The organism is Kineococcus mangrovi, from assembly GCF_041320705.1.
In the GTDB taxonomy this organism is placed as follows: domain Bacteria; phylum Actinomycetota; class Actinomycetes; order Actinomycetales; family Kineococcaceae; genus Kineococcus; species Kineococcus mangrovi.
Window position 1 is genome coordinate 1 of record NZ_JBGGTQ010000013.1, and the last position, 43,316, is coordinate 43,316.

The following is a 43,316-nucleotide window of genomic DNA, read 5'->3' on the forward strand; positions in this document are numbered from 1 at the left end:
GGTGGGGACGGACCACGGGGGTCCGGGTGGGCTCCCGTGGTCCGCGGCCGTGCGGGTGCGGCGGGGGCCGGGGCGGGTCAGCCGGCCGGCGCCGTCGGGTCGACGGCGATGTCCGCCACGTTGACGAGGACCGCGGGGTGCAGGCCGGACGTGGCGAGCCGCCGGTCCACGGCCGCGTGCACGGCGGCGGCGGTCTCCCGGACGGGTGCCCCCGCCGCGAGGACGACGTGCACCTCGACCGGGTGAGGTCCCGCCCGCCCCGTCCCCGCGGCTGCGGTGAGGGCTTCTTCGCGCAGCCGGACGCCGGCGACGCGGCGGCCGGGCAGGTACGTCCCGATCTCACCCAGCACCCCGGGGTGCAGGGCGCTGACCCCGGGGACGGCGCGGACCACCTCGGCGAGGTCGTCGGCCAGCTGCTCGACCGTGACCGGGCCCTGCGGGGAGGCGGCGGGGCCCGTCACTGGACCCGCGCGGTGCGCTGCTCCGCGTCCTCCTCGTCGTCGTCCTCCTCGGGCAGGTGGACGTCGGAGACCTGCAGGTTGACCTCGGTGACCTCCAGCCCGGTCATGCGTTCGACGGAGGTGATGACGTTGCGGCGCACGGCCGAGGCGAGGTCGGCGATGGCGACGCCGTACTCGGCGATGAGTTCGATGTCGACGGCGGCCTGGCGTTCGCCGACCTCGACCGAGACGCCCTGGGAGTGGTTGGTGCGCCCGCCGGGGATGCGTTCGCGCAGGGCGCCGACGGCGCGGGCGGCGCCACCGCCGAGGGCGTGGACGCCGGAGACGTCGCGGGCGGCGATGCCGGCGATCTTGGAGACGACGGTGTCGGCGATGGTGGTGGTGCCGTGCTCGCTGTCCAGGCCGGAGGGCTTGCCGACGCCGACGCCGGTGCTGGTGGGGCGGGCGGTGCCGGTGGTCTGCTCGGACATGGTTCCTCCTCCAGGTCGTCCGGCCACCGCGTGCGGCCGGATCGTTCGGGTCCGCGGGGGTGGAGTCGTGGACCCCGCGAACGGCACGCGTTCAACAACGTGATCTGAGTCACACTAGGGCGGTGGGGGACCACCTGCCTCCCGGGCGCTCGCGGTCCTCCGTCACCGCTGCGGCAGCGCCTCCCGCAGGGCCTCCCGGAACGCTCGCACCGCCGGGCGGTCACCGGCCCCGCGACGCACCCCCGTGAACAGCCGGCGGGTCGGCGACTCGGGCAGGTCCACCACGTGCAGGCGGCCACGGTCGGCCCGCACGAGGTCGGGCAGCAGCGCGACGGCGTGCCCGGTCTCGACGAGGTGCACGTGCAGCAGCGCGTCGGGGGTCCGGACGCGGACGTCGGGTTCGAAACCCGCGCTCCGGCAGCGGGCCAGGGCCCAGTCACCGGGGTCGGTGCCGTCCGGTTCCAGGACCCACGCCGCCGCCGCCACGTCCTCGATGCGCCTGGCCCCCGACCACGGGCCGCCCACCGGGACCGCCAGGCGGAGCCGGTCGTGGACGAGGTCCTCCTCGTCGACGTCGGCCGAGCGCGGGTGGGGGCGTCCCGGGTACTCCTCGCCGAGGACGAGGTCCACGTCGCGGGCGGCCAGCGCGGAGAACGACGGCGCCGCCTCGCGGTGGTCGATGACGACGCGCAGCGAGGGGAACCGCCGCGCCAGCAGCGTCAGGGCCTGCGGCACGAGCGCGAACAGGACCGTCTGGAAGCTCGCGACGCGCAGCACCCCCGTCACCTCCCCGGCCATCGCGGCCAGGTCCGCCTCCGCCTGCTCCAGCTGGGCCAGCACGACCGCGGCGTGCTCGACGAGCACCCGGGCCGCCGGGGTGAGGACGACCCCGCGACCGGACTTCTCCAGCAGTCGCGCCCCCGCCTCCACCTCGAGCTGGGACAACTGCTGGGAGACGGCCGACGGGCTGTACCCCAGGGCGGCCGCCACGGCGGCCAGCGTTCCCCGCCGGTCCAGCTCGCGCAGCAGTCGCAACCGGTGGACATCCAGCACCGCTCCCCCACTCGTCAGCAGAACTGAACGGTACAGCGCAGAAAGAACCGCTGGACAGGCCGTTCCCGGTGGGCAGACTGGAGCCGTGGGTCCCGTCCTCCTCGTCATCGGCTCGTGCACGTCGCTGCAGGTCGGCGCCGCGCTCGCCGTCCACCTCTTCGCCCTCGGCGGGAGCACCGGGACGACCCTGCTGCGCCTGGGGTTCGCCGCGCTCGTGCTGCTCGTCGTGGTGCGCCCGCGCGTGCGGCGCTGGACGGGGCTGCAGTGGCGCGCCGCCGCCGCGCTCGGCCTGAGCCTGGGAGCGATGAACGGCTGCTTCTACGCCGCGATCTCCCGGATCGACCTCGGCACCGCCGTCACCGTCGAGTTCCTCGGCCCGCTCACGCTGTCGGCCGTCCTCAGCCGCCGCGCCCGGGAGCTGCTGTGGGTCGCGCTCGCGCTCGTGGGCGTCGTCGTCCTGGGGGTCACCGGGGAGCACCACGGCGGTTCCCTCGACCCCACCGGCGTGCTCCTCGCGCTCGCGGCCGGGGCGTTCTGGGCCGCGTACATCATGACCAGCGCCCGCGTCGGCGAGGTGGTCCCCGGCCACGGCGGGCTCGCCGTCGCCACCGCCGTCGGCGCCCTCCTCCTCGTCCCGCTCGGCGCCGGTGGTGCGCTGCAGGCCCTCTCGGCGCCCGGGGGTCCGTGGCTCGCGTTCGGGACGGCCCTGCTCGCCAGCGTCGTGCCCTACTCCCTGGAACTGGCGGCGCTGCGCCGGCTGCCGCAGCGCACGTTCGGCGTCCTCCTCAGCCTCGAACCCGTCATCGCCTCCCTCGCGGGGTGGGCGCTGCTGGGGCAGCGGATGACGCCGCTCGGCGGTGTCGGGGTCGCGCTCGTCGTCCTGGCCTCGGCGGGGGCCACCGCGACGACTGGGCGCTCGCGGCGCGACGACGGCGACGGGCGCGGGAGGGTCGACCTCACCGCACCCGCCGGCTGAGGACCCGTCAGATCGACTGCCCGCCGGACAGCTCGATCCGCGTCCCCGAGGCCCAGCCCCACCCGTCGGACACCAGAGCCGGCACCGCCGCGCCGATGTCGTCCGGCTGCCCCACCCGGTGCAGGGCGGTGGCGGCGACGACGGCGTCGGTGACGGCGGCGACGTCGCGGACCGCACCACCGCCGAAGTCCGTCGCGATCGCGCCGGGCGCCAGGGTGTTGACGCGGATCCCGCGGTCGCCGAGCTCGGCGGCCTGGTAGCGGGTCAGCACCTCGACGGCGCCCTTGGCCGCCGCGTACGCGGCGTACCCCGGGCCGGTGAACCGGGTGAGGCCGGAGGAGACGTTGAGGACGCGACCGCCGCTCGTCATCAGCGGCAGCAGCTGCTGGGTGAGCAGGAACGGTGCGCTGACGTGGACGCGCAGCATCTCCTCGAGCTGGGCCGCGCTCGTCTCGACGTACGGCGCGTGGACGCCGTACCCCGCGAAGTGGACGACCGCGTGCAGGTGCTCGGCGCCCGCGGCGGTGAGGGCGTCGCGGACGCTGCCCGCGAAGGTCTCGAAGGTGGAGGCGTCGGCCACGTCGAGCTGGAGCGCGGTGCCGGGGACGCCGTGCCCCCTCACCTCCGCGATCACCGACTGCGCCTGCGCGGCGTTCGACCGGTACGTCCCGATGACGCCGAAACCGGCGTGCGCGAGGTGGCGGGCGGCGCTGCGGCCGAGGCCGCGGCTGGCGCCGGTGACGAGGACGATCTGCTGGGGAACCACGGTTCTCCTCCTGGGGGTGGTCGGTTGCCCGGCCATCCTGGGGCGGTCCGGGCGCGTCCACGACGTACGGCGCAGCCCCGGACGGGCTGTCCGGGTCTGGCCGCCGGGGTCCTCGCCACACTGGGGGCATGAGCCCCGGAGACCGGCGGGCCCTCGCCGCCTTCCTGCGTCACCGCCGCGAGCAGCTGACCCCCTCCGACGTCGGGCTGGTCCCCGGCGGGCGGCGCCGGACCCCCGGTCTGCGCCGCGACGAGGTCGCCGTCCTCTCGGCCGTCTCCACCGACCACTACGAGCGCATCGAGCAGGCCCGCGGTGCGCGGCCGTCGCTGGAGGTGCTCGGCGCGATCTGCCGTGCCCTGCGCCTGACGCTCGACGAGCGCGACCACGTGCACCGCCTCGCCGGCCACGAACCACCGGCGCGGCACCGCTCCCAGGGGTACGCCGACCCCGGCCTCATGTGCGTCCTGGACGCGCTCGCCCCGCACGTGCCCGCGCTCGTCACCGACGACCTCACCACGGTGGTCGCGCAGAACCCGCTCAACGTGGCCCTGCTGGGCCCGATCGCCACCGAGCGGGGACTGCGCCGGGCGTTCGTGCACCGGTGGTTCACCGATCCCGACCTGCGCGGGCGCTACGACCCCGCCCAGCACGACCAGCTCGGCCGCGAGTACGTCGCCGACCTGCGGCTGGCCAGCGGGACCCGGCCCGGTGACGCCGACGTCCGCGAACTCGTCGGCGCCCTGGAGTCCGCCAGCGGGGAGTTCCGCCGGATCTGGGCGCTGCAGGAGGTCGCGACGCGCCGCACCACGCACAAGGTGCTGCACCACCCGCAGGTCGGCCGCCTCGACCTCGAGTGCGACGTCGTCGTCAGCCCGCCGTCGGGCCAGCGGCTCGTCCTGTTCCGGCCGCGACCGGGGACGGGGACCGCCGAGAGGATCGCGCTCCTGGGGGTCGTGGGGGTCCAGCACCTCGAACCGTCCGCGCCCGCGTCCTGACGCAGCCGCGGGCGCCGGTCCCGCACACCGACCACGTACACCGGCCCGGGTCCGCCCGGACGTGGGGCGGGTGTCCGTGCCGTCAGCGGGACGCGCCGTCACCGCTCCTCGCCCGATCGGGCTACAGGAACGGCCCCGGACGGCCGAGGCAGTGGGGGAGCAACGACCCCCCGCAGCCCAGATCGTCCGGAGGACATCGTGGACACCACCACCCGCACGCCCCGCCGCACCACCCGTCGCCACCGCCTCCTGGGAGCAGCCGTGGCGGTGGCCGCAGCGGCCGGTGTGGCCGGTGCGGGTGCCGCGCACGCGGACGGCCCGGGCCTGGTCGGCGACGGCGGGCAGGCGTGGCGCTCCTACGAACTGGTCAACGACGCCCGCGCCGGGGCGGGCCTGCCGGCGCTGGGGCTGAGCGACGAGGCCAACCGCGTCGCGACCGACTGGGCCTTCCGGATGGCCGGCGACGCGCAGCTGAAGCACAACCCGGACCTGTCCCGGCAGCTGCAGGGCTGGTCGCTCGTGGCGGAGAACGTGGGCGTGGGCGCGGACTCCGACCAGTTGCAGGGCGCGTTCATGGCCTCCCCGGGCCACCGCGCGAACATCCTGCGCCCCGAGGTCAGCGTCGTCGGCCTCGGCGCCGTGCGCTCGGCGGACGGGCGCGTGTGGGTCGTCCAGGTGTTCGAGCAGCCCAACGGCCCCGTCGCCGGCTTCCACCCCGCCCCCGCCGTCCAGCCCGCCGCGCACGCGGCACCCCAGCCGCTGCCGGCTCCCGCCTTCGCCGCCGCCCCGGAGCTGGAGCGGGACCTGCGCGACCGGGCCTGACCGGGCCTGACCGGGCCTGACCGGGCCTGCCCGGGCCTGCCTCAGGGGCGCCGGCGCTTGCGTCGCCGGTGCTCCACGAACGCCTCGAGGTTCTCCCGGTAGTGGTCGGCCACGGCCTGGGCCGCCGCCTCGTTGCGGTAGCCCTCGTCGACGCGGATCGTCACGTAGACCTCCCAGGCCCCGTCGCTGCGGCGCCCGAGCCTGACCTCCGTCCACTCGTCGTCGAGGTGGGGGAGCAGCATGAGTTCCGGGAAGTTCCCCGGGTCGGCCAGCAGGTCGTCCGCCATGCCCCCAGCCTGGACCCTGGACCGCCCCGCGCGGGGCAGGACACGTCACCGCACCACGAGCTCGGTCGGCAGCACGACGTGCCGGGCCGGCCAGCCGTGCGCGGCCATCCGCCGCTCCAGCAGGTCCGCGGCCGCCCGGCCCACCGCCTCGACGTCCTGGCGCACGACGGTCGTCCGCGGTTCCAGCAGGTCCAGCAGCTCCACGTCGTCGAACCCGACGACCTCCGGCGCCGGTGCCGGCGCGTCCCAGCGCACCGCTCGCAGGCACCCCACGGTCAGGACGTTGCGGGCGGCGAAGACGGCCGTCGGCGGGTCCGGCAGCCGCAGCAGGTCCCCCAGCGCGTCCCGCGCCGCGTCGACCGTGCGCAGACCGTCCCGCACCAGGGCCGGGTCGGGGGTCGCGCCCGCCGCGACCAGCGCCTGGCGCCACCCCGCCAGCCGTTCGCGCGCCGTGGGGATGGCCGGCAGGTCCCCGAGGAACGCGATCCGCCGGTGGCCCCGCCCCAGCAGGTGCTCCACCCCGGCGCGGGTTCCCCCGGCGTTGTCGATCGTCACGCAGTCCACGTCCAGGCCGTGCGGCACCCGGTCCACGAACACGACGGGCAACCCCGCGCGCACGTCCGCGGCCAGGTAGTCCTGCCGGTCGGTGGCGGCCATCAGCACCAGCCCGTCGACGCGGCGGGCGATCATCTCGGTCACCAGCTGCCGCTCGCGCGCGGCGTCCTCGTCCAGGCTCGCGGCCAGCAGGACGAAACCCCGTTCGCGCGTCGCGTCCTCCAGGGAGCGCAGCAGGCGGGCCGAGTAGTCGTTCGCGATGTCCTGGACGAGGACGCCGATGGCGCGGGTGCGCTGCCCGCTGCGCCGCAGGTCGCTGGCGCCGCGGTGGTGCCGGTAGCCCAGTTCCTCGACCACCGCCTCGACCTCGCGGCGGACCACCTCCCGGACCCCGGGCTCACCGTTGACCACGCGCGAGACCGTCTTCAGGCTCACCCCGGCGGCGCTCGCGACCTCGCGCATGGTCGCCCGTGGCGGGGGTGGTGGGTGGCTCGTCACGTCGGGCTCCTCGGTGAGCTGGCTGTCACGGATGCGTCACGGCTGTCCCGTCCGCGTTGACCGGCGCGGCCCCGGTGCACTACAAACGGGACTCGACAACGTTGTCATGCCGCGCACCGCAGCGCCAGGAGGAACCCCAGATGTCCCGTGCACCGATCACCCCCTCCGCGATGACGAAGTTCCGTCACCGCGGCCCCGCCGCCGTGCTCGCCTGCGTGGCGGCCGTGGCCACCGTCGCGGCCTGCGGCGGCAACGACGCCGGAGGCAGCGGTGGTGGCGGCGGCGGTGGCGACCAGGTCGCCGTCTCGCTCATCACCAAGGACTCGACCAACCCGTTCTTCGTCGCCATGCAGGAAGGCGCCAGGGCCGAGGCCGAGAAGGACGGCGTCGACCTCACCATCGGTGCCGGCAAGGAGGACGGCGACGAGCAGGGGCAGGTCCAGCTCATCGAGAACGCCATCGCCGGCGGCCAGAAGGGCATCATCATCACGCCCAACGGGCCCGGCGTGAACAGCGCGATCGAGAAGGCTCGCGACGCCGGCCTGTACGTCATCGCCCTGGACACCCCGCCGGACCCGGCCGACACCGTCGACATCACCTTCGCCACCGACAACTTCAAGGCCGGTGAACTCATCGGCCAGTGGACCAAGGGCCAGCTCGCCGGGAAACCCGCCACGATCGCGCTGCTGGACCTGTTCAACGACAAGGTCGTCTCGGTCGACTACAACCGCGACCAGGGTTTCCTCACCGGCATGGGGATCGACACCAAGGACAAGCAGAAGAACGGTGACGAGGCCGCGACCGGGAACTACGACGGCGGGACGTACACCATCGTCTGCAACGAACCCACCGGCGGTGCCGAGGACGGCGGCCGCACCGCGATGGAGAACTGCCTGACGAAGAACCCGGGCATCAACGTCGTCTACACGATCAACGAACCCGCGGCGACCGGTGCCTACAACGCCCTCAAGGCCGCCGGGAGCACCGGTGCCCTCATCGTCTCCGTCGACGGCGGTTGCGACGGCGTCAAGGAGGTCACCGACGGCGTGATCGGCGCGACGTCCCAGCAGTACCCGCTGAAGATGGCCGAACTGGGGGTCAAGGCGATCGCGGACTACGCCGCGGACGGCACCGAGCCCACGACCAGCCCGGGTCTGGACTTCTACGACACCGGTGTCGCCCTCGTGACCGACCAGCCCGTCGACGGGGTCGAGTCCATCACCTCCGCGGACGCGTCGAAGATCTGCTGGGGCTGAGGTGGCGACCACCAGCGCACCGACCGGTGCCGCCCAGGAGCTCGCGAAGCGGCGGCAGACGCCGGCGCAGCGGGTCCAGCACGTCCTGCACAGCTACCCCGCCGTCAGCCCGGCGGTCATCCTCGTCCTCGCCGTCGTGGTGTTCACGGCGCTGAACCCGAACTTCGCCCAGCCCAACGCCCTGTCGCTGCTCGTGCAGCAGACGGCGGTCGTCGCGGCCCTGGCCATCGGGCAGACGCTGATCATCCTCACCGCCGGCATCGACCTGTCCGTCGGGGCCATCACGATCCTCGCCACCATGCTCTCGGCGACCCTGGCCTCGGAGAACGGCCTGCCCGGGATCCTGTGCCTGCTCGTCGGCGTCCTGGTCGGCGTGGGGGCCGGTGCCCTCAACGGCCTGCTCGTCACCCGGGTGAACCTGCCCCCGTTCATCGTCACCCTCGGCACGCTGTCGATCTTCACCGCGATCGCGCTGCTGTACTCCGGCGGTCAGTCCATCCAGGACGACGAGCTGCCCGGTCTGCTGAACTGGACCGGTGAGGCCATCCGGCCGTTCGGTCCCGGCAGCTTCTACATCACCACCGGTGTCCTGGTCGTCGCGCTGCTGTACGTCGTCGTCGGTTTCGCGCTGAGCCAGTCCGCGTGGGGCCGGCACGTCTACGCCGTCGGGGACGACCCCGAGGGGTCGCGCCTGGCCGGCATCCAGGTCAAGCGCGTCCTCCTGAGCGTCTACGCCGCGGCCGGTCTCATCTACGGCATCACCGCGTGGGTCCTCATCGGACGCGCCGGTGCGGCCAGCCCCAACGCGATCACGGACGCCAACCTGGCCTCCATCACCGCCGTCGTCATCGGCGGCACCAGCCTGTTCGGCGGCCGCGGCGGCGTCCTGGGCACGCTGCTGGGGGCGCTCATCGTGCAGTCGTTCGCCAGCGGGCTCTCCCTGGCCGGCGTCGACGACCAGTTCCGCGTGCTGGCCATCGGCGTCCTCGTCATCGTCGCCGTCTCGGTCGACCAGTGGATCCGGAAGGTGAAGGCGTGAACGAGCGACCGGGCACCCAGCAGACGCGGACCCCGGTGCTGCAGGCCCGGGGCCTGGTCAAGACGTACGGCAGGGTCGTCGGCCTCGACGGGGTGGACGTGGACCTCCACCCCGGTGAGGTCCTCGCCGTCATCGGCGACAACGGCGCCGGGAAGTCGACGCTCATCAAGGCCCTCACCGGCGCCGTCGTGCCCGACGCGGGAGAACTGCGGCTGGACGGGGAGGTCGTGGAGTTCAAGCGGCCGCAGGACGCCCGCGAGGCCGGCATCGAGACCGTCTACCAGACCCTGGCCGTCGCCCCCGCCCTCGACATCGCCTCGAACCTGTACCTGGGGCGGGAGGAACGCCGGCCGGGGATCCTCGGCTCGGTGTTCCGGATGCTCGACAAGAAGGGCATGAAGCAGCGTGCGGGGGAGGCCGTGCAGCGGCTCGGCATCCAGACGATCCAGGACATGGGCCAGGCCGTCGAGACGTTGTCCGGCGGTCAGCGCCAGGCCGTCGCCGTCGCTCGCGCCGCCGCGTTCGGCAGCAAGATCGTCGTCCTCGACGAGCCGACCGCGGCCCTGGGGGTGAAGGAGGGCAACCTCGTCCTGTCGATGATCGAACAGCTGCGCGACAGCGGGATGCCCGTCATCCTCATCAGCCACAACATGCCGCACGTGTGGCAGGTCGCCGACCGCATCCACATCCAGCGGCTCGGCCGGCGCGCCGCCGTCATCACCCCGTCCTCGCACACCATGGGCGAGGGGGTGGCGATCATGACCGGCGCCGTCACCGTCCCCGAGGAGGAGCAGGCCGGCGCACGACCCGCCTGAGCAGACCGGTGCGGGGTGCCGGCCCGGCGCCCCGCACCGGGCCCAGCACCTCCACCCCGCCCAGCGCGCGCCGCCACCGCGGCAGGTCCCGCCGTCGTGGCCGGACCAGGTGGGGCGTGCGGGCCGCCCGCAGCAGCGGGAGGTCGCGCAGGCTGTCGCTGTACGCGTCGTCGACGGGCAGGACGACCCCCGCCCGCCGCAGCGCCCGGACCTTCGCCTCCCCGCGGATCGCGCTCGCGCGCGGGGTCCGCCACCGCCGGTGCTCGTAGGGCGTGGCGACGAGTTCGACGTCCGCCAGGCCGAGGGCGTCGAGGACGAGCCGGGCCAGGGGGTCCGCGCAGGCGGTGGCGACGAGGACCCGGTCCCCGGCCCGCCGGTGCGCCGCGAGCCGCTCCAGCGCCTCGGGGACCCCGCCGGCCCGCGCGTGCCGGGCCGCGTGCTCGCGCCACCGCCGTCGGAGCGCGGCGTCCGTCGTCCCGGCCGTGGCCGTCGCGACGACGAGCAGCTCGGCCCGGCGGTCCAGGAGCAGCAGCGGTGCCGCCGCGAGGGCGGCGGCCAGGCGCAGCGGCGAGCGCCGCCACCGGCCGAGCAGGAACGCCCCGAACGCGTCGCCCGCCACCAGCGTGCCGTCCAGGTCGAAGACGGCCGTGCTGCTCGGTCAGCCACCCGTAGGGAGCGGCGATCGCCTCGGCCGCTCCCGGGCCCCAGGTCCCCGGCTCGTACGGGTGCAGCTCGGGCCGGTGGTCGAGCATCGGCGCGGCGACCCGCCACGCGTCGCGCAGACCGTTCGAGGTGGTGAACAGGGCGCGGTCGCCGATGAGCACGTCGCGCAGCAGCGCGGCGTACGGCGGCAGCGGTTCGGCGTTCGGCAGCTCGGCCAGGTCCAGGTGGAGCTTGCCCGGCACGAGGTCGTCGGAGACGCCGGGCCGGCGGGCGGTGACCCCGGCGAACACGGAGCCGTTGCCGGACAGCGTGAACGTCAGCGTCTCGGGCGCGGCCTCGTCGTCCTTCTGCGGCGAGTTCAGCGGCCGCTTGAACACGAGGGTCACGTGCTGGTGGCTCTCGGCGAGCTTCTTGCCCGTCCGCAGGACGAACGGGACCCCCTGCCAGCGCTCGGTGTCGACCCAGACGCGGGCCGCGACGAACGTGTCCGTCGTCGACCCCTCGCGGACGTCCTTGATCTCCCGGTAGCCGGTGCCCTGCCCGAGGATGACCTCGGCGGGGTCCATCGGGCGGAACTTCGCCAGGACCGCCTCGCGGGCCTGCGCCAGCGCGTCCGAGGTCCAGTCCGACGGCGGGTCGAGGGCGACCTCCGCGGCGACCTGCAGCAGGTGGGTGACGAGCATGTCCAGCGTCGCGCCGGTCTCGTCGTAGAACGTCGCGCGCTCGTCGACCCCGAGCACCTCGGGCACGTCGATCTGCACCTGCGCGACGTGCTCGTTCGACCACAGCTGCTCGATCATCCGGTTCGCGAACCGGATGACGTGCAGCTGCTGCGTCGCCTCCTTGCCGAGGAAGTGGTCGATGCGGAAGACCTGCTGCTCGTCGAAGACCGACAGGACGAGCTGGTCCAGCTCCTCGAACGACTGCGGCGACGTGCCGTAGGGCTTCTCGTAGACGACGCGGGTGCCCTCGGCGAGGCCTTGCGCGGCGATGGCCTTCGTGTACGCCTGGAACGTCGAGGGCGGCAGCGCGAGGTAGTGGACGACCTGCGCGTCCTCGCCCACCTCCTCGCGGGCGGCGGCGATCGCGTCGAGCAGCTCGCCCGGGTCGTCCTCGGTGAACCCGCCGCCGGCGAACCGCAGCCCGGGCAGGATCGACTCGATCACCTCGTCGGTGACGCCGTTCTTGCCGCGGGCGAACTCCTGCAGACCGTCGCGGACGTGCTCGCGGTACTGGTCGTCCGGCGTGGCGCGGCGGCCGCTGCCGATGAGGACCCACCGCTCGGGCAGCAGGTCGGCGGCCGCCAGGGCCGCGAAGCCCGGCATGACCAGGCGCTTGGCCAGGTCGCCGCTGGCCCCGTAGACGACGAAGACGGTGGGGCCGGCGCTCGTGGTGGCGCCCAGCGCGTTGTTCATGCGTCTCCAACTCGAGACTCGTGGGGGGACGTGCGGGGGACGTGCAGGGCACCCGGTGCGGGGCCCGCACCTACGCTACCCGCGTGACGAACACCGCTCCCGGGGTGCACCGGCTGGGGCTGGGGCTGGCCGCCGTCGGCCGCCCGGCGTACATCACGCTCGGCCGCGAGCAGGACCTCGCCGCCGCCCGCTCCGTGGAGGACATGCGGGCCCGCTGCCACGCGCTGCTGGACGCGGCGTGGGACGCGGGGGTGCGCTACGTCGACACCGCCCGCTCCTACGGGTACGCCGAGCGGTTCCTCGGTGCCTGGCTCGCCGCGCACCCCGGCCGCCGCGAGCAGCTCACCGTCGGGTCGAAGTGGGGCTACGAGTACGTCGGCGACTGGGCGCTGGACGCGGAGGTGCACGAGCGCAAGGAGCACTCCCTGGCCCTGTTCGAGCGGCAGTGGCCCGAGACCCTGGAGGCGCTCGGCGGCCCCCCGGACGCCTACCTCGTCCACTCGGTCACCCCCGACTCCGGTGCCCTCGACGACGAACCGCTCCTGCGGGCGCTGGCCGACCTCGCCGGGTCCGGTGTGCGGGTGGGGATCTCGACGAGCGGACCGGCGCAGGGCGCCGTCGTGGACCGTGCCTCGGCGGGGTCCACGCCCTTCACCGCCGTCCAGGCGACGTGGAACCTGCTGGAACGCTCCGTGGGCCCCGCCCTCGCCCGGGCGCACGACGACGGCTGGCTGGTCGTCGTCAAGGAGGGCGTCGCCAACGGCCGGCTCACCGCGCACGGCGCCGACCCGGCGGTCGCCGAGCTCGCCCGCCTCGACGGCCAGACCGTCGACGCGTTCGCCCTCGGCTCCGCCCTGGCCCAGCCGTTCGTCGACGTCGTCCTCAGCGGCGCCGTGACGCGGGAGCAGCTGGCGCAGAACCTCGCCGCGCGGCTCCCGGCCACCGTGCCGGACGGCGTGGTCGAACGGCCCGAGGCGTACTGGGCGACGCGGAGCGCGCTGCCCTGGGGGTGATCCTCACCCCGCCGGGGAGAAACCCCGCACGACGACGAACGCCGCGGCCGTCACGCCCATGACGACCCCGACGACCGTGAGCAGCAGCAGGAGGTGGGCCGAGGTCGTCGCGTCCCGCAGGTGACCGTCCGTGAGCAGGTGGGCCGTGTGCCGGCGCTGCCGGGACCCGGCCAGGTGGTGCAGGACGACCCCTGCCGCCGCGCAGGCCACCCCCAGGACGACGGCGGTCGCGCCGAGCCGGGGCGCCATCAGCCGGGCACCCCCCAGCGACAGGACGACGACGGCCAGGCAGGTCCGGCGCCAGGCCAGCGCGGTCCGTTCGGGCTGCAGCCCCGGGTCGAACAGCCCGCGGTCCGTCACCGGAACAGCACCCCGAGGACGATGAGGACGCCCGTGACCGACGTGCCCACCGTCAGCGGCAGCGCGAGCGCGGGGGAGGGCAGCGGTGTCCCGGTGCGCATGGCCCGCTCGTCGCGGGCCCACCCGCGCCACGCCTGCAGCGGCGTCAGCAACCCGAGGACGACCAGCAGCAGGGACGCCGCCAACCGCAGGTCCGGCTGCAGCGGCAGGCTGAGGCCCTCCAGCGCGACCCCCGCCGCCAGCAGCGCCAGGGACGTGCGGATCCACGCCAGGAACGTGCGTTCGTTGGCCAAGGAGAACCGGGGGTCCGGTTCGTCGCCCACCCCGTAGACGGCGCGCGGGAACCGGGACGGCTGCTCGGGGGCGCTCCGGGTGCTCATGGCCAGACGGTACCCAGCGGGACGCACCGCACCGCGGGCTGCTGCGGGCGTGGGTCCTGACCCCGAGGGGTCAGACCTCCTGGGCGCCGGGTCGGCCGTCCTCGACGACGAACTCCCGCCACGTCTGCGTGGGTGCGTCGGGCGTCGACACGGTCGGGGTCATCCGCAGCTCCGTCCGCCACTGCCCGGGTGTCACGGTGCAGCGGACGTAACCGCGGCGGTCCCCGTCGAAGAACCGCACCTGCGGGTTGTAGGCGATCATCGGGCCGTAGTAGGGCCCGTACACCTCGCCGTCGCCGTTGGAGGAGATCGAGGTGCCGACGAACTCCGTCGCGATGACGGGGGAATCGCCGGGGCGCTCGACCTGCCGGTGGACGTCGCTGACGAACGTCGAGTGCCAGTCGCCCGTGACGAACACCGGGTTCGACACCCGGGAACTCTCCAGCGACCGGAAGAGGCGTTCGCGGGCGACGGGGTAGCCGTCCCACGAGTCGTGCCACACGACGTCGCCGGTCGGGCCGTCGTGGTCGAGACCGGCGACCATCACGTCGTTGCCCAGGACGTTCCACCGGGCGCGGGAGGCGTGGAGGCGGCGGTCCAGCCACCGTTCCTGCTCGCGGCCGAGCATCGTGGCGGCGGGGTCCCGCACTTCGGGCCCCTCGCCCCAGGTCCCGGCGGGGACGGTGCGGTACTGCCGTCCGTCGAGGACGCTCACGGAGGCGAGGGTGCCGAACTCCAGACCCCGGTGCAGCCGCAACCCGCCGTCGGGGCGGGGGATCGACGCCCGGCGCAGGGGCTGGTGCTCGTAGTACGCCTGGTACGCGGCGGCCCGGACGGCGGCGAGGTCCGGTCGCCCCTCCGCAGCCGTCCCCGCGTAGTCGTTGGCGACCTCGTGGTCGTCCCACGTCACGACGAACGGGTGCCGGGCGTGCGCGGCCTGGAGCTGCGGGTCGCTCTTGTAGAGGGAGTACCGGTACCGCCACTGCTCCAGCGTCCGGGGCGCGGCCCGGGCGGGTTCGGGGACGGGTGCATCGCGGTACCCGCCGCGGGCGTCGACGTCGCCCTCGTAGACGTAGTCGCCGAGGTGCAGGACGAATCCGAGGTCCTGTGCGGCGATGTCCGCGTAGGACGGGTAGTACCCGTACGCGAAGTCCTGGCAGGAGACGAACGCGAAGCGCAGCTCTGCCGGGCAGGACCGCGCGGACGGCAGGGTGCGGGTGCGGCCGACGGGCGACACGGCCCGGCGGTACCGGAACTGGTAGTGGTACTCGCGGTCGGGCCGCAGCCCGACGACCTCGACGTGCACCGAGTGCGCGAGTTCCGGGGTGGCCAGGGCGCGACCGCGGGCCACCTCGCACCGCATGGCCTCGTCGGTGCAGACCCGCCACTCCACCGGGACGGTGCGGTGGCCCATGCCCCCGTCGGCCGTGAACGGTTCCGGGGCCAGTCGGGTCCACAGGACGACGCCGTCCGCCGTCGGGTCGCCGGAGGCGATGCCGAGGGTGAACGGGTCGTCGTCGCGGTGGCGTCCGCTGCTCGCCGCCGCGGGGCTCACCCCCGCACTGGTGGCGGCGGCGAGCCCGGCGACGGCGCCCGTCGCGGTGAGGAACGTGCGGCGGTCGGTGGGGGTGGCCATGCCCGGAGTGTGCTCCCGCTGTGCGCAGGCCAGGTGACCCGCGGGACAACTCCGGGCGAACGGTCGGACCGGCGGATCGAGGTCGTCGTCAGGCCGGAAGGTGCTGCCCGTAGAACTCCCGCGGGTCCTTCGCCAGCGACGCCTTCACCATCTCGCTCCAGTCGTCGACGACGACCTCGAACGCCCCGGCCGCCACGGCGTCCAGGGTGCGGGTGGCGACGTCGGCGGGGGCGGTCTTGGGGCCGTCGTAGTCGCGGATCATGTCGGTGTCCGCGGCGCCCAGGTGGACGGAGACGACGCGGGTCCCCTGGCCGGCCAGCTCGATGCGCAGGGCGTTGCTCATGTTCCAGTTCGCGGCCTTGGAGACGGCGTAGGCGCCGGCGCCGGGGAAGGAGAACCAGGACAGGGCGGAGGCGACGTTGACGATCGTCCCGCCGCCGTTGGCGGCGAGCACGGGGGCGAAGGCGCGGACCATGGACAGGGTTCCCCAGAAGTTCACGTCCATCTCGGCGCGGACGCCGTCGAGGTCGCCGAGCAGGGTCGACCCGGTGGAGATCCCGGCGTTGTTGACGAGCAGGTCGACGTCCCCGGCCAGTTCCGCCGCGGCGGCGATCGAGGCGGGGTCGGTGATGTCGACGGCGACGGGCGTGACCCCGGGCAGGTCGATGCTCTCGGGACGGCGGGCGGCGGCGTAGACGGTGGCGCCGCGGGCGAGCAGTTCGGTGGCGAAGGCCCGGCCGATGCCGCGGTTGGCGCCGGTGACCAGAGCGGTGTGGGTCGTCATGCGAGGTACGCTAGGACCTGACGTCGACGTCAGGGTCAAGTCCGTGTCGGCAGTCGGTTCCACCAGGAGGGTGAAGCAGTGCGCATCGGTGAGGTCGCGAAGCGCTCGGGGGTCAGCGTCCGGGCGTTGCGGTACTACGAGGAGCAGGGGCTGCTGCAGTCCGAGCGCAGCCCGGGTGGGCAGCGCCACTACCCGGACTCCGCGGTCGAGCGGGTCCGGTTCATCCAGAACCTCTACGCCGCCGGGCTCGCCAGCAAGGCCGTCCTGCGGATCCTGCCGTGCATGGACCACGGGATCCTGACCGATGAGATGCAGGACCGGCTGCTGGCCGAGCGGGAGCGCGTGCAGGCCCAGCTGGAGGAGCTGACGGCGACGCGGGACAAGCTCGACGACGTCATCCGCGCCGGTCAGGCGTACCGGGCCTACCCCTCCGCGTGCGCGGTGGCCTCGTGAGCGGGGCGGACGACGAGGAGTTCGCGACTCTGCGCCGCGAGGCGTCCCGCAAGGGCTGGACCCTGGAGGCGCCGACGAACCGGCACCCCGGCTACCTGCTGACGAGCGGGAAACCGGGGGAGAAGGACGCCCGCATCGCTTTCGGCGCCGCCGGGCCCGTCCTCACCCTCGCCGAGGTCAAGGCGTGGCTGGCGGACCTGCCCAGGTCGCGCTGAGGCTGTTGCGCGCCAGGTGTTCCAGCTCGCCGTCGGTGAGGTCGAGGGCGTCGCGCACGGCGCGGTAGTTGTCCGCGACGTAGCCGCCGAAGTAGCTGGGGTCGTCGGAGTTCACGGTGACGAGGACGCCGGCGTCCAGGAGCGTCCGCAACGGGTGCGTCGCCAGGTCGGGCGTCACCTGCAGCCGCTGGTTCGACAGCGGGCAGACCGTGAGCGGCACCTGCTCGCGGGCCAGCCGCGCCACCAGGTCGGGGTCCTCCACGGACCGGACACCGTGGTCGATCCGTTCGACACCGACGTCGAGGGCCTCCCGCACGTAGTCGGGGCCGCCCTCCTCCCCGGCGTGGGCGGTGGCGCGGAAACCCCGGTCCCGGACGGTAGCGAAGTACCGCGCGAACCCCGACGGCGGGTTCCCGATCTCGGTCGACCCGAGACCGAACCCGACGATCCGGTCCGCCCACGGCATGACGGCGTCCACCATCGCCAGGGCGTCGTCCTCGGTGCGGTGGCGCTGGGCCGAGGTGATGAGCGCGGCGTCGATGCCCGTCTCGGCCCGCGCGCGGTCGAACCCCTCGAAGATCCCGTCGAGCTGGTCGGCCAGGGGGACCCCGAGCCCGAGGAACGTCTGGACCCCGAAGAAAACCTCGGCCCGGACCACGCCGTCGGCCGCCGCGCGCAGCAGGTAGCGGTGGGTGAGGTCAGCGAAGTCGCCCCGCTCGCGCAGCACCCGGCACCCGACGAAGAACACGTCGAGGAAGGACTGCAGGTCGGTGAACGCGTACGCGGCGCGCACCTCCTCCACGCAGCGCCACGGCAGCGCGACGTCGTGCCGCCGCGCCAGCTCCAGGAGGTGGTCGGCCTCCAGCGTCCCCTCGAGGTGGACGTGCAGCTCCGCCTTGGGCAGGTCCTCCACCCTCGTCCGTCCGATCACGCGACGAGCTCGGCGCTCTCGCGCAGGAACCGGCGGTTCGTCCACACGTTCAGCTCCACCACCGCGTTCCAGACCCGGTCCGAGCGGCGCAGCAGCGTCTGCCCGGCCCGGTTCACGGCCGCGGCCACGGGGACGATCCGGTCCTGCGGAGCGGGGTCACCCAGCCCCAGCGCGCGGCCGAGGTCCGGACCCTGCAGGTGGCGCGCCACGGTGCGGGCCGCGATCCGTCCCGGCCCCAGCGGGACGCGGACGAGGTCGCGCAGGCCAACGGCGAGGGCCTCGATCCCGGCCTCGGTGAGGACACGCGAGTCCTGCGAGGGGGGGCCGGTGAGCGCGTCGACGCGGCGCAGGAGCTCGCCGGCCGAGCGCCGGTCGACGGCGCCCGCGATGAGCTGCGGTTCCACCCCCAGCAGCGATCCGAGGAACTGCCAGTAGGTGAGGAACTGCGCGTACTCGGCGTCGGTGACGGCGAACCCCAGCCGGTGCGCGGAGCGCGGTGCGACGACGGTGAAGTCCAGCCACGTCCGCACCGAGTCCATCTGGCTGATCGGGACGACCCCGTCGGGGGACGCCGAGGCCCGCTGGACGTCACGGCGGGCCACCGCGTGCCCCAGGCGGACCCAGGCCGTCATGACCCAGCCCTCGGCGCCGCGGACGAGACCACCGGGCAGTGAGGCGGCCGAGAGCCACCGCGCGGTCTCGGTCAGTCGGTGCTGGGTGCCGTGCACGAGCCGCCCGGTGCCGGTGAGGACGGCCGCGGGGCCCGGGGGCCGGTAGGAGCTGATGAGCGCACCCGCGCCCGTGTCGAACACGTGCACCGCCAGCGGGGCCGTGAACGTCGCGCGGGCCCCGGCCGCCAGCAGGTCCGCCTCGCCCGCGGCCGCCACCCGTTCCTGTTCGGCGACGAACGCGCGGACCGCCGGGTGCGCCGCCGACGACGAGCCCTCCCGCAGCGCGCGGGCGAACTGCCCGCGGACCGCGGGGTCGTCGTGCACGGCGTCGGCCACGGCGTCCGCGAGGTCGTCACCGCGCCGCTGAGCGGTGGTCAACTGCTCCAGGGTGGGCAGGTCCGGGTACGTCACCGTCGTCCTCGCAGGTCGTCCATCTCGCGGCGGTCCCGCTTCGTCGGCCGGCCGGCGCCGCGGTCGCGGACGCCGAACGCGCCGAAGAACTCGTCCTTGGGGGGCGGGGGCGGGGAGTGGTCCACGTACGCCGCCTGGGCCAGGGGAGCACCCACGCGCTTGTCCAGCAACTGGACGACCTCGAAGACCTTGTCGTACCCCTCGGCCCGAACCGTCACGACGTCCCCGACGTGGACGCTCGTCGCGGGTTTCGCCCGTTCGTCGTTGACCCGGACGTGCCCCGCCTTCACCGCGGCGGACGCGAGCGACCGGCTCTTGTAGAGCCGGACCGCCCACGTCCACGCGTCGATCCTCGTCATGCGACTCCCGTGCAGCTGCTCGGACCGCTACTTCCCGGACAGGACCCCGTCGACCAGTTCCTGCGCCTCGTGCTGGACGTGGCGCAGGTGGTCGGCGCCCTTGAAGGACTCCGCGTAGATCTTGTAGACGTCCTCGGTGCCGGACGGGCGTGCCGCGAACCACGCCGACTCCGTCGCGACCTTCAACCCGCCGATCTTCGCGCCGTTGCCCGGCGCCTCGGTGAGCTTGCTCACGATGGGTTCCCCGGCCAGTTCCGTCGCGGACACCTGGTCGGCCGACAGCTTCGACAGCGTGGCCTTCTGCTCGCGCGTGGCGGCGGCGTCGGAGCGGACGTACTGCGGGCGCCCGAACTCCTCCACGAGGTCGCCGTAGTGCTCGCTGGGCGTCCGGCCGGTGACGGCGGTGATCTCCGAGGCCAGCAGCGCCAGCAGGATGCCGTCCTTGTCGGTGCTCCACACCGACCCGTCCTTGCGCAGGAACGAGGCCCCGGCGGACTCCTCGCCGCCGAACCCGACGGAGGCGTCGAGCAGGCCCGGGACGAACCACTTGAACCCGACCGGGACCTCCAACAGGGTGCGGCCCAGCGACTCCGCGACGCGGTCGATCATCGAGCTCGACACGAGCGTCTTGCCGATCGCGGCGCTCCGGGGCCAGTCCTGGCGCGAGGAGAACAGGTACTGGATCGCGACGGCGAGGTAGTGGTTGGGGTTCATCAGTCCCGCGTCGGGGGTGACGATGCCGTGCCGGTCGGAGTCGGCGTCGTTGCCCGTCGCGATCTGGAACTCCGAGCGCCGGTCGATGAGGGAGTGCATCGCCGAGGGGGAGGAGCAGTCCATCCGGATCTTGCCGTCCCAGTCCAGCGTCATGAACCGCCACGTCGGGTCCACCAGCGGGTTCACGACCGTCAGGTCCAGGCGGTGCCGGTCGGCGACGGCCTGCCAGAACTCCACGCTCGCCCCGCCGAGCGGGTCGGCCCCGATGCGGATGCCCGCGTCGCGGACGGCGTCGATGTCCAGGACGTTCGGCAGGTCGTCGACGTAGGTGCCGAGGAAGTCGTAGCCCTGCGCCGCGGCGCGGGCCCTGGCGAACGGGACGCGGCGGACGCCGTCGAGCCCGGCTTCCAGGTAGGCGTTCGCCTTCGCCGCGATCCACCCGGTCGCGTCGGTGTCGGCCGGGCCGCCGTTCGGCGGGTTGTACTTGAACCCGCCGTCGCGCGGCGGGTTGTGGGAGGGGGTGACGACGATCCCGTCGGCCAGGCCGGACCCCGTCGTGCGGATCGCCCGGCCGTCGCGGTTCGCGGCGAGGATCGCGTGCGAGACCGCCGGCGTCGGCGTCCAGGAGTCGCGGTCGTCGACGAGGACGGTGACGTCGTTGGCGCCGAGGACCTCCAGCGCGGACACCCACGCGGGCTCGGACAGGGCGTGCGTGTCGCGGCCGAGGAAGAGCGGGCCGTCGTAGCCCTGCTCGCGGCGGTAGTCGACGATCGCCTGCGTCGTGGCGAGGATGTGGTCCTCGTTGAACGCGGCGTCGAGGCTGGACCCGCGGTGCCCCGAGGTGCCGAAGGCGACGCGCTGGCCGACCTCGGACGGGTCGGGCTTCGTCGCGTAGTAGGCCGTGACGACGTGCGAGACGTCGATGAGGTCGGAGGGCTGGGCGTGCTGTCCTGCGCGGGGGTTCGTCATGGCTTCCTCGTCACTCCTGGGCTCCGGCTGGTCAGGCTCGCATCGGTCGTGCCGATGATGCTGCACCGCCCGCAGCGCCCCCGCCACCGCCCCCGGTGAGGCGGGTCAGGCGCTCGGCGTCGGCCGAGCCCGGGGCGGCGGAGTACACGACGACGCGCACGTCGCCGCCGGGGACCTCCAGCACGTCACCGTCCAGCGTCAGGGCCCCGACCCCGGCGTGGTCGACGCGCTTGCGCATCCCCCGGTAGCGGGCCGGGCGGGCCGACGTCCAGCGCTCCACGAACTCGGGGCTGCGCCCGGTCAGGGCCTCGACCAGGTCGACCAGCTCGGCGTCGTCGGGGTGTTCCACGAGCGCCACCCGCAGGTCCCCGACGATCGCGTCGCGGAACACCTCGTCCTGCGCCGGCTCCCGCCACACGCGGGGGTTCGGCTCGACCATCTCGTGCCAGACGACGTTCCGCTGCCGTCCCCGCTGGGCGAGCGGGTCGCCCAGCAGCACCGTCCAGGCGGCGTTCCAGCGCAGCAGCCACCAGTCCGCCGAGTAGACGGCGGCCGGCAGCGGGCCGAGCCGCTCGACCAGCCGCTCCGCCGCGGCGGGCACCTCGCGCCGGACGGAACCCGTCGGCGCGGCGAGGCCGGCGGCGCGGTGCAGGAGCGCGGTGCCGTCGTCGGTCAGGCGCAGGGCCCGGGCCAGCGCGGCGACCACCGGCGCCGACGGCCGCGCCGCCCGCCCCTGCTCGAGCTGGACGAGGTAGTCGACGGAGACACCGGCCAGCAGTGCGAGCTCCTCGCGGCGCAGCCCCGGGGTCCGGCGGGTGCCGCGGGCGAACCCGGTGCCCTCCACGGTGCAGCCGCGCCGGAACCCCCGCAGCAGGCCACCCAGCGCCGGGCTCTGGACCGGACCCGTCGTCCTCGTCGTCACGGGGTCATCCTGCCCCGGGTGGTACCGCCGGTCCCCCCGACCGACGGCGCCTTCCCCGGCCCGGCCGTCCGGTCGAGGGTGGTCGCCATGACCACCACCTCTTCCGTCGTCCTCGTCACCGGCGGCAACAAGGGCATCGGCCGCGAGACCTGCCGCCGCCTCGCCGAGCTCGGCCACACCGTCCTCCTCGGCGCACGCGACCCCGAGCGCGGACGGGCCGCCGCCGAGGAGCTGGGCGTGACCTGGCTGCCGCTCGACGTGACCGACCAGGCCAGCGTCGACGCCGCGGCCGAGCGGGTGCGCCGCGAGCACGGCCGCCTGGACGTCCTCGTCAACAACGCCGGCGTCAACAGCGCGGTCATGCCGGTCGAGGAGCTCACTGCCAGCGAGCTCGCCGCGCTGCTGGACGTGAACCTCCTCGGCGTCCTGCGCGTCACCAACGCGTTCGTCCCGCTGCTGCACGACTCGGCGCACCCGCGGGTCGTCAACGTCTCCTCGACCGTGGGCTCCTTCGCCCGCACGCTGGAGATGGACCTGTTCGACTGGCGGATCACGCCGCCGGCGTACGCGGTGTCCAAGAGCGCCCTGACGATGCTCACCCTGAAGTTCGCCCGCGCCCTGCCCGGGGTCCTCGTCAACGCCGCCGACCCCGGCTACACCCGCACCGACCTCAACGGCGGCGACGGCGCGCAGAGCGTCACCGAGGGCACCGACGCGGTCGTGCAGCTCGCGACGCTGCCCGACGACGGACCGACCGGGACGTTCGCCGACCGGCGGGGCGTCGTGCCCTGGTGAGCCGGGTCTTGCGGTTCCCCCGGACGAGCGTCAGGCTGGCCTGACGACGAACGGGGAGGCGATGATGACCGTCCAGACGACCGCGCAGGAGCTCGAACGCGAGCACACCCTGCTCACCGCGGCGCACCGGTACGACGACCTGCGCCTGCGGCACGCGCTCCTGGGGTCCGCCCCGCCCGCCGAGGGCGGCGTGCACCTCCCGCGGCACGAGGCGCTGGAACTGCTCGCGCTCGGGGAGGTGCTGTCCCGCAAGGCGTCCTACGGTCGCCAGCTCGCCGTGCGCGCCGCACGGGCGGCCGGGGCGTCCTGGTCGCAGATCGCCGCGGCGACGGGTGTCACCAAGCAGAGCGCGTGGGAGGCCCACCAGGCGTGGATCCAGGCGCAGGCCGACGCCCACCGCGCGCACGACTGGGAGGGGTTCTCGGCGGAGGAGGAGCGGGACGCGCGCCGGCTCGCCGGGCCGCCGGACTGAGGACGCGCCCCACGAGCACCAGGCGCATGATCGCCCTGTGGCCGCACCGACCCGGGTGCGCGGACCCGAGGGAGACGACGTGAGCAGCACGCGGTGGACGGCCGGCGACGTACCCGACCAGCACGGCCGGGTGGCGGTCGTCACCGGAGCCAACACCGGCCTGGGCTTCGAGACCGCGAAGGTCCTCGCCGCCCGCGGCGCGACGGTGGTGCTGGCCGTCCGCGACGTCGAGAAGGGCTCGGCGGCCGCGGCCCGGATGCCGGGGGAGGTCTCGGTCCAGCGGCTGGACCTGTCGTCGCTGGCGTCGGTCCGGGAGGCGGCGGAGGCGGTGCGGGCAGCGCACCCCCGCGTGGACTTGCTGGTGAACAACGCCGGTGTCATGTACACGCAGAAGAAGACGACGCAGGACGGGTTCGAGCTGCAGTTCGGCACGAACCACCTGGGGCACTTCGCCTTCACCGGTCTGCTGCTCGACGCCCTGCTGCCGGTGGACGGCTCCCGGGTGGTGACGGTCAGCAGCCTGGCCCACCGCATCCGCGCCGCGATCCACTTCGACGACCTGCAGTGGGAGCGGTCGTACTCGCGCGTCGGCGCCTACGGGCAGTCCAAGCTCGCCAACCTGCTGTTCACCTACGAGCTGCAGCGCCGGCTCGCCGCCCGCGGCGCCGGCACGATCGCCGTCGCCGCCCACCCGGGGGTCTCGAACACCGAGCTCGCCCGGAACTCCCCGGCGCTCGTGCGCACGGCGATGGACCGGCTCGGGGGACTGCTGACGCAGCCGGCGGACAAGGGAGCGCTGCCGACGCTGCGGGCCGCGACCGACCCGGCCGTCCTGGGCGGGCAGTACTTCGGGCCGGGCGGCCCGGGAGAGTCCCGCGGGCTGCCCCGCCAGGTCGCCTCCAGCCCGCAGTCCCACGACCTCGGTGTCCGGCAGCGGCTGTGGGCGGTCTCGGAGGAGCTGACGGGAGTCCGCTTCCCCGTGTGAGCGTCAGCGGGTGGCGTGCGCCCGCAGGTGGCCCAGGACGGCGGCCACGAGGGAGATGCCCGCGGCGACGCCGAGGCCGGCGCCGGGGTGCAGGCGCAGCAGCGCCGCCCCGGCCGCCGCTCCCGCGAGGATGAGGACGACGGCCCCGAGGCGGCGGCGCCAGCCGTCTCCCGTGCCGCCGGCCAGCCGGGAGTCCGCCGCCAGCCCCGTCAGCGTCGAGGTCACGACGACCGTGGTGACGTCCTTGACGGCCAGCCGGCGGGCGGCGGCGGCCTGACCGCCCATCGCGACGCCCAGCACGGCCGTGACCGCCAGGGCCGCCGGCGGCGGGGTCGTCCCCTGTTCGACGGGCAGGCCGCTGATGAGGGACGACGCGACGGCCAGGCCCGCGAGGACGACCCCCACGACGGCGAAGACCCAGGTGGACGCGGTCGTCCAGCCCGTCGCGGCCGTGCGCAGCACGCGCCCCACGAGCGCCGCCCCGGCGAGGAAGCCGACGAGCGCCAGCACGGGCCCGACGATCGGAAGGTCCTCGGACCCGGTGAGCGCCATGCCCAGGATGACGACGTTGCCCGTCATGTTGGCCGTGAAGACGCGGTCCAGGCCCAGGTAGCCGACGGCGTCGACGATCCCGGTCGAGAACGTCAGCACGAGCATCAGCGCGAGGTGCCAGGACGTCCGTCGCGGGCCGGACCCGGCTGCGGTCGTGGACGGTGCGGCGGTCTTCTCGGGGGGCATCGCGCTCTCCTGCTCGGCGGACTCAGAACCCGGGGCGTGGTGAAACACCGGGGAAACACAGGAAGGGTACGGTGCTCCGATTGTATACGTTCCGCTGCTGAGTCCGACCGGCGAGAGGTTCGCGATGACTGCCCGACCAGCACTGCTCCGTCTCCTGCCCGCCGCCCTCGCCGTCCCGGTGCTGGGACTGGCGGCCTGCGTGCCCGTGCAACCCGTCGGCGAGGCGCCCGAGCGCGAGGACGTCACCGGCGTCGCGATCGGGGACCGGCCCGTCCGGGACGGCGGGGACCTCGTCATGGCCCTGTCGGCCGAACCCGACCGGCTCGACCCCACGACGTCGTCCTCGCTCTACACGCGGTACGTGATGAACGCGATCTGCGAGAAGCTCTACGACATCGACGCCGAGGGGAACCTCGTGCCGCAGCTCGCCGCCGCCCTGCCCACGACGTCCCCCGACGGTCTCACCGTGACGATCCCCGTCCGGTCCGGCGTCCGGTTCGCCGACGGCACCCCGCTCGACGCCGCGGCCGTCGTCACGACCCTCGAACGGAACCTCACCCTCGAGACGAGCACCCGCAAGAGCGAACTCGGGCCCGTCAGCGACGTCGAGGCGGCCGACCCCTCCACCGTCGTCGTCCGCTACGAGACACCCTTCGCCCCGCTGGCCGCCTCCCTCGCCGACCGCGCCGGGATGATCATGTCACCGGCGGCGCTCGCCGAGCTCGGCGCCGACTTCGGGGACCACCCGACCTGCGTCGGGCCCATGAAGTTCGTCGACCGCGTCCCGCAGACGTCGATCACCGTCGAGCGCGACCCGGACTACTACGCGGCCGACGACGTCCACCTCGACAGCATCACCTACCGGATCATGACGGACGCCAACATCCGCGCCGCGAACCTGCGCTCCGGCGACGTCCAGGTCGCCGACAGCCTGTCCCCGCAGGACGTCGACGCGCTGGCGCAGGAGAAGGGCATCGGCCTGCTGCAGACCGGGTCGTTCGGGTACCAGGGGGTCACGTTCAACCTCGGCAACACCGACGGCGTCGGGAACCCCCCGGGCCGCATCGACACCCCGCTGGCGACCGATCCCCGCGTCCGCGAGGCGTTCTCCCTCGCCGTCGACCGGCAGGCGCTCGTGAACTCGGTGTTCAACGACTGGTACGAACCGGCCTGCTCGTTCATCTCACCCGACAGCACGTACGCCACCGAGGCCTCGGACGCCTGCCCGCCGCACGACCCGGCGCGGGCGAAGCAGCTGCTCACCGAGGCCGGCGTGGACCTGCCGTACCGGATCCGGCTGTCGGCGTCGAACACGGCGGACACCCTCCGGTTCTCCCAGGCCCTGCAGGCCAGCGTCCAGGAGGCGGGTTTCGCCATCGACATCGAACCGGTGGAGTACTCCACCCTCCTGGACCAGCAGTCCTCCGGTGACTTCGAGGCCGTCCAGCTCGGGTGGTCCGGTCGCGTCGACCCGCACGGGAACTCCTCGAACTTCCTCACCACCGGCGCGGGCAACAACTACTCCGGGTACTCCGACCCCGAGGTGGACGCGCTGCTGAAGCAGGCCGCCCAGAGCACCGACCCCGCGACGCGCGCCGACCTCTACGGCCAGGTCGTCACGATCGTGCAGCGGGACAACCCGATCGTCTACCTGTACCGGGTGCGCAGCATCACCGGGTACGTCGGTTCCGGTGAGGACGCCGTGGCCGGTGTCGAGACCTACGCCGACGGTGTCGTCCGCCTCGGGCGCGCCGCCTTCCTCCAGGAGAGTGAGTGATGGGACGTTTCCTGCTGTCCCGGCTGTGGCAGAGCGTCGTGACGCTCGTGCTCGCCTCGATGGTCGTCTTCGCCGGTGTGCGCGCCCTGCCCGGCGACCCCGCGCTGGCCGTCGCCGGCGAGGAGGCGACACCCGAGGCGCTGGCCGCCGTGCGCGCCGACCTCGGCCTGGACCAGCCGGTCTGGGTGCAGTACTGGAGGTTCCTCACGAACGCGCTGACCGGCGACCTGGGGACCTCGGTGCGCACGGGGACGCCCGTCACCGAGCTCATCGGCGCGACGCTGCCGGTGACGGTCTGGCTGTCCGTCTACGCCATGCTGTTCGCCGTCGCGTTCGGCCTGGCGATGGGCGTCGTCGCCGCCGTCCGGCGGGGGACCTGGGCCGAGGCGGGCGTCAACGGGCTCTCGCTGCTGGGCCTGTCCGTGCCGAGCTTCTGGCTGGGGCTGCTGGCGATCCTCTACCTCGCCGTCGGGCTCGGCTGGTTCCCCGCCTCCGGGTACGTCTCGCCGGTGCAGGACCCGCTGCGGGCCCTGCACCACCTGACCCTGCCGGCCGTCATCCTCGGCGCGGGGATCGCCGCCGTCGTCATGCGGCAGACCCGCGCGTCGATGCTGCAGAACCTCTCGGCCGACTACGTCCGCACCGCCCGCGCCAAGGGGGCCTCGCGCTCGGCCGTCGTCCTGCGGTTCGCGCTGCGCAACTCCCTCGTCGTCGTCGTGACGCTCGTGGGCCTGCAGCTCGGCGGGCTGATCTCCGGGGCCGTCGTCACCGAGCGGATCTTCGGCCTGCCCGGGTTCGGGAAGCTGACGCTGGACTCGGTGTTCAGCCGCGACTACCCCGTCATCGAGGGCGTCGTGCTCGTCGTGACCCTCGCCTACGTCGTCATCAACCTGGTGGTCGACCTGCTCTACACCGTCCTGGACCCCCGCATCCGCGTCGCCGGAGGTGCCCGATGAGCCAGACCGTCCAGACCGACGACCGGCTCGAGGTGGACCTCGGGTCCAGCCGCGGGCTCGTCCTGCGGCGCCTGCTGCGCAACCCCGCCGGCGTCGTGGGGACGGTGCTGGCCGCCCTCGTCGTCCTCGCCGCCCTGCTGGCCCCGGTCCTCGCGCCGTACCCGCCGACGCAGGTCCACTTCGAGACCCCGTTCCAGGTCCCCCGCACCGTGGGGTTCTGGCTCGGGACCGACGACCTCGGCCGCGACGTGCTGTCCCGCATCCTGTTCGGCCTGCGGGCCTCGCTGCAGGTGGCGCTGCTGGCCGTCGTGCTGTCGGTCGTCGTCGGGACGCCGCTCGGCCTGGCCGCCGGGTACTGGCGCGGGCTGGACGCCGTGGTGTCCCGCGTGACCGACGTCGTGCTGGCGTTCCCGTTCCTCGTCCTGGCCGTCGGGCTGGCCGCGATCCGCGGGGCGAGCCTGGGCAACGCCGCGATCGCCCTGGGGATCGCCCACGTGCCGCAGGTGATCCGCGTCGTGCGCGCCGAGACCCTGCGGCTGCGGGGCGCGGAGTACGTGCTGGCCGCCAAGACGATGGACGCCTCCGGGGTCCGCATCCTCGCCACGCACGTGCTGCCGAACGCCGTCCCCTCGATCGTCGTGCAGGCCACGGTGATCGTGCCGGCCGTCGTCATCGGCGAGGCGCTGCTGTCGTTCCTCGGCCTCGGCATCCAGCCGCCCACCCCGAGCCTGGGCATCATGCTGTCCGACGCGCAGCAGTACATCTTCCGAGCGCCGACGGCGGCGCTCTTCCCGGGCCTCGCGATCGTCCTCGTCTGCCTGGCCTTCAACCTCTTCGGCGACGCGCTGCGCGACGCCCTCGACCCGAGCGGAGACCACCGGTGAGCTTCACGCCCCCGATCGAGAACACCACCCGCCCCACCCTGCGCGGCACGTTCGGCATGACGGCCTCGACGCACTGGCTGGCCTCCGCGACGGGTCAGTCCGTGCTGGAACGCGGCGGGAACGCGTTCGACGCCGCCGTGGCGGCCGCGTTCGTCCTGCACGTCGTCGAACCCCACCTCAACGGGCCCGGCGGCGACATGACGGGCGTGTTCGCCACCGCGACGGACCCGACGCCCGTCGTCCTCAACGGCCAGGGCCCCGCCCCGGCTGCCGCGACCATCGCGCACTACCGCGCCGAAGGGCTCGACACGGTCCCCGGCGCGGGTGGTCTCGCCGCGGCCGTGCCTGGCGCCGTCGACGCCTGGATGGTGCTGCTGCGCGACCACGGGACGTGGGAACTCGCCGACGTCCTCGAACCGGCCATCGGGTACGCCCGCGACGGGCACCCCGTCGTCGGCCGGGTCGGCACGACCATCGCGTCGGTGGCCGACCTGTTCCGGGAGCACTGGCCGAGCTCGGCGGCGCTGTGGATGCCGCAGGGCCGGGTCCCGCGGGCCGGGGACGTCGTCACGAACCCGGCGTGGGCGCGGACGTTGCAGCGGCTGGTGGACGCGGGGAAGGACGCCGGGTCGCGCGTCGAGCGGATCGAGGCGTTCCGCCGCGAGTGGCGCGAGGGGTTCGTCGCCCGCGAAGCCGTGGAGTTCCTCCGCACCCCGCACCGGCACTCCTCGGGCACCGACCACGCCGCCGTGCTCGAGACCTCCGACTGGGCCGCGTTCTCGGCCGGGTACGAACCGGCCACCACGATCGAGTTCCGCGGGACGACGGTCGCCAAGACCGGGCCGTTCGGGCAGGGGCCCGTGCTGCTGCAGGCGCTGCGGATCCTCGACGGGTTCGACGACGCCGACCTGGACCCCTCGACCGTCCGCGGCGCGCACACCGTCCTGGAGGCGCTCAAGCTCGCCCTGGCCGACCGCGACGCCTGGTACGGCTCGGCGGCCGACCCGGACGTGCTGGCGGAGCTGCTGTCCGAGGAGTACGCCGCGACCCGCCGCGCGCTCATCACCGACCGCGCCTCGCACGAGTTCCGCCCGGGGTCCCCGGGGGGCCGGACGCCGCACGTCCCGCCCCTGCGCACCGACGCCCCCTCCGCCGTGGGCGTCGGGGAACCGACGGTGGGTGAACCCACCGTCGAGAGCACGGGCACCACGCGGGGCGACACCTGCCACGTCGACGTCGTCGACCGGTGGGGCAACGTCGTGTCCGCGACGCCCTCGGGCGGCTGGCTGCAGTCGTCCCCGACCGTCCCCGAACTCGGGTTCTGCCTCGGGTCGCGCCTGCAGATGACGTGGCTCGACGAGGACTCGCCCTCCGCGCTGCGCCCGGGGGAACGTCCCCGCACGACGCTGACCCCGACGCTGCTGCTGCGCGGCGGGGTCCCCGTCGAGGCGGTGGGAACCCCCGGCGGGGACCAGCAGGACCAGTGGCAGCTGCTGTACCTGCTGCGCACCCTCGTCGGCGGGTACGAGCCGCAGCAGGCGATCGACGCACCCGCCCTGCACACCACGTCGATGCCCGGCTCGTTCTGGCCGCGGACCTGGACGCCCGGCGGCGCCGTCGTCGAGGGCCGGATCGGTGAGGACGTCATCGCCGGTCTCACCGAGCGCGGGCACGTCGTGACCCGGTCCGGGGACTGGTCCCTGGGCCGCCTGACCTGCGCGGGACGCGACCCGGACACGGGTGTCCTGCACGCCGCCGCGAACTCCCGCGGCGCCCAGGGCTACGCGGTGGGGCGGTGAACGGGGTGACCGAGGACGCGGAACTGCTGCAGGTGGAGGGTCTGCAGGTCGCCTACGGCGCCACCACGGTCCTGCACGGGGTCGACGTGACGGTCCGCCGCGGGCACCGCGTCGCCGTCGTCGGCGCCTCGGGGTCGGGCAAGTCGACGACGGCCGCCGCCGTGACGGGTCTGCTCCAGGGCGCCGGTCGCGTCACCGGCGGTCGGGTCGTCGTGGCCGGGGACGACATCACGGCCGCCCTGCGCGACCGGGACGAGAACCGGTTGCGCCGCCTGCGCGGACGGCGGATCGGTCTCGTGCCGCAGGACCCGATGTCGAACCTCAACCCCTCGGCCCGGGTCGGCCGGCAGGTCGCGGAGACCCTCGCCATGCACGGCCTGGCGAGGGGTTCCGCCGCGCGGGACCGCGCCGTGGAACTGCTCGAGGAGGCCGGCATCCCCGACGCCGGCCGCCGCGCCCGGCAGTACCCGCACGAGTTCTCCGGCGGGATGCGCCAGCGCGTCCTCATCGCGATGGCGCTGGCCGCCGAACCCGAACTCCTCATCGCCGACGAACCCACCTCGGCGCTCGACGTGACGGTCCAGCGGCAGATCCTCGACCACCTCGACCGGCTGACCGCGGCGCGCGGGGCGTCGCTGCTGCTCGTGACCCACGACCTGGCGCTGGCGGCGGACCGGTGCGACGACGTCGTGGTGATGTCCGAGGGCCGGGTCGTCGAGACCGGGCCGGCGGGTCGGGTGCTGCGCGCGCCCGCCGCCGAGTACTCCCGCGCGCTCGTCGCGGCGGCCCCCGCGACGGCCGGTCGGACCGCCCCGCGCGAACTGCCCGCGCGGACCGGTGAGGACGTGCTCGCCGTGGAGGACCTCGTGAAGGAGTACCGGGTCCGGGGTCAGCGCGAGAGGCTGCGCGCCGTTGACGGGGTCTCCTTCAGCGTCCCCGCCGGGACGACGACGGCCGTCGTGGGGGAGTCCGGGTCGGGCAAGACGACGACGGCCCGGCTCGTCCTCGGGCTCGAGGACCCCACGAGCGGGCGGGTCGTCGTCGACGGCGGCCGCCGCGACGTGCAGCCGGTGTTCCAGGACCCCTTCGGGTCCCTCGACCCGACGAAGACGCTCGAACGCCTCATCGACGAACCGCTGCGCATCGCCCGCGTCGGGGACACCCGCAGCCGGAAGGCCCGCGTCGGGGAACTGCTCGACCAGGTGTCGCTGAGCCGGACGACGGCGCAGCGCCGCCCGACGGAACTGTCCGGCGGGCAGCGCCAGCGCGTGGCCATCGCGCGGGCGCTGGCGCTGAACCCGAAGGTGGTCGTGCTCGACGAGGCGACGTCCGCGCTGGACGTGCTCGTGCAGCAGCAGGTGCTCGACCTGCTGGAGCGGTTGCAGGAGGACCTCGGGCTCACGTACCTGTTCATCACGCACGACCTGGCCGTCGCGCGGCACCTGGCCCACCAGGTCCTCGTCATGCGGTCCGGGCGGGTCGTGGAACAGGGCATGATCGGGGACGTGTTCGACCACCCCCGCGAGGAGTACACCGCTCAGCTGCTGTCGGCGATCCCCGGCCGGGCGGCGGCCTGAGCGTGGGGTCGTCGGCGGAGCGGGTCACCGAGGAGCTGCGGCGCGACGTCCTCGGCGGGTTCTTCCCGCCGGGGACGCGGCTGACGGAGACGGCCCTGGTGGACCGGTACGGCACCTCGCGGGTGCCGGTGCGGGAGGCGCTGCGCGCGCTGGCCGGCGAGGGTTTCGTCGAGCTGCGCCCCAACGCCGGCGCCCGCGTCGCGCAGGTCCCCGTCGACGACCTCACCGACCTGTACTCCGTCCGCTGCGTCGTCGAGGAGATCACCGCGGGCCGGTGCGCCCGCCGCGTCGCGGCGGGGGAGACCGCCGTCGTCGAGGAGCTGACGGAGATCGTCGAGGCGGGGTTCGCCTCGCTCGACTCCGACGACCCCGTCCTCGGGGCGGAGCTCAACTCCCGGTTCCACGGCACCGTCGCCCGGTTGTCCGGGTCGCGCAGCATGACCCTCGTCCTGCGCCGCGTGAGCGAGCAGATCCAGTGGGCCTACGCCACCACCGTCCCCCAGCAGGGGCACCGCGCCTGGACCGAGCACCGCCGGGTCGTCGCCGCCATCGCCACGGGCGACGAGGCGAAGGCCGGGTTGGCGATGGTCAGGCACGTCGAGACGTCGCGGCGGGGGTTCGCGCGCCGGTAGCCGGCCGTGTGCGCCGAGTTCCCGTCGAACCCCTCGTGCAGGGCGCGACCCGTGACCGCGGACAGCCCCCAGCGCCCTTCCGACCTCCCCGACGACGACGGGGAGCTGCTCGAGCAGGTGGAGCGACGAGTCCGGACGACCCGGGTCCGCGCTGCTCGTGCCGCCAACACCGAGCTGCTGCGGCTGCACCGGTCGATCGGGCGGGACGTGCTGGATCGGCAGCAGACGCCGGGTGGGGGGCCGAGGTGGTCGACCGTTTCGCCGCCGATCTGCGTGCGGCCTTCCCGGTCCAACGGGGCTGGTCCCGCAACGTCCTGCAGCACCACCTGGCGACCGTGCTGCACCGCCGCGAGGGGGAGGCACCGTCGAACGTCGCCGCCCAGCTCCCCGCCCCGGACTCCGACCTGGAGCAGTCGCTCGTGGACCGCCTGCAGGACACGCTCACGGAGTTCGGCCACGGCACGGCGTTCGTCGGGTACACCTACGACTGCCTGCCCGCCGAGGAACGCGCCGCCCTGCCGGACGTCGACACCCTCACCTCCGCCCTCGGCGGGGACCGGGACCGCTAGGCGGCGCCCTGCTCCTTCGAGCACCACCACGTCGTGCGGCCGCCCACCGTGGCCCGCACCATCCCCGCCCCGCACCGCGGGCAGTGCTCCCCGGACTTCCGGTGCGGGACGACCTCGCCGGTGTGGACGCCGCCGTGCTTCACCGCGTGCCGGATGCCGGCCCGCAGCTGCCGGCGCAGCTCGTCGAGCTCGTCGGTGCGCAGCTCACCCGCAGGGGTGCGCGGGTCGAGCCGGGCTCGCCACAGCACCTCGTCGGCCAGCAGGTTCCCGATGCCCGCGACGACGGACTGGTCCAGCAGGCGCGCCTTGAGGGGAGCCGTCCCGCGTCCGACCCGTTCGCGGAACACGTCCCGCTCGACGTGCTCGGCGTCCGGGCCGAGGGCGGACAGGTCCGGGTCGAGGCGCACCCGCCCCAGCCGTCGCTTGTCGAGCAACCGCAGGGTGCCGCCGTCGGCGAAGGTCAGCGTGAAGCGGTACCACTCGTCCTTCTGGACGCGCGGCACCTTCGGCGTGCCCTCGTAGTCGCCGCCGACGACCCGGTCCCCCGCGGGGGAGGTGATGACGATGCGACCGCTCATGCCGAGGTGGATGCCGAGGGCCGGCCCGTCGCCCGAGGTGTCGCACCACATCGACTTCCCCTGCCGGTGCGCCGCCGTCAGCGAACGGCCGACGAGGGCGGTGCGCAGGTCACCCGGCGCGTGGGGGCGGCACTCGTACGTGTCGCGGTCGTCGACGTCGGCGATCTCGCGGTGCAGACCGCCCGCCTCGACGACCTGGCGGGCCGATTCGACCTCGGGGAGTTCAGGCACCCGCGGAACGTAACCGAGCCACCGCCTCCCCGCCCCCCGGCCGCCCCCGGGAGCTCACCTCACGCGGGCGTCCCCGGCAGGAACGGGTAGTCGGTGTAGCCGCGAGAGCCCTCGCTGTACACGGTGCTCTGGTCCAGGACGTTCTCCGGGTGCCCGCCCTGCCAGCGGGCGACCAGGTCCGGGTTGGCCATGACGGCCCGGCCCACGGCCACGACGTCGGCGACGCCGTCGGCGAGGTAGCCGGTCGCCTCCTCGCGCGTGGTCGCCTGCGCGAACCCGGTGTTCACCATGAGCGGGCCGCCGAAGCGCTTGCGCAGACCCTGGACGAACTCACCCGCGGGTTCGGCGTGCAGGACGCTCAGGTACGCCAACCCCAGCGGCTGCAGCTGCTCGGCCAGGTGGGTGTAGGTCTCCTCGACGTCGGCGGGGTCCTTCTCCCAGGCGTCCTGGATGTTGTGCGCGGGGGAGACGCGGACGCCGACGCGGCCGGCGCCGATCTCCGCGGCCACGGCCTGCGCGACGCGGACGGTCAGGCGGGCGCGGTTCGCCGGCGACCCGCCGTACTCGTCGGTGCGCTGGTTGGCGCCGGGGGCGAGGAACTCGTGCAGCAGGTACCCGTTGGCGCTGTGGATCTCCACGCCGTCGATGCCGGCGTCCACCGCGCGGCGGGAGGCGGCCACGAAGTCGGCGACGACGTCGTCGACCTCGGCGGTGGTCAGCGCGTGCGGGACGGGGTAGGGCTTCTTGCCCAGCGGCGTGCGAGCCTCGCCGGAGACGGCGATCGCGCTCGGGGCGACGATGCGGTCGGTGCCGGTGATGTCGGTGTGCGAGACGCGCCCGCCGTGCATGACCTGGACGACGATGCGCCCGCCGGCGGCGTGCACGCCCTCGGCGACCCGCCGCCACCCCTCCTGCTGCTCGTCGGTCACGAGACCGGGCTGGCCGGGGTAGGAGCGCGACTCGTGGCTGGGGTAGGTGCCCTCGGAGACGATGAGGCCCGTGCCGGCCCGCTGGGAGTAGTGCTCGACGAGCAGGTCGTTCGGCACGCCCCCGGCCCCCGCGCGGGTGCGCGTCAGGGGGGCCATCACGAGGCGGTTGGGCAGGGTGAGGTCGCCCAGGGCGACGGACGAGAACAGATCCATGTGCACCTGCAACTACCGGGCTCGGCGCACGATTCCCGCCCCCGTAGAGTTCACCCCCGTGTCCGGTGTCCTCGTCGCGATCACGTGCGCGCTGTGCCTGGTCCTGTGCGGGTGGGCCGTCCTCACCGTCGCCCGCGACCGCCGCGTCGGCAGGGCGCTGCTCACCGGCCTGACCGTGGTCGAGCTGTCCGTGCTCGCCACCGTCGTCGACGGCCTCGTGGCGCTGGCCACCGGCACCCGCCCCGTCGAGCTGGCGACGTCCGTCGCCTACCTCGTGGTGGCCCCCTTCATCATCCCCGCCGGCACCTTCTGGGCGCTGGCGGACCGCTCGCGGCCCAGCACGCTCGTCCTCGCCGTCGCCTGCTTCGCCGTCGTCGTCATCGCCTACCGGGCGCTGCTGCTCTTCTCGGTGACCCGGTGAGCACCCCGGGGCGGACGCCGGGTCGTCCGGGTCGCACGACGGGGCTGGGGCGCGTCCTCGTCGCGCTGTACGCCGTCTTCGCCGTCGCCGCCGTCTCGCGCGCGGGCGTCCAGATCGCGACCGACTTCCACGAGGCCCCGCTGGCCTACCTGCTGTCCGCCGTCGCCGGCGTCGTCTACGTCCTCGCGACGGTGGGTCTGGGCCGGTCCGGTGCGCGCTGGCGGCGCGTGGCGTGGGTGGCGTGCAGCGTCGAGCTGCTGGGCGTCCTGACCGTCGGGACCCTCAGCCTCGCCGACGCGCAGGCCTTCCCGCGCTCGACGGTCTGGTCCGGGTACGGGTCGGGGTACGGCTTCGTCCCCCTCGTGCTGCCGGTGCTCGGGCTGGTCTACCTGCGGCGCGAGTCGCGGGCGGCGCGCCGCCCGGCCTGACGCCCGCACCGCTCCGCTCCCCCTCGTCCTGCGACGCGGCGGACGATCCGCGCAAACTACTCACTCAGTACATACACGTGGTGTACGTTGCCGATCATGTCGCTCGTCGAGCTGCACCTGGCGCTCCTGACGGCGGGGCCCGCGCACGGGTACGACCTGAAGAGGGAGTACGACGCGTGGTTCCCCGACGCCAAACCGCTGCCCTTCGGGCAGGTGTACGCCACGCTCGGGCGGCTGGTCCGCGACGGTCTGGCCGAGGTGGTCGAGACGCGTTCCGAGGGGGGGCCGGAACGAACCGTCTACACGGTCACCGACGCGGGCCGGGCGAGGTTGCGGGAGTGGCTGGCCGAGCCGGCCCCGCCCGCGGTCTCCGGCACGGAGGACCTCGTGCGCAAGACGGTCGTCGCCCTGCGCACGAGGGACCCGGACCGGCCGGCCAGCGCCTTCGTCGACGACCAGCGGGTCGCGCACCTGCGCCGCATCAGGTCCCTGGCCGCCGCAGCTCCCGCGGGTCCCGGGGAGGACCTCGGCTCCCGCCTGGCCCGCCGCTACGCGGCCCTGCACCTCGACGCCGACCTGCGCTGGCTCGACGAGGCCGCCACCGCGCTCGAGACCCGTCCACGACACCCCGACCAGGAAGGCCCCCGATGAGCCTGTCCCGCACGGACGCGACCGGTGCCGGTGCGACCCTGGCCCTGCGCGGCGTCAGCCACGCCTACGCCAGGACCCCGGCGCTGCGCGAGGTCTCGCTCACGGTGGAACCCGGTGAGGTCGTGGCCGTGACCGGGCCCAGCGGGTGCGGCAAGTCGACGCTGCTGCACGTCGCGGCCGGGCTGCTGGTGCCCCAGGCCGGGGCCGTCGGGCTCCTCGGCCACGACCTGCACGACCTCGGCGAGACCGCGCGGGCCGTCCTGCGCCGCCGGGACGTGGGCATCGTCCTGCAGTACGGCCAGCTCGTGCCGGACATGACGCTGGAGGACAACGTCGCCCTCCCGCTGCTGCTCGACGGCGGTGACCTCGCCGCCTCCCGCACCGCGGCCCGGGACGCGCTCGCGCGGGTCGGTCTGGAACAGGCCGGGCAGGCCGTCCCCGAGGAGCTGTCCGGGGGTCAGGCCCAGCGGGCCGCGATCGCCCGCGCGCTCATCACCTCCCCGCGGCTCCTGCTGGCCGACGAACCCGTCGCGAGCCTGGACGCCGTCGCCGCGGCGGACGCCCTCGACCTCATGCTGGCGGTCGCCCGCCGCGACGGGGGTGCCGTCGTCCTCGTCACCCACGACAACCTCGTCGCCGCGACGGCCGACCGCGAGGTCCGGCTGCGCGAGGGCCGGGTCGAGCGCGAGACGGTGCTGCGGTGAGCGCGGACCTCGCGCCCCGGCGCAGCGCCGCCTCGTCGCTCCAGCCGGCCGCGGTGCGGTCGTTGACGACCGTGCGTTCGGCGACCGACCGGGTGCGGTTCCGCGCCACGGCCGCCGCCGCGGCCGGGACCGGGGTCGCCCTGCTCATCGCGGCGTCGGCCGCGACCGTCCGCGACGACGTCTTCACCGGAACCTCCGTCGGGACGGGGGCGGACGGGACCCGGATCACCGAGGACACGTTCGCGGCGCCCCGCGGGCTCGCCCCGTTCCTGGCCGAACCGGGTCTGCGCCCGGGGTTCGCGATCGCGGCCGTCCTCCTCGTCCTGCCCTTCCTCGCCCTGGCCGTGCAGGCCGTCCGCGTCGGACGGGTCGTCGACGAGCGGCGCAGCCGGCGGCTCCTGCTCGCCGGGGCCACGTGGGCGGACGTGCGCAGGCTGCGGATCGCGCGGACCCGCGCGGCGTTCGTCCGCGGGGGGTTGCTGGCCGGGCCGGTCTACCTGGTGCTGTGGCTCGTCCTGGGAGTGGCGCTGCCGGCGGGGTCGCGGCTGCTGCCGCCCCTGCACTGGGTCATGCCACTGGTCTGGCTCGCGGTCGTGGGAGTCCTCGCGGTGGCGGCGCGGCTGCTCGCCGTCCTCGGTTTCCGCCGGGCCGAACGGTTGTCCTGGGACGGGGCGGGCGCCGGTGTCCCGTCGCGGACCTTCGTCCTGCTCAGCGCCCTGAGCGGGGTGGCGCTCGTCGTGGCAGCGCCCGCGCTGGCCCGGTCCGAGCAGGTGTTCCCGGCCCTGCTCGTCCTGACCGTCGTCCTGTTCCTCCTGGCCGCCGGGGGAGGGGCCGCCCGGTCCGCGGCCGGCGTCTCCCGCCGGGCGCAGCCCCCTTCCCCCGGTGCTCCCGCCGATCCGGTCGCGGGGCGGGGCAGATCCGGCCGCCGGTGGTTCGCGCGGGGGGACAGCGCGGTGCACCTCCTCGCCGACGCCCAGCGCCGGGGCAGCACCGGTGCCATCACCGGAACGGCCGGGGTCCTGTTCGTGTGCGGGCTGTCCTTCGGCGTCGAGGCGGCGATGGTGGCCCAGGTCCTCACCGAACGCAGCGGCGGGGGCGGGTACGACTGGTCCGACGTCGCCTTCTACGTGACGGGTGCGGCACTGGCCGCCGTCGTGGGGGTCGTCGGTGGGCTCGTCGCGGTCGCGGCGCTCCTGCTGAGCCTCACCGACCAGCTGCTGGGGAACCGGCGAGCGGTGGCGTCCGTCGCGGCCCTGGGGGTCGAACCCCGGCGCCTCGTCCGCGTCCAGGCGGCGTGCCTGCGGCGCACGGCGGTCCCCGCCACGGTCGTCGGCACCGTCGTCGCCGCGGTCCCGTACACCTTCGGGTTGGTCGCGAGCGCCGCGGACGGCGGCTGGTCCCCGTACGTCCTGCTGCCCGTCGTCGTGGTCGTCGTCGTGGCGCTCGTCACCACGACGGCGTGCGACCTCCTGGCCCGCCTGCTCGCCGGCCGGGTCCGCCAGGCGGCGGCCCTGGAGAACCTCCGGGTCCCCTGACCCGGGACGCACCGTGTCCTGGCACCCGCGGGTGCCGTCAGCAGTCGAGTGGGGGAGGCGTCGTGGTGGGTCACTTCCGGGGGTGCCGGCACGAGGGGGACGGCCGCGTGGTCAACGTCCCGAACGCCGTCACGGCGGCGCGGACGGTGGGGAGCCTGGCCTGCGCGGCCGTCGCGATCCTCGTCGGCTCCGAGGTGTGGCTGGCGGTCGCGCTGGCGGTGTACTGGATCGGCGACATCGCCGACGGGGCGCTGGCCCGCCGGCTGGGGCAGGAGACCACGCTCGGCGCGGTGTTCGACATCGTCTGCGACCGGGCCTGCGGTGCGTGCTTCTTCCTCGGGTGGGCTGCGCTGCACCCGGAGACCGCGCTGGTGGTGGTCCTGTTCCTCGCCGAGTTCATGGTCGTCGACTTCCTGCTGTCGTTCAGCTTCTACCTGTTCCCGATCAACAGCCCGAACTACTTCGGCGCGGTCGACCGCCGGGTGTTCCTGCTGAACTGGTCGAAGGTGGCGAAGTCGCTCAACAGCGGGCTCATCGCCGTGCTGCTCCTGACGGACGTGACGCTGTGGGTCCCCGCGGCCATCGCCACGGTGCTCGTGGTCGTCAAGGGCTACTCGCTCCTGCGCACGTCCCGGCTGCCCCGACGGCGGGACGCCGACTGCGTGGTCACGGGTGGCCTCTTCGCGGTCGCCGCCCCGTGAACCCGATCGTCGGGTCGCTGTCCCTCCTCGGGCTCTCCTTCGTCTCGGCGCTCACCCCCTTCGTCAACGCCGAGGCCGCTCTCGTCGCCTCCCAGGCGCTGGAGGACCCCCTGCCGTGGCTGCCGGCGGCGCTCGCGGCCGCCGTGGGGCAGATGGGGGCGAAGTACCTCTACTTCCGGCTCGGGCACTGGCGCTCGTCGACGACCCGCGCGAAACCGGTCCCGCGGTGGCAGCGACGCCTGACCGACTGGAGCGGCGCGATGCTCACCCGCGGCAGGTGGCGGGGGGTCCTCGTCCTGGCGCTGAGCTCGTCGGTGGGGTTGCCCCCGCTGCTGCTGGTCAGCGTGAGCGCGGGGCTGGCGCGGATGCGCACCGTCGACTTCCTCGTCGTGGGGGTGCTGGGCCGCGCCGTCCGGTTCGCCGCCGTCCTGCTCGGAGCCGGTCAGCTCATCCACTGGTTGCACGTCCCGGGACTGGGGTAGGCGCCGGTCAGCCGCCGGAGCCGAAGAACTCCCGGGCGTCGTGCAGACCCTTCGCGTTCTCCCCCGGGTCGTCGATCCCGGTGCGGTCGTCGGTCACGACCCGGTGCGCGAAGTAGTCGGCCTGCACCGCCCACCGCACCGCGTGCAGGACGTCGAGGCCCCGCTCGACCTCGGACGGCGCGAGGACGCCGGTCGCGACGTACGCCTCGACGAGCGCCGTGGCGCGGTCGGGGCCGCCGAGGTAGAGCGCGGCGCTCGCGAGGTCGTACAAGAGCGGGCCGGGTTCGGCGCTGGACCAGTCGATGAGGCCGCAGTCCCCGTCCCCGAGCGCCAGGAACGCGCCCGGATCGGGATCACCGTGCAGCACGGCGCAGGTCAGCGGAGGCCCGGCCGCCCGGAGGGCGGTGTACCGGGCGAGGGCGTCGCGCACGGCCGGGCGCACCCAGGGCTCCACCTCGAGGTGGGCGGCACCGGGGTCGACCCAGTGCGGGAAGGCACCGGGCGACCCGGGTCCCGTCGTGGCGGTGAGGGCGTGGTGGGCCCGCCCGAGCGTGGTGCCGATGAGCACCTGCTCGCGCGGGTCCGCACCGGTCAGGGGCGCACCTTCGACCCGGCGCAGCAAGGCCAGCGTTCCGGCGCGCAGCTCACCCTGCCGGGTGGGTTCCGGCGCCCCGGCCGGGACCCCGGCGGCGTCCACCACCTGCGCCGCCCGCAGGCCGAGGGCGAAGCCCGTCTCGCTCGCCGCGGCGACCGCCTTCGCGACCCACCGGCCGCCGCTCCCCGTCACCGTCCACGTCGTGGAGTTCATGCCGCCGGGCAGGGACGAGACGTCGACGGGACCCACGGCCCAGTGCCTGGCCACCAGCTCGCGCACGTCGTCGACGGTCAGCACGGTGGCACGGTACGGGCCGGGGGTCCCTCCCGCCACGGGTCCCGGGGTCAGCGCGCGGTGGCGAGGTCCCCCGGGTGCAGGACGACCTTCGTCCAGCCGTCCTCGCGCCGGTCGAACGTCGAGTACGCCGAACCCGCCTCGGTGAGGTCGAGCTCGTGGCTCACGATGAAGCCCGGCGTGGCGACACCGGAGGTGATGAGGTTCCGCAGCTTCACGTTGTACGCCTTGACGTTGCACTGGCCGGTGCCCATCGACTGGCCCTTGAACCAGAACGTCCCGTAGTCGAAGGCGAGCTTGCCCTGCTGGGACAACTCGTCCTTCGCGCCCGGGTCCTGCGGCAGGTAAACGCCCACCACACCGATCCCGCCGGTCGCCTTCACCACCTGCACGAGCTGGTTCAGGACCATCGAGGCGTCCTCCTGGCCGGAGGGGTCGTGCGCCTGGTAGCCGATGGCCTCGACGCCGCGGTCGACACCCCGGCCCCCGGTGGCCTGCATGATCTGCTCGACCGGGTCGCCGGCCGAGTCGTCGACGGGGGTGGCGCCGGCCTTGCGCACCAGCGCGAGCCGGTCGGGGTGACGGTCGACCACGAACACCTCGGCGGCGCCGCGGATCCGGGCCGAGTGCGCGGCCATGAGGCCGACGGGACCGGCACCCCACACGACGACGGAGTCACCCGGCTCGAACCGCGACAGTTCCACCCCGTGCCAGCCGGTGGGGAAGATGTCCGACAGCATCGTGTAGTCGAGTTCCTTCTCGGTGCCCTCGGGCAGCACGAGGGCGTTGAAGTCGGCCCACGGCACCCGCAGCAGCTCGGCCTGGCCACCGGCGTACTCACCCATCGCGGCGAACCCGAAGGCGGCACCGGCCGTCCCCGCCTGGTTGGCGCGCAGGCAGAACGCGGTCCGGCCCGCGGCGCAGTTCTCGCAGCTTCCGCAGGCGACGTTGAACGGCAGGCTGACGCGGTCGCCGACCTTCAGCCGGTCGACGCCGGAGCCGACGGCCTCGACGACGCCCATGTTCTCGTGACCGAGCACGCGCCCGGTCTCCATGCCGGTGCGGCCCTCGTACATGTGCAGGTCCGAGCCGCAGATGTTCGTCGAGGTGATCCGGACGACGGCGTCCGTCGGTCGTTCGACCGTCGCGTCGGGGACGTCCTGGACGGAGACGTCGAACGCGCCGTTGTAGACGAGTGCTTTCACGGGGAACTCCTCGGAGTCTGGTGGTGGTGCCGGGGGTCAGGAGGCGAGGAACTCGAGGAGGACCCGGTTGAACTCCTCGGCGTGGCTGACGTTGAACCCGTGCGGGGCTCCCGCGACGACGTGCAGGCGGCTTCCCGCGACGGCGGCGTGCGTGCGGGCGCCGGAACCCTCGAACGGGACGATCGCGTCGGAGCCACCGTGGATGACCAGCGTCGGAACGGTGACCTTCGGCAGGTCCTCGCGGAAGTCGGTCGTGCCGAACGCCTCCATCGTCTTCAGGGCGGCCTTGTGGTCGGCCTGCTTCGTCAGTTCCCGGGCTTCCCGGCGCTGCGCCTCGGTGACCTGGAGCTCACCGTCGACGGAGAAGAAGTCCGTGACGAACCCGTCGTAGAACGCGTCCTCGTCGGACTTCAGGCCCGACTCCATCTCGTCGGCCGCCTCCTGCGTCAGCGGTCCCTGCGGGTTGTCGTCGGTCTTGGCCATGTAGGGCGGGACGGCCCCGGCGAAGACGACGCTGTGGAGGCGGTCAGTGCCGTACCGGCCGACGTACCGGGCGACCTCACCGCCACCCATGGAGAAGCCGACGAGGGTGACGTCGCGCAGGTCGAGCTGCTCCAGGAGGGAGTGCAGGTCGTCGGCGAGGGTGTCGTAGTCGTACCCGCTGCGGGTCTTGTCGCTGCGGCCGAAACCCCGGCGGTCGTACGTGACGACCCGGTGCCCCGCGGCGGTGAGCGCCGGCACCTGCTCCGACCACGACGCGCCGGACAGGGGCCAGCCGTGGATCAGCACGACGGGGCGTCCTGCGCCGCCGGTGTCGTCGACGTGCAGGTTCGTGTCCTTGAACAGTCCGTGGTGGGCCGTGACCTCGGTCATCGTGGTCTCCTCCGAAGGGTGCGCGGTCGGCGTGCGGTCTCCCGCCGACGGGTTCGACGCTACGAAGACCGCAGGGGGTCCGCGCGGTGAAACCGGGGTCGCGGCGGGTCGGTTCCGCCCACGTGCACGCTCCGGCGTCCTCGGGCACGCTCGGTGCTCGCGGTGGCCGGGGGAGGGTGCCCGCACCGCGGTCCCGACCCGGGGAAACGTCTCGACGGGCCCGTCGGGCGCGCGTACCGTCGAAGGGTGCTGACGACCCCGCGCACCGGGTGGCAGCCGCTGTAGCAGCGGCTGCGACGTCGACCCGTCCCCAGCCGCCCACGGCGGCTCCGGGGACGTGCGACACGTCGGGGCGGGCGGTGGGCGGCACCCACCCCGAGGAGCACCCGTGCCCCACCCGCAT

At 74.3% G+C, this 43,316-nt stretch carries 48 protein-coding genes and 1 pseudogene; 26 read left to right on the forward strand and 23 right to left on the reverse strand.

Annotation, left to right across the window (positions count from 1 at the left end):
* Nucleotides 1–77 precede the first annotated feature (77 nt).
* The 3 genes from AB2L28_RS20185 to AB2L28_RS20195 form a co-directional block, all read right to left on the reverse strand.
* Nucleotides 78–461 (reverse strand): hypothetical protein, encoded by a 384-nt coding sequence (locus AB2L28_RS20185; protein WP_370720796.1) that lies wholly within the window; start codon nucleotides 459–461, stop codon nucleotides 78–80.
* Nucleotides 458–931: an Asp23/Gls24 family envelope stress response protein gene (locus tag AB2L28_RS20190; protein ID WP_370720797.1), complete on the reverse strand. Its 474-nt coding sequence runs from the start codon at nucleotides 929–931 to the stop codon at nucleotides 458–460. The genes AB2L28_RS20185 and AB2L28_RS20190 overlap by 4 nt, the downstream gene beginning before the upstream one ends.
* Nucleotides 932–1,093: 162 nt before the next feature.
* Nucleotides 1,094–1,984, reverse strand: coding sequence for a LysR family transcriptional regulator (locus tag AB2L28_RS20195; RefSeq protein WP_370720798.1), 891 nt, complete (start codon nucleotides 1,982–1,984; stop codon nucleotides 1,094–1,096).
* Between the two features lie 85 nt (nucleotides 1,985–2,069).
* On the opposite strand from AB2L28_RS20195, the gene AB2L28_RS20200 reads away from it, so the two are divergent.
* Nucleotides 2,070–2,960, forward strand: coding sequence for an EamA family transporter (locus tag AB2L28_RS20200; RefSeq protein ID WP_370720799.1), 891 nt, complete (start codon nucleotides 2,070–2,072; stop codon nucleotides 2,958–2,960).
* 7 nt (nucleotides 2,961–2,967) lie between these two features.
* Here the strand turns inward: AB2L28_RS20200 and AB2L28_RS20205 are convergent, their stop codons facing one another.
* Entirely contained in the window at nucleotides 2,968–3,762 is a 795-nt protein-coding gene (locus tag AB2L28_RS20205; RefSeq protein ID WP_503167932.1) for an SDR family NAD(P)-dependent oxidoreductase, read from the reverse strand.
* Between the two features lie 92 nt (nucleotides 3,763–3,854).
* On the opposite strand from AB2L28_RS20205, the gene AB2L28_RS20210 reads away from it, so the two are divergent.
* Both AB2L28_RS20210 and AB2L28_RS20215 read left to right on the forward strand, forming a co-directional pair.
* Nucleotides 3,855–4,721 carry a helix-turn-helix transcriptional regulator gene (locus AB2L28_RS20210; protein ID WP_370720801.1) on the forward strand — a complete coding sequence of 289 codons (867 nt, stop codon included), beginning with the start codon at nucleotides 3,855–3,857 and terminating at the stop codon, nucleotides 4,719–4,721.
* 198 nt (nucleotides 4,722–4,919) lie between these two features.
* Nucleotides 4,920–5,543, forward strand: coding sequence for a CAP domain-containing protein (locus AB2L28_RS20215; protein ID WP_370720802.1), 624 nt, complete (start codon nucleotides 4,920–4,922; stop codon nucleotides 5,541–5,543).
* A 41-nt stretch (nucleotides 5,544–5,584) separates the two neighbouring features.
* On the opposite strand, the gene AB2L28_RS20220 is transcribed toward AB2L28_RS20215, so the two are convergent.
* Nucleotides 5,585–5,830, reverse strand: a complete 246-nt coding sequence (locus AB2L28_RS20220) for a hypothetical protein (protein WP_367640362.1) — start codon at nucleotides 5,828–5,830, stop codon at nucleotides 5,585–5,587.
* Between the two features lie 45 nt (nucleotides 5,831–5,875).
* Nucleotides 5,876–6,883, reverse strand: coding sequence for a LacI family DNA-binding transcriptional regulator (locus AB2L28_RS20225; protein ID WP_370720803.1), 1,008 nt, complete (start codon nucleotides 6,881–6,883; stop codon nucleotides 5,876–5,878).
* Nucleotides 6,884–7,053: 170 nt separating this feature from the next.
* On the opposite strand from AB2L28_RS20225, the gene AB2L28_RS20230 reads away from it, so the two are divergent.
* The 3 genes from AB2L28_RS20230 to AB2L28_RS20240 are packed head-to-tail and all read left to right on the forward strand — an operon-like array spanning nucleotide 7,054 to nucleotide 9,993.
* Entirely contained in the window at nucleotides 7,054–8,139 is a 1,086-nt protein-coding gene (locus tag AB2L28_RS20230) for a substrate-binding domain-containing protein (protein ID WP_370720838.1), read from the forward strand.
* A 1-nt stretch (nucleotide 8,140) separates the two neighbouring features.
* On the forward strand, nucleotides 8,141–9,178 hold the full coding sequence (locus tag AB2L28_RS20235; RefSeq protein WP_370720804.1) for an ABC transporter permease: 1,038 nt from the start codon (nucleotides 8,141–8,143) through the stop codon (nucleotides 9,176–9,178).
* A complete protein-coding gene (locus AB2L28_RS20240; protein WP_370720805.1) occupies nucleotides 9,175–9,993 on the forward strand; it encodes an ATP-binding cassette domain-containing protein in 819 nt (272 codons plus the stop codon). Before AB2L28_RS20235 ends, AB2L28_RS20240 begins: the two co-directional genes overlap by 4 nt.
* Here AB2L28_RS20240 and AB2L28_RS20245 read toward each other — a convergent pair.
* Nucleotides 9,950–10,627 carry a haloacid dehalogenase-like hydrolase gene (locus AB2L28_RS20245; protein ID WP_370720839.1) on the reverse strand — a complete coding sequence of 226 codons (678 nt, stop codon included), beginning with the start codon at nucleotides 10,625–10,627 and terminating at the stop codon, nucleotides 9,950–9,952. The two genes, AB2L28_RS20240 and AB2L28_RS20245, sit on opposite strands and share 44 nt — an antisense overlap.
* A gap of 97 nt (nucleotides 10,628–10,724) precedes the next feature.
* A pseudogene (locus AB2L28_RS20250) lies at nucleotides 10,725–12,071 on the reverse strand (glucose-6-phosphate dehydrogenase); the annotation flags it as partial.
* 83 nt (nucleotides 12,072–12,154) lie between these two features.
* Here AB2L28_RS20250 and AB2L28_RS20255 point away from each other — a divergent pair.
* Nucleotides 12,155–13,084, forward strand: coding sequence for an aldo/keto reductase (locus tag AB2L28_RS20255; protein WP_370720806.1), 930 nt, complete (start codon nucleotides 12,155–12,157; stop codon nucleotides 13,082–13,084).
* Between the two features lie 3 nt (nucleotides 13,085–13,087).
* Here AB2L28_RS20255 and AB2L28_RS20260 read toward each other — a convergent pair whose 3' ends face one another.
* The 4 genes from AB2L28_RS20260 to AB2L28_RS20275 form a co-directional block, all read right to left on the reverse strand.
* On the reverse strand, nucleotides 13,088–13,444 hold the full coding sequence (locus tag AB2L28_RS20260; RefSeq protein WP_370720807.1) for a DUF202 domain-containing protein: 357 nt from the start codon (nucleotides 13,442–13,444) through the stop codon (nucleotides 13,088–13,090).
* On the reverse strand, nucleotides 13,441–13,824 hold the full coding sequence (locus AB2L28_RS20265) for a YidH family protein (RefSeq protein WP_370720808.1): 384 nt from the start codon (nucleotides 13,822–13,824) through the stop codon (nucleotides 13,441–13,443). The genes AB2L28_RS20260 and AB2L28_RS20265 overlap by 4 nt, the downstream gene beginning before the upstream one ends.
* Before the next feature lie 70 nt (nucleotides 13,825–13,894).
* Nucleotides 13,895–15,460 carry an alkaline phosphatase D family protein gene (locus tag AB2L28_RS20270; RefSeq protein WP_370720809.1) on the reverse strand — a complete coding sequence of 522 codons (1,566 nt, stop codon included), beginning with the start codon at nucleotides 15,458–15,460 and terminating at the stop codon, nucleotides 13,895–13,897.
* Between the two features lie 88 nt (nucleotides 15,461–15,548).
* Nucleotides 15,549–16,244: an SDR family oxidoreductase gene (locus tag AB2L28_RS20275; RefSeq protein WP_370720810.1), complete on the reverse strand. Its 696-nt coding sequence runs from the start codon at nucleotides 16,242–16,244 to the stop codon at nucleotides 15,549–15,551.
* Between the two features lie 78 nt (nucleotides 16,245–16,322).
* Here AB2L28_RS20275 and AB2L28_RS20280 point away from each other — a divergent pair, with 78 nt between their 5' ends.
* Nucleotides 16,323–16,697 (forward strand): MerR family transcriptional regulator, encoded by a 375-nt coding sequence (locus tag AB2L28_RS20280; protein ID WP_370720811.1) that lies wholly within the window; start codon nucleotides 16,323–16,325, stop codon nucleotides 16,695–16,697.
* On the forward strand, nucleotides 16,694–16,912 hold the full coding sequence (locus tag AB2L28_RS20285) for a hypothetical protein (RefSeq protein WP_370720812.1): 219 nt from the start codon (nucleotides 16,694–16,696) through the stop codon (nucleotides 16,910–16,912). The genes AB2L28_RS20280 and AB2L28_RS20285 overlap by 4 nt, the downstream gene beginning before the upstream one ends.
* Here the strand turns inward: AB2L28_RS20285 and AB2L28_RS20290 are convergent.
* From AB2L28_RS20290 to AB2L28_RS20310, 5 genes are read right to left on the reverse strand one after another with little or no spacing between them, the layout of a single operon-like run.
* Nucleotides 16,875–17,843, reverse strand: coding sequence for an adenosine deaminase (locus tag AB2L28_RS20290; RefSeq protein ID WP_370720813.1), 969 nt, complete (start codon nucleotides 17,841–17,843; stop codon nucleotides 16,875–16,877). The genes AB2L28_RS20285 and AB2L28_RS20290 overlap by 38 nt on opposite strands.
* A complete protein-coding gene (locus AB2L28_RS20295) occupies nucleotides 17,840–18,925 on the reverse strand; it encodes an oxygenase MpaB family protein (RefSeq protein ID WP_370720814.1) in 1,086 nt (361 codons plus the stop codon). The genes AB2L28_RS20290 and AB2L28_RS20295 overlap by 4 nt, the downstream gene beginning before the upstream one ends.
* Nucleotides 18,922–19,284, reverse strand: a complete 363-nt coding sequence (locus AB2L28_RS20300) for an RNA-binding S4 domain-containing protein (protein ID WP_370720815.1) — start codon at nucleotides 19,282–19,284, stop codon at nucleotides 18,922–18,924. The genes AB2L28_RS20295 and AB2L28_RS20300 overlap by 4 nt, the downstream gene beginning before the upstream one ends.
* A 27-nt stretch (nucleotides 19,285–19,311) precedes the next feature.
* Nucleotides 19,312–20,967 carry a phosphoglucomutase (alpha-D-glucose-1,6-bisphosphate-dependent) gene (pgm, locus tag AB2L28_RS20305; protein WP_370720816.1) on the reverse strand — a complete coding sequence of 552 codons (1,656 nt, stop codon included), beginning with the start codon at nucleotides 20,965–20,967 and terminating at the stop codon, nucleotides 19,312–19,314.
* Between the two features lie 31 nt (nucleotides 20,968–20,998).
* The gene (locus AB2L28_RS20310; RefSeq protein WP_370720817.1) at nucleotides 20,999–21,889 is read right to left on the reverse strand and encodes a helix-turn-helix domain-containing protein; all 891 of its coding nucleotides are present in this window, start codon (nucleotides 21,887–21,889) and stop codon (nucleotides 20,999–21,001) included.
* Nucleotides 21,890–21,976: 87 nt separating this feature from the next.
* Between AB2L28_RS20310 and AB2L28_RS20315 the strand changes: the two genes are divergently transcribed.
* The 3 genes from AB2L28_RS20315 to AB2L28_RS20325 all read left to right on the forward strand — a co-directional run bounded on the left by AB2L28_RS20315 (nucleotide 21,977) and on the right by AB2L28_RS20325 (nucleotide 24,141).
* Complete coding sequence (locus AB2L28_RS20315) at nucleotides 21,977–22,684, forward strand: SDR family oxidoreductase (RefSeq protein WP_370720818.1); 708 nt, start codon at nucleotides 21,977–21,979, stop codon at nucleotides 22,682–22,684.
* Between the two features lie 64 nt (nucleotides 22,685–22,748).
* Nucleotides 22,749–23,156, forward strand: coding sequence for a hypothetical protein (locus AB2L28_RS20320; protein ID WP_370720819.1), 408 nt, complete (start codon nucleotides 22,749–22,751; stop codon nucleotides 23,154–23,156).
* Between the two features lie 79 nt (nucleotides 23,157–23,235).
* Nucleotides 23,236–24,141: an SDR family NAD(P)-dependent oxidoreductase gene (locus tag AB2L28_RS20325; RefSeq protein WP_370720820.1), complete on the forward strand. Its 906-nt coding sequence runs from the start codon at nucleotides 23,236–23,238 to the stop codon at nucleotides 24,139–24,141.
* A 3-nt stretch (nucleotides 24,142–24,144) separates the two neighbouring features.
* Here AB2L28_RS20325 and AB2L28_RS20330 read toward each other — a convergent pair whose 3' ends face one another.
* Nucleotides 24,145–24,879 (reverse strand): YoaK family protein, encoded by a 735-nt coding sequence (locus tag AB2L28_RS20330; RefSeq protein ID WP_370720821.1) that lies wholly within the window; start codon nucleotides 24,877–24,879, stop codon nucleotides 24,145–24,147.
* 124 nt (nucleotides 24,880–25,003) lie between these two features.
* On the opposite strand from AB2L28_RS20330, the gene AB2L28_RS20335 reads away from it, so the two are divergent.
* From AB2L28_RS20335 to AB2L28_RS20365, 7 genes are all read left to right on the forward strand, one after another.
* Nucleotides 25,004–26,656, forward strand: a complete 1,653-nt coding sequence (locus tag AB2L28_RS20335) for an ABC transporter substrate-binding protein (RefSeq protein ID WP_370720822.1) — start codon at nucleotides 25,004–25,006, stop codon at nucleotides 26,654–26,656.
* Entirely contained in the window at nucleotides 26,656–27,612 is a 957-nt protein-coding gene (locus tag AB2L28_RS20340) for an ABC transporter permease (RefSeq protein WP_370720840.1), read from the forward strand. Before AB2L28_RS20335 ends, AB2L28_RS20340 begins: the two co-directional genes overlap by 1 nt.
* A complete protein-coding gene (locus AB2L28_RS20345; RefSeq protein ID WP_370720823.1) occupies nucleotides 27,609–28,496 on the forward strand; it encodes an ABC transporter permease in 888 nt (295 codons plus the stop codon). Before AB2L28_RS20340 ends, AB2L28_RS20345 begins: the two co-directional genes overlap by 4 nt.
* A 56-nt stretch (nucleotides 28,497–28,552) precedes the next feature.
* Nucleotides 28,553–30,295 (forward strand): gamma-glutamyltransferase family protein, encoded by a 1,743-nt coding sequence (locus AB2L28_RS20350; protein WP_370720841.1) that lies wholly within the window; start codon nucleotides 28,553–28,555, stop codon nucleotides 30,293–30,295.
* A gap of 5 nt (nucleotides 30,296–30,300) precedes the next feature.
* The gene (locus AB2L28_RS20355; protein WP_370720842.1) at nucleotides 30,301–31,872 is read left to right on the forward strand and encodes a dipeptide ABC transporter ATP-binding protein; all 1,572 of its coding nucleotides are present in this window, start codon (nucleotides 30,301–30,303) and stop codon (nucleotides 31,870–31,872) included.
* A 2-nt stretch (nucleotides 31,873–31,874) separates the two neighbouring features.
* Entirely contained in the window at nucleotides 31,875–32,504 is a 630-nt protein-coding gene (locus AB2L28_RS20360; RefSeq protein ID WP_370720824.1) for a GntR family transcriptional regulator, read from the forward strand.
* 245 nt (nucleotides 32,505–32,749) lie between these two features.
* A complete protein-coding gene (locus AB2L28_RS20365; protein WP_370720825.1) occupies nucleotides 32,750–33,073 on the forward strand; it encodes a hypothetical protein in 324 nt (107 codons plus the stop codon).
* Here the strand turns inward: AB2L28_RS20365 and AB2L28_RS20370 are convergent.
* The gene (locus tag AB2L28_RS20370; RefSeq protein WP_370720826.1) at nucleotides 33,070–33,882 is read right to left on the reverse strand and encodes an Fpg/Nei family DNA glycosylase; all 813 of its coding nucleotides are present in this window, start codon (nucleotides 33,880–33,882) and stop codon (nucleotides 33,070–33,072) included. The two genes, AB2L28_RS20365 and AB2L28_RS20370, sit on opposite strands and share 4 nt — an antisense overlap.
* Nucleotides 33,883–33,941: 59 nt before the next feature.
* Nucleotides 33,942–35,024 carry an alkene reductase gene (locus tag AB2L28_RS20375; protein WP_370720827.1) on the reverse strand — a complete coding sequence of 361 codons (1,083 nt, stop codon included), beginning with the start codon at nucleotides 35,022–35,024 and terminating at the stop codon, nucleotides 33,942–33,944.
* A gap of 58 nt (nucleotides 35,025–35,082) precedes the next feature.
* Between AB2L28_RS20375 and AB2L28_RS20380 the strand changes: the two genes are divergently transcribed.
* The 7 genes from AB2L28_RS20380 to AB2L28_RS20410 all read left to right on the forward strand — a co-directional run bounded on the left by AB2L28_RS20380 (nucleotide 35,083) and on the right by AB2L28_RS20410 (nucleotide 39,946).
* Nucleotides 35,083–35,445, forward strand: a complete 363-nt coding sequence (locus tag AB2L28_RS20380) for a hypothetical protein (protein ID WP_370720828.1) — start codon at nucleotides 35,083–35,085, stop codon at nucleotides 35,443–35,445.
* On the forward strand, nucleotides 35,442–35,873 hold the full coding sequence (locus AB2L28_RS20385; protein WP_370720829.1) for a hypothetical protein: 432 nt from the start codon (nucleotides 35,442–35,444) through the stop codon (nucleotides 35,871–35,873). Before AB2L28_RS20380 ends, AB2L28_RS20385 begins: the two co-directional genes overlap by 4 nt.
* Before the next feature lie 96 nt (nucleotides 35,874–35,969).
* Nucleotides 35,970–36,524, forward strand: a complete 555-nt coding sequence (locus AB2L28_RS20390) for a PadR family transcriptional regulator (protein ID WP_370720830.1) — start codon at nucleotides 35,970–35,972, stop codon at nucleotides 36,522–36,524.
* Nucleotides 36,521–37,228 (forward strand): ABC transporter ATP-binding protein, encoded by a 708-nt coding sequence (locus tag AB2L28_RS20395; RefSeq protein WP_370720831.1) that lies wholly within the window; start codon nucleotides 36,521–36,523, stop codon nucleotides 37,226–37,228. Before AB2L28_RS20390 ends, AB2L28_RS20395 begins: the two co-directional genes overlap by 4 nt.
* Nucleotides 37,225–38,763: a hypothetical protein gene (locus tag AB2L28_RS20400; protein ID WP_370720832.1), complete on the forward strand. Its 1,539-nt coding sequence runs from the start codon at nucleotides 37,225–37,227 to the stop codon at nucleotides 38,761–38,763. The genes AB2L28_RS20395 and AB2L28_RS20400 overlap by 4 nt, the downstream gene beginning before the upstream one ends.
* A gap of 107 nt (nucleotides 38,764–38,870) precedes the next feature.
* A complete protein-coding gene (locus AB2L28_RS20405; protein ID WP_370720833.1) occupies nucleotides 38,871–39,464 on the forward strand; it encodes a CDP-alcohol phosphatidyltransferase family protein in 594 nt (197 codons plus the stop codon).
* On the forward strand, nucleotides 39,461–39,946 hold the full coding sequence (locus AB2L28_RS20410) for a hypothetical protein (protein WP_370720834.1): 486 nt from the start codon (nucleotides 39,461–39,463) through the stop codon (nucleotides 39,944–39,946). The genes AB2L28_RS20405 and AB2L28_RS20410 overlap by 4 nt, the downstream gene beginning before the upstream one ends.
* A 7-nt stretch (nucleotides 39,947–39,953) precedes the next feature.
* Here the strand turns inward: AB2L28_RS20410 and AB2L28_RS20415 are convergent, their stop codons facing one another.
* From AB2L28_RS20415 to AB2L28_RS20425, 3 genes are read right to left on the reverse strand one after another with little or no spacing between them, the layout of a single operon-like run.
* The gene (locus tag AB2L28_RS20415; protein WP_370720835.1) at nucleotides 39,954–40,838 is read right to left on the reverse strand and encodes a phosphotransferase enzyme family protein; all 885 of its coding nucleotides are present in this window, start codon (nucleotides 40,836–40,838) and stop codon (nucleotides 39,954–39,956) included.
* Between the two features lie 47 nt (nucleotides 40,839–40,885).
* Nucleotides 40,886–42,040: a glutathione-independent formaldehyde dehydrogenase gene (locus AB2L28_RS20420; RefSeq protein ID WP_370720836.1), complete on the reverse strand. Its 1,155-nt coding sequence runs from the start codon at nucleotides 42,038–42,040 to the stop codon at nucleotides 40,886–40,888.
* 36 nt (nucleotides 42,041–42,076) lie between these two features.
* On the reverse strand, nucleotides 42,077–42,913 hold the full coding sequence (locus AB2L28_RS20425) for an alpha/beta fold hydrolase (protein WP_370720837.1): 837 nt from the start codon (nucleotides 42,911–42,913) through the stop codon (nucleotides 42,077–42,079).
* Nucleotides 42,914–43,316: the final 403 nt, after the last annotated feature.

Bases quoted from the DNA above. Each gene is read 5' to 3' on its own strand.
- AB2L28_RS20190 (WP_370720797.1), bottom strand. From the start codon at position 931: ATGTCCGAGCAGACCACCGGCACCGCCCGCCCCACCAGCACCGGCGTC.
- AB2L28_RS20205 (WP_503167932.1), bottom strand. From the start codon at position 3,762: ATGGCCGGGCAACCGACCACCCCCAGGAGGAGAACCGTGGTTCCCCAG.
- AB2L28_RS20210 (WP_370720801.1), top strand. From the start codon at position 3,855: ATGAGCCCCGGAGACCGGCGGGCCCTCGCCGCCTTCCTGCGTCACCGC.
- AB2L28_RS20220 (WP_367640362.1), bottom strand. From the start codon at position 5,830: ATGGCGGACGACCTGCTGGCCGACCCGGGGAACTTCCCGGAACTCATG.
- AB2L28_RS20230 (WP_370720838.1), top strand. From the start codon at position 7,054: ATGACGAAGTTCCGTCACCGCGGCCCCGCCGCCGTGCTCGCCTGCGTG.
- AB2L28_RS20265 (WP_370720808.1), bottom strand. From the start codon at position 13,824: ATGAGCACCCGGAGCGCCCCCGAGCAGCCGTCCCGGTTCCCGCGCGCC.
- AB2L28_RS20270 (WP_370720809.1), bottom strand. From the start codon at position 15,460: ATGGCCACCCCCACCGACCGCCGCACGTTCCTCACCGCGACGGGCGCC.
- AB2L28_RS20275 (WP_370720810.1), bottom strand. From the start codon at position 16,244: ATGACGACCCACACCGCTCTGGTCACCGGCGCCAACCGCGGCATCGGC.
- AB2L28_RS20300 (WP_370720815.1), bottom strand. From the start codon at position 19,284: ATGACGAGGATCGACGCGTGGACGTGGGCGGTCCGGCTCTACAAGAGC.
- pgm (WP_370720816.1), bottom strand. From the start codon at position 20,967: ATGACGAACCCCCGCGCAGGACAGCACGCCCAGCCCTCCGACCTCATC.
- AB2L28_RS20315 (WP_370720818.1), top strand. From the start codon at position 21,977: ATGACCACCACCTCTTCCGTCGTCCTCGTCACCGGCGGCAACAAGGGC.
- AB2L28_RS20320 (WP_370720819.1), top strand. From the start codon at position 22,749: ATGACCGTCCAGACGACCGCGCAGGAGCTCGAACGCGAGCACACCCTG.
- AB2L28_RS20330 (WP_370720821.1), bottom strand. From the start codon at position 24,879: ATGCCCCCCGAGAAGACCGCCGCACCGTCCACGACCGCAGCCGGGTCC.
- AB2L28_RS20335 (WP_370720822.1), top strand. From the start codon at position 25,004: ATGACTGCCCGACCAGCACTGCTCCGTCTCCTGCCCGCCGCCCTCGCC.
- AB2L28_RS20340 (WP_370720840.1), top strand. From the start codon at position 26,656: ATGGGACGTTTCCTGCTGTCCCGGCTGTGGCAGAGCGTCGTGACGCTC.
- AB2L28_RS20345 (WP_370720823.1), top strand. From the start codon at position 27,609: ATGAGCCAGACCGTCCAGACCGACGACCGGCTCGAGGTGGACCTCGGG.
- AB2L28_RS20350 (WP_370720841.1), top strand. From the start codon at position 28,553: ATGACGGCCTCGACGCACTGGCTGGCCTCCGCGACGGGTCAGTCCGTG.
- AB2L28_RS20375 (WP_370720827.1), bottom strand. From the start codon at position 35,024: ATGGATCTGTTCTCGTCCGTCGCCCTGGGCGACCTCACCCTGCCCAAC.
- AB2L28_RS20390 (WP_370720830.1), top strand. From the start codon at position 35,970: ATGTCGCTCGTCGAGCTGCACCTGGCGCTCCTGACGGCGGGGCCCGCG.
- AB2L28_RS20395 (WP_370720831.1), top strand. From the start codon at position 36,521: ATGAGCCTGTCCCGCACGGACGCGACCGGTGCCGGTGCGACCCTGGCC.
- AB2L28_RS20425 (WP_370720837.1), bottom strand. From the start codon at position 42,913: ATGACCGAGGTCACGGCCCACCACGGACTGTTCAAGGACACGAACCTG.